The sequence below is a fragment of the Ideonella sp. sgz306126 genome, assembly GCF_056032705.1.
In genome coordinates this window covers 500533-555995 of sequence record NZ_JBVYWP010000002.1, presented here as the reverse complement: position 1 = coordinate 555995, position 55463 = coordinate 500533, and the positions used below count along the sequence as shown (strand labels likewise).

At 70.3% G+C, this 55463-nt stretch carries 55 protein-coding genes (2 of these 55 only partly in view); 27 read left to right on the top strand and 28 right to left on the bottom strand.

All coding sequences use genetic code 11. The features are described from left to right. Window positions 1-397, bottom strand: the 5' portion of a protein-coding gene (locus AC0N04_RS07050; RefSeq protein ID WP_474279936.1) for a monovalent cation:proton antiporter family protein. The gene continues 1604 nt to the left of window position 1, outside the view; 397 of the gene's 2001 nt are visible here — the first part of the coding sequence; its start codon is at window positions 395-397; its stop codon lies off the left edge, out of view. 83 nt (window positions 398-480) lie between these two features. Between AC0N04_RS07050 and AC0N04_RS07045 the strand changes: the two genes are divergently transcribed. From AC0N04_RS07045 to AC0N04_RS07030, 4 genes are all read left to right on the top strand, one after another. Then, window positions 481-1467 (top strand): KpsF/GutQ family sugar-phosphate isomerase, encoded by a 987-nt coding sequence (locus AC0N04_RS07045; RefSeq protein WP_474279935.1) that lies wholly within the window; start codon window positions 481-483, stop codon window positions 1465-1467. A gap of 1 nt (window position 1468) precedes the next feature. Then, a complete protein-coding gene (locus tag AC0N04_RS07040) occupies window positions 1469-2047 on the top strand; it encodes a KdsC family phosphatase (RefSeq protein WP_474279934.1) in 579 nt (192 codons plus the stop codon). 75 nt (window positions 2048-2122) lie between these two features. Next, window positions 2123-2806 carry an LPS export ABC transporter periplasmic protein LptC gene (gene lptC / locus AC0N04_RS07035; protein ID WP_474279933.1) on the top strand — a complete coding sequence of 228 codons (684 nt, stop codon included), beginning with the start codon at window positions 2123-2125 and terminating at the stop codon, window positions 2804-2806. Beyond that, window positions 2807-3616, top strand: a complete 810-nt coding sequence (locus tag AC0N04_RS07030; RefSeq protein ID WP_474279932.1) for an SDR family oxidoreductase — start codon at window positions 2807-2809, stop codon at window positions 3614-3616. 188 nt (window positions 3617-3804) lie between these two features. On the opposite strand, the gene AC0N04_RS07025 is transcribed toward AC0N04_RS07030, so the two are convergent. Then, window positions 3805-4278 carry an RNA recognition motif domain-containing protein gene (locus AC0N04_RS07025; protein WP_474279931.1) on the bottom strand — a complete coding sequence of 158 codons (474 nt, stop codon included), beginning with the start codon at window positions 4276-4278 and terminating at the stop codon, window positions 3805-3807. A 271-nt stretch (window positions 4279-4549) separates the two neighbouring features. Here AC0N04_RS07025 and AC0N04_RS07020 point away from each other — a divergent pair, with 271 nt between their 5' ends. Then, on the top strand, window positions 4550-5194 hold the full coding sequence (locus AC0N04_RS07020; RefSeq protein WP_474279930.1) for a MarC family protein: 645 nt from the start codon (window positions 4550-4552) through the stop codon (window positions 5192-5194). A 29-nt stretch (window positions 5195-5223) separates the two neighbouring features. Here the strand turns inward: AC0N04_RS07020 and AC0N04_RS07015 are convergent, their stop codons facing one another. Beyond that, window positions 5224-6144 (bottom strand): LysR family transcriptional regulator, encoded by a 921-nt coding sequence (locus AC0N04_RS07015; RefSeq protein WP_474279929.1) that lies wholly within the window; start codon window positions 6142-6144, stop codon window positions 5224-5226. A 90-nt stretch (window positions 6145-6234) separates the two neighbouring features. On the opposite strand from AC0N04_RS07015, the gene AC0N04_RS07010 reads away from it, so the two are divergent. Then, on the top strand, window positions 6235-7902 hold the full coding sequence (locus AC0N04_RS07010) for a GMC family oxidoreductase (protein ID WP_474279928.1): 1668 nt from the start codon (window positions 6235-6237) through the stop codon (window positions 7900-7902). 250 nt (window positions 7903-8152) lie between these two features. Continuing rightward, window positions 8153-8914: a sulfite exporter TauE/SafE family protein gene (locus AC0N04_RS07005; RefSeq protein WP_474279927.1), complete on the top strand. Its 762-nt coding sequence runs from the start codon at window positions 8153-8155 to the stop codon at window positions 8912-8914. A 105-nt stretch (window positions 8915-9019) separates the two neighbouring features. On the opposite strand, the gene AC0N04_RS07000 is transcribed toward AC0N04_RS07005, so the two are convergent. Together AC0N04_RS07000 and AC0N04_RS06995 are read right to left on the bottom strand one after the other, a co-directional pair. Beyond that, a complete protein-coding gene (locus AC0N04_RS07000) occupies window positions 9020-11239 on the bottom strand; it encodes a malate synthase G (protein WP_474279926.1) in 2220 nt (739 codons plus the stop codon). A gap of 44 nt (window positions 11240-11283) precedes the next feature. Then, window positions 11284-11979: a haloacid dehalogenase type II gene (locus AC0N04_RS06995; RefSeq protein ID WP_474279925.1), complete on the bottom strand. Its 696-nt coding sequence runs from the start codon at window positions 11977-11979 to the stop codon at window positions 11284-11286. A 94-nt stretch (window positions 11980-12073) separates the two neighbouring features. Between AC0N04_RS06995 and AC0N04_RS06990 the strand changes: the two genes are divergently transcribed. Beyond that, on the top strand, window positions 12074-12988 hold the full coding sequence (locus tag AC0N04_RS06990; protein ID WP_474279924.1) for a LysR family transcriptional regulator: 915 nt from the start codon (window positions 12074-12076) through the stop codon (window positions 12986-12988). A 78-nt stretch (window positions 12989-13066) separates the two neighbouring features. Here the strand turns inward: AC0N04_RS06990 and AC0N04_RS06985 are convergent, their stop codons facing one another. Together AC0N04_RS06985 and AC0N04_RS06980 are read right to left on the bottom strand one after the other, a co-directional pair. Next, window positions 13067-13399, bottom strand: a complete 333-nt coding sequence (locus AC0N04_RS06985) for a PsiF family protein (protein ID WP_474279923.1) — start codon at window positions 13397-13399, stop codon at window positions 13067-13069. 157 nt (window positions 13400-13556) lie between these two features. After that, on the bottom strand, window positions 13557-14924 hold the full coding sequence (locus AC0N04_RS06980; RefSeq protein WP_474279922.1) for a serine/threonine-protein kinase: 1368 nt from the start codon (window positions 14922-14924) through the stop codon (window positions 13557-13559). 93 nt (window positions 14925-15017) lie between these two features. On the opposite strand from AC0N04_RS06980, the gene argS reads away from it, so the two are divergent. The 6 genes from argS (at window position 15018) to AC0N04_RS06950 (ending at window position 21837) form a co-directional block, all read left to right on the top strand. After that, window positions 15018-16718: an arginine--tRNA ligase gene (gene argS, locus AC0N04_RS06975; RefSeq protein ID WP_474279921.1), complete on the top strand. Its 1701-nt coding sequence runs from the start codon at window positions 15018-15020 to the stop codon at window positions 16716-16718. After that, window positions 16715-17422 (top strand): SPOR domain-containing protein, encoded by a 708-nt coding sequence (locus AC0N04_RS06970; protein WP_474279920.1) that lies wholly within the window; start codon window positions 16715-16717, stop codon window positions 17420-17422. Before argS ends, AC0N04_RS06970 begins: the two co-directional genes overlap by 4 nt. A 121-nt stretch (window positions 17423-17543) precedes the next feature. Beyond that, complete coding sequence (lptA, locus tag AC0N04_RS06965; RefSeq protein WP_474279919.1) at window positions 17544-18155, top strand: lipopolysaccharide transport periplasmic protein LptA; 612 nt, start codon at window positions 17544-17546, stop codon at window positions 18153-18155. Then, window positions 18152-18934, top strand: a complete 783-nt coding sequence (gene lptB / locus AC0N04_RS06960; protein WP_474279918.1) for an LPS export ABC transporter ATP-binding protein — start codon at window positions 18152-18154, stop codon at window positions 18932-18934. The genes lptA and lptB overlap by 4 nt, the downstream gene beginning before the upstream one ends. 93 nt (window positions 18935-19027) lie before the next feature. After that, a complete protein-coding gene (locus tag AC0N04_RS06955) occupies window positions 19028-20536 on the top strand; it encodes an RNA polymerase factor sigma-54 (RefSeq protein ID WP_474279917.1) in 1509 nt (502 codons plus the stop codon). After that, complete coding sequence (locus AC0N04_RS06950; protein WP_474279916.1) at window positions 20533-21837, top strand: THUMP domain-containing class I SAM-dependent RNA methyltransferase; 1305 nt, start codon at window positions 20533-20535, stop codon at window positions 21835-21837. Before AC0N04_RS06955 ends, AC0N04_RS06950 begins: the two co-directional genes overlap by 4 nt. 12 nt (window positions 21838-21849) lie before the next feature. Here the strand turns inward: AC0N04_RS06950 and AC0N04_RS06945 are convergent, their stop codons facing one another. Next, a complete protein-coding gene (locus AC0N04_RS06945; RefSeq protein ID WP_474279915.1) occupies window positions 21850-22497 on the bottom strand; it encodes a DsbA family oxidoreductase in 648 nt (215 codons plus the stop codon). Between the two features lie 125 nt (window positions 22498-22622). Between AC0N04_RS06945 and AC0N04_RS06940 the strand changes: the two genes are divergently transcribed. Both AC0N04_RS06940 and AC0N04_RS06935 read left to right on the top strand, forming a co-directional pair. Continuing rightward, window positions 22623-23027, top strand: a complete 405-nt coding sequence (locus tag AC0N04_RS06940) for a thioredoxin family protein (RefSeq protein ID WP_474279914.1) — start codon at window positions 22623-22625, stop codon at window positions 23025-23027. Between the two features lie 25 nt (window positions 23028-23052). After that, window positions 23053-23778 carry a cytochrome c biogenesis CcdA family protein gene (locus AC0N04_RS06935; RefSeq protein WP_474279913.1) on the top strand — a complete coding sequence of 242 codons (726 nt, stop codon included), beginning with the start codon at window positions 23053-23055 and terminating at the stop codon, window positions 23776-23778. A gap of 61 nt (window positions 23779-23839) precedes the next feature. Here the strand turns inward: AC0N04_RS06935 and AC0N04_RS06930 are convergent, their stop codons facing one another. The 7 genes from AC0N04_RS06930 to AC0N04_RS06900 form a co-directional block, all read right to left on the bottom strand. Then, window positions 23840-24484 (bottom strand): dihydrofolate reductase family protein, encoded by a 645-nt coding sequence (locus AC0N04_RS06930; RefSeq protein WP_474279912.1) that lies wholly within the window; start codon window positions 24482-24484, stop codon window positions 23840-23842. A gap of 95 nt (window positions 24485-24579) precedes the next feature. After that, window positions 24580-25020 carry a YybH family protein gene (locus tag AC0N04_RS06925; RefSeq protein ID WP_474279911.1) on the bottom strand — a complete coding sequence of 147 codons (441 nt, stop codon included), beginning with the start codon at window positions 25018-25020 and terminating at the stop codon, window positions 24580-24582. Window positions 25021-25059: 39 nt separating this feature from the next. Beyond that, entirely contained in the window at window positions 25060-25524 is a 465-nt protein-coding gene (locus AC0N04_RS06920) for a DUF2846 domain-containing protein (RefSeq protein ID WP_474279910.1), read from the bottom strand. 289 nt (window positions 25525-25813) lie between these two features. Next, window positions 25814-26323 (bottom strand): hypothetical protein, encoded by a 510-nt coding sequence (locus AC0N04_RS06915; protein ID WP_474279909.1) that lies wholly within the window; start codon window positions 26321-26323, stop codon window positions 25814-25816. Window positions 26324-26400: 77 nt separating this feature from the next. Further along, a complete protein-coding gene (locus AC0N04_RS06910) occupies window positions 26401-27030 on the bottom strand; it encodes a DUF6624 domain-containing protein (protein ID WP_474279908.1) in 630 nt (209 codons plus the stop codon). Between the two features lie 349 nt (window positions 27031-27379). Then, entirely contained in the window at window positions 27380-29479 is a 2100-nt protein-coding gene (locus tag AC0N04_RS06905; protein WP_474280512.1) for an ATP-dependent helicase, read from the bottom strand. Between the two features lie 93 nt (window positions 29480-29572). Then, on the bottom strand, window positions 29573-30025 hold the full coding sequence (locus tag AC0N04_RS06900; RefSeq protein WP_474279907.1) for a c-type cytochrome: 453 nt from the start codon (window positions 30023-30025) through the stop codon (window positions 29573-29575). 270 nt (window positions 30026-30295) lie between these two features. On the opposite strand from AC0N04_RS06900, the gene AC0N04_RS06895 reads away from it, so the two are divergent. The 8 genes from AC0N04_RS06895 (at window position 30296) to AC0N04_RS06860 (ending at window position 39039) form a co-directional block, all read left to right on the top strand. After that, a complete protein-coding gene (locus AC0N04_RS06895) occupies window positions 30296-30991 on the top strand; it encodes a cytochrome b/b6 domain-containing protein (RefSeq protein ID WP_474279906.1) in 696 nt (231 codons plus the stop codon). Window positions 30992-31014: 23 nt separating this feature from the next. After that, window positions 31015-32385, top strand: a complete 1371-nt coding sequence (locus AC0N04_RS06890; RefSeq protein WP_474279905.1) for a cache domain-containing protein — start codon at window positions 31015-31017, stop codon at window positions 32383-32385. A 37-nt stretch (window positions 32386-32422) separates the two neighbouring features. After that, window positions 32423-33034 (top strand): response regulator transcription factor, encoded by a 612-nt coding sequence (locus AC0N04_RS06885; protein ID WP_474280510.1) that lies wholly within the window; start codon window positions 32423-32425, stop codon window positions 33032-33034. Between the two features lie 219 nt (window positions 33035-33253). Further along, window positions 33254-34480 (top strand): ABC transporter substrate-binding protein, encoded by a 1227-nt coding sequence (locus tag AC0N04_RS06880; RefSeq protein WP_474279904.1) that lies wholly within the window; start codon window positions 33254-33256, stop codon window positions 34478-34480. Window positions 34481-34577: 97 nt separating this feature from the next. Continuing rightward, the gene (locus tag AC0N04_RS06875) at window positions 34578-35453 is read left to right on the top strand and encodes a branched-chain amino acid ABC transporter permease (protein WP_474279903.1); all 876 of its coding nucleotides are present in this window, start codon (window positions 34578-34580) and stop codon (window positions 35451-35453) included. 61 nt (window positions 35454-35514) lie between these two features. Continuing rightward, on the top strand, window positions 35515-37446 hold the full coding sequence (locus tag AC0N04_RS06870) for a branched-chain amino acid ABC transporter ATP-binding protein/permease (RefSeq protein ID WP_474279902.1): 1932 nt from the start codon (window positions 35515-35517) through the stop codon (window positions 37444-37446). Window positions 37447-37555: 109 nt separating this feature from the next. After that, window positions 37556-38278: an ABC transporter ATP-binding protein gene (locus AC0N04_RS06865; RefSeq protein WP_474279901.1), complete on the top strand. Its 723-nt coding sequence runs from the start codon at window positions 37556-37558 to the stop codon at window positions 38276-38278. Window positions 38279-38343: 65 nt separating this feature from the next. After that, window positions 38344-39039: a dienelactone hydrolase family protein gene (locus AC0N04_RS06860; protein ID WP_474279900.1), complete on the top strand. Its 696-nt coding sequence runs from the start codon at window positions 38344-38346 to the stop codon at window positions 39037-39039. A 286-nt stretch (window positions 39040-39325) separates the two neighbouring features. Here AC0N04_RS06860 and AC0N04_RS06855 read toward each other — a convergent pair whose 3' ends face one another. The 3 genes from AC0N04_RS06855 to AC0N04_RS06845 form a co-directional block, all read right to left on the bottom strand. Then, window positions 39326-40093, bottom strand: a complete 768-nt coding sequence (locus AC0N04_RS06855) for a transporter (protein ID WP_474279899.1) — start codon at window positions 40091-40093, stop codon at window positions 39326-39328. Between the two features lie 119 nt (window positions 40094-40212). Then, window positions 40213-40467, bottom strand: a complete 255-nt coding sequence (locus AC0N04_RS06850) for a GlsB/YeaQ/YmgE family stress response membrane protein (RefSeq protein WP_474279898.1) — start codon at window positions 40465-40467, stop codon at window positions 40213-40215. Between the two features lie 178 nt (window positions 40468-40645). Beyond that, the gene (locus tag AC0N04_RS06845) at window positions 40646-40930 is read right to left on the bottom strand and encodes a hypothetical protein (RefSeq protein WP_474279897.1); all 285 of its coding nucleotides are present in this window, start codon (window positions 40928-40930) and stop codon (window positions 40646-40648) included. 209 nt (window positions 40931-41139) lie between these two features. On the opposite strand from AC0N04_RS06845, the gene AC0N04_RS06840 reads away from it, so the two are divergent. After that, window positions 41140-42849 (top strand): ClcB-like voltage-gated chloride channel protein, encoded by a 1710-nt coding sequence (locus tag AC0N04_RS06840; protein ID WP_474279896.1) that lies wholly within the window; start codon window positions 41140-41142, stop codon window positions 42847-42849. Between the two features lie 18 nt (window positions 42850-42867). Here AC0N04_RS06840 and AC0N04_RS06835 read toward each other — a convergent pair whose 3' ends face one another. Together AC0N04_RS06835 and AC0N04_RS06830 are read right to left on the bottom strand one after the other, a co-directional pair. Then, on the bottom strand, window positions 42868-43776 hold the full coding sequence (locus AC0N04_RS06835; protein ID WP_474279895.1) for an alpha/beta hydrolase: 909 nt from the start codon (window positions 43774-43776) through the stop codon (window positions 42868-42870). Then, the gene (locus AC0N04_RS06830; protein ID WP_474279894.1) at window positions 43773-44657 is read right to left on the bottom strand and encodes a hypothetical protein; all 885 of its coding nucleotides are present in this window, start codon (window positions 44655-44657) and stop codon (window positions 43773-43775) included. The genes AC0N04_RS06835 and AC0N04_RS06830 overlap by 4 nt, the downstream gene beginning before the upstream one ends. Window positions 44658-44910: 253 nt before the next feature. Between AC0N04_RS06830 and AC0N04_RS06825 the strand changes: the two genes are divergently transcribed. After that, a complete protein-coding gene (locus AC0N04_RS06825) occupies window positions 44911-45276 on the top strand; it encodes a PspC domain-containing protein (protein WP_474279893.1) in 366 nt (121 codons plus the stop codon). Between the two features lie 13 nt (window positions 45277-45289). Next, window positions 45290-45487 carry a hypothetical protein gene (locus AC0N04_RS06820; RefSeq protein ID WP_474279892.1) on the top strand — a complete coding sequence of 66 codons (198 nt, stop codon included), beginning with the start codon at window positions 45290-45292 and terminating at the stop codon, window positions 45485-45487. 7 nt (window positions 45488-45494) lie between these two features. Here the strand turns inward: AC0N04_RS06820 and AC0N04_RS06815 are convergent, their stop codons facing one another. The 8 genes from AC0N04_RS06815 to thiC all read right to left on the bottom strand — a co-directional run. Then, complete coding sequence (locus AC0N04_RS06815; protein ID WP_474279891.1) at window positions 45495-46250, bottom strand: class II aldolase/adducin family protein; 756 nt, start codon at window positions 46248-46250, stop codon at window positions 45495-45497. Between the two features lie 91 nt (window positions 46251-46341). Continuing rightward, entirely contained in the window at window positions 46342-48720 is a 2379-nt protein-coding gene (locus AC0N04_RS06810) for an HAD-IC family P-type ATPase (RefSeq protein ID WP_474279890.1), read from the bottom strand. After that, complete coding sequence (locus AC0N04_RS06805; RefSeq protein ID WP_474279889.1) at window positions 48717-49625, bottom strand: aldo/keto reductase; 909 nt, start codon at window positions 49623-49625, stop codon at window positions 48717-48719. The genes AC0N04_RS06810 and AC0N04_RS06805 overlap by 4 nt, the downstream gene beginning before the upstream one ends. Before the next feature lie 168 nt (window positions 49626-49793). After that, window positions 49794-51368, bottom strand: coding sequence for a bifunctional hydroxymethylpyrimidine kinase/phosphomethylpyrimidine kinase (gene thiD / locus AC0N04_RS06800; RefSeq protein WP_474279888.1), 1575 nt, complete (start codon window positions 51366-51368; stop codon window positions 49794-49796). A gap of 7 nt (window positions 51369-51375) precedes the next feature. Continuing rightward, window positions 51376-52161 carry a thiazole synthase gene (locus AC0N04_RS06795; protein ID WP_474279887.1) on the bottom strand — a complete coding sequence of 262 codons (786 nt, stop codon included), beginning with the start codon at window positions 52159-52161 and terminating at the stop codon, window positions 51376-51378. 7 nt (window positions 52162-52168) lie between these two features. Then, window positions 52169-52429: a sulfur carrier protein ThiS gene (gene thiS / locus AC0N04_RS06790; RefSeq protein ID WP_474279886.1), complete on the bottom strand. Its 261-nt coding sequence runs from the start codon at window positions 52427-52429 to the stop codon at window positions 52169-52171. Continuing rightward, window positions 52426-53568 carry an FAD-dependent oxidoreductase gene (locus AC0N04_RS06785; protein WP_474279885.1) on the bottom strand — a complete coding sequence of 381 codons (1143 nt, stop codon included), beginning with the start codon at window positions 53566-53568 and terminating at the stop codon, window positions 52426-52428. Before AC0N04_RS06785 ends, thiS begins: the two co-directional genes overlap by 4 nt. Window positions 53569-53571: 3 nt before the next feature. Then, window positions 53572-55463, bottom strand: the 3' portion of a protein-coding gene (gene thiC, locus AC0N04_RS06780; RefSeq protein WP_474279884.1) for a phosphomethylpyrimidine synthase ThiC. Its footprint extends 22 nt past the window's final position; the window shows 1892 of its 1914 coding nt (coding positions 23-1914); the start codon falls outside the window, past its right edge — the gene reads right to left on this strand; it ends in the stop codon at window positions 53572-53574.

Below are 55463 nucleotides of genomic sequence, written 5' to 3'. Positions count from 1 at the left end.
CCATCGCACCGCCCAGCACGATCGCGCCCTTCCAACCGAGCTCCCACGGGTGCCCGGCCCAGGCGAACAGCGCCACCAGCAGCGCGTTGCCGGCGAGCGCGCCGACGATGGTCAGCGTCACCTGCGACAAGCCCAGTCCGAAGACCAGGGTGCGCATGCTGCGCAGCTTGGGCAGGTTGAACTCCAGGCCGATCACGAACATCAGGAACACCACGCCGAACTCGGCCAGGTATTTGAGGCCGTCCGAATCGCGCGCCAGCGCCAAGGTGTTCGGGCCGATCACCACGCCGACGGCCAGATAGCCCAGGATGGGCGGCAGCTTCAGCGAGCGGCAGGCCACCACGCCGGCGACTGCGGCGATCAGGTAGAGCAGCACGAGTTCGAGCGTGGTGACCATGGGGCTCCGGCCGGTCGGCGCGGCAGCCGGCGATTCGCCGTGCGCCGCCTAGAATCGGCTTCATTCTGCCCCGGACATCTGCCTTGAACCCCACGCCTGCCTTCGACCCTGCGCGCGCGCTCGCCCTGGCGCGAAAGACCTTCGATATCGAAGCCGCCGCGCTGGCAGCGGTGCGCGACCGGCTGGACGAGAGTTTCAGCCGTGCGGTGGCCGCGATGCTGACCACCCGCGGCCGCGTGGTGGTGATGGGCATGGGCAAGAGCGGCCATGTGGGCCACAAGATCGCCGCGACGCTGGCCTCCACCGGCACCCCCGCCTTCTTCGTGCATCCGGGCGAGGCCAGCCATGGCGACCTGGGCATGGTGCAGCCGGGCGACGTGGTGCTGGCGATCTCGAATTCCGGCGAAAGCGAAGAGATCAACGCCGTGTTGCCGGCACTGCGGCGGCTGCAGATCACGCTGCTGGGCATGACCGGGCGCGCCGAGTCGACCCTGGGGCGCCATGCCGACATCGCGCTGCTGTGCAGCGTCGACCAGGAAGCCTGCCCGATGAACCTGGCGCCCACCGCGAGCACCACGGCGCAGATGGCGCTGGGCGACGCGCTGGCGGTGGCGCTGCTGGACGCGCGCGGCTTTCGCGAGCAGGATTTCGCGCGCTCGCATCCGGGCGGCGCGCTCGGCCGCAAGCTGCTGATGCACGTCCACGACCTGATGCGCAGCGGCGACGCGGTGCCGCAGGTGCGCGCCGAGGCCAGCTTCGGCGAGCTGATGCACGAGATGACCCGCAAGGGCCTGGGCGCCGCCGCGGTGACCGACGGCGGGCAGGTGCTGGGCATCTTCACCGACGGCGATCTGCGCCGCCTGATCGAGACCGGTGCCGATCTACGGTCGCTGAAGGCGGTGGAAGTGATGCACCCGAATCCGCGTCGGGTGCGCGCCGATGCGCTGGCCGTCGATGCCGCCGGACTGATGGAGCAGTACCGCGTCACCAGCCTGTTGGTGGTCGACGAGCGCGACCGGCTGGTGGGCGCGCTCAACACCAACGACTTGCTGCGCGCCAAGGTGATCTGACATGGCGCTGAGCCCGGCACTGAGCTTCCCGCCCGAACTGCTGCTGCGCGCACAGGGCCCGAACCTGGGCATGAAGGTCGCGATCTTCGATGTCGACGGCGTGCTGACCGACGGCCGGCTCTTCATCGGCGAATCGGGTGAGGTGTTCAAGGCGTTCTCGACGCTCGACGGCCATGGGCTGAAGCTGCTGGCGCGCGCCGGCATCGTTCCGGTGGTGATCACCGGGCGCGATTCCGCCGCCGTCCGACGCCGCGTCGCCGATCTGGGGCTGGCGCATGCGGTCTACGGCGCGCAGGACAAGCTCGCCGCGGCGCAGCCCGTGCTGGAGGCCCTGGGCGTGGACTGGCCCGAGGTGGCCGCGATCGGCGACGATTGGCCCGACCTGCCGCTGCTGACCCGGGCGGGGTTCGCCTGCGCGCCCGCCAACGCCCACGCCGAGGTCAAGGCGGTGGCACACCACCAGACGCGCGCGGCAGGCGGCGACGGCGCCGCCCGCGAGTTCTGCGATCTGCTGCTGATGGCCTGCGGCCGTTATGCCGGCTTGCTGCAAGGGCATCTGCAGACCCTGGACGGGGCCTGAATCGATGGCGGCAGGGCATGGATGTCCCGGTGCCATGAGCTGACGTCGCCGCCAATGACCAGGCCCCCTCACAGGATGAACGCCGAGCTTCACCTGCCCGATCTGCCCGAGGTGCCGGTGTCCGTGGGCGCCGCCGGGGCGCACGCGTCGCCGGCCCAGTCCTGGGGTGAGCGGGTGAGGGCGTTGCTGGGCACGTTTCTGCCGCTGCTGCTGATGGTCGCCCTGGCACTGGTGACGTGGTGGCTGGTCAAGGTCGCCCCGAGCACGCCATCGGCCGGGGGCGTTCGCGCGCTCACCCACGACCCCGACTACACGCTGGACCATTTCACGATGCAGCGCTATGGCGCCGATGGCCGGCTGGCGGTGCGCATCGAGGGCCGGACGCTGCGTCATTTCCCCGACACCGACGAACTGGCGATCGACACGGTGCGCATCGACGTCACCTCGCCCGACGGACGGGTGACCCGGGCCACCGCGGCGCAGGCGGTGGCGGCTGGCGATGGCTCGCAGGCGCGACTCGAAGGGAACGCCGAGGTGGTTTCTCAGGGCCCCGGCGGCGAGCCGCCGATGGACCTCCAGGCGCAGCGGCTGGTGTTCCTGATCCGCGAGCGCAAGGTCACCACCGATCAGCCGGTGCGCGTCACGCAGGGACGCACCGAGTTCACCGCCGACGGGCTCGATTACGACGACCGGGCCCGCCTGCTGGTGCTGCACGGCCAGGTGCGCGCCCGCCTGACGCCGCTGCCGGCGAGGCGCTGAATGGTGCTCGCGGCCGGGCCTTCTGGCGAGAACGCACCGTTGGTCTTCATCACCGGTGCCTCCAGCGGCATCGGCCAGGCGCTCGCGGCCCGTTACGCCGCGCTGGGCTGGCGACTGGCGCTGGTGGCCCGCCGCGCCGAGGTGATCGAGGCCTGGGCCCGGTCGCAAGACCTAGCCGCCGACCGCTGGCGGGCCTACGCCGCCGACGTGCAAGACATCGACAGCATCGTGGCCGCCGGCCGGCGCTGCCTGGACGAGATGGGCGTGCCGGCGGTGGTGATCGCCAATGCCGGCATCAGCGTCGGCATGGACACCGCCGATCGGGACGACCTGGATCTGATGCGCGAGACCCTGGCCACCAACACCCTCGGGCTGGCTGCGACCTTCCATCCGTTCCTGGCCGCGATGCGCGAGCGGCGCTCGGGCACGCTGGTCGGCGTCGCCAGCGTGGCCGCGATCCGCGGCATACCGGGTCATGGCGCGTACTGCGCCAGCAAGGCCGGCGCGGTGGCGTATTGCGAGAGCCTGCGCGGCGAATGCCGGCAGCACGGCCTGCGGGTCGTGACCTTGTTGCCGGGTTACATCGCCACGCCGCTGACCGCCCGCAATCCGTACCCGATGCCTTTTCTGATGACGCCCGAGGCCTTTGCAGTGCAGGCCTGCGAGGCCATCGCCGCAGGCACCAGCTACCGGGTGATTCCGTGGCAGATGGCGGTCGCGGCAACGCTGCTGCGCCTGTTGCCCAACCCGGTCTTCGACCGCCTGCTGACGGGACGGGGTCGCAAGCCGCGGCGTGGCGATCCGATGTGATCCGGCCATGAAAAAGGCACGGCCTGGGCCGTGCCTTCATCGTTCAGCGCTGCACTGAATCCTCTGCCGTCTGAACGCCCTCGGAAAAGGGCTGTTCGCTGCAGCGCCAGCGTGCCTTGGCACCCTGGCCCGGAGAAAACCGCAGAACCGAGAAGCCGCCTGGATGCGACGGCTCCGACAGCAAGGGCTCAGTAGCCGCTGCTGCGGCCACCGCCGTAGCCGCCACCGCCGCCACTGCGGCCGCCGCCACCACCGCCGCCGCCGTAGGGGCTGCGGCCACCACCGCCGCCACCGCCGCCGTAGGGGCTGCGGCCACCGCCGCCGCCGGCACCACCGCCGTAGCCGCCACCACCGCCGCCGCCGTAGCCGCCACCGCCGCTGCGACCACCGCCGCCGAAGCCGCCCGGACGCTCCTCACGGGGGCGTGCCTCGTTCACGACAATGGCGCGACCCTCGAGGGCCTGACCATTCATGCCGTTGACCGCGGCTTGCGCTTCGGCGTCCGAGCCCATTTCCACGAAGCCGAAGCCCTTGGAACGACCGGTATCGCGATCCATCATGACCTTGGCGGACGTGACGGTACCGAATTCGGCAAACGCTTGTTGCAGGGAGTCGTCACGCACGCTGTAAGCGAGGTTTCCGACGTAAAGCTTGTTTCCCATGGGGAAAGCTCCTTATCAATCACCAAAAGACCATGTGGAGCTTCAACCCAGCGTGAACCCATCAAGCGAAGGTGCCGCGTCCATACACAGCAAACAAGGGCCAGCAGACAAGCTGCCCCAAACCATTATGAGCACATTTCTGGCGTGTGGGCAAAACCTGGCGGCGGAAACTGTCGTTTTTTTGATCCCGCGCGACCCCTCGCAGCCAGGCCGGTCCGGCGGCCGCCGTCTGAGCCGGCAGAAGGTTCGGCACTAGGGCCAAAATCGGCGCATGAAAACCCTGGATCTGCTCAAGCCGCTGGTCGCGCTGTTGGCGATCGTGAATCCGATCGGCGCCGTGCCGTTCTTCATCCATTTCACCGAGAACCTGTCGCCGCAACAGCGCCAGCACACCATTCGCGTCAGTTCGGTGGCGGCCTTCATGGTGATCGCGATCAGCGCCGTGGCGGGTTTGAAGATCATCGAGTTCTTCGGCATCTCGATCGCCTCGTTCCAGGTGGGCGGCGGCCTGCTGCTGCTGGTGTCGGCGCTGAACATGCTGAACGCGCAGCCGGCCGAGAGCCGCAAGGACGACGTGCACGATGGCCAGGCGAAGGCCGAGTCGGGTGCGTCGATCGCGGTGGTACCGCTGACCATCCCGCTGTTGACCGGCCCGGCCACCATCTCGACGATGGTGATCTACGCCGAAAAGACGCACGGCTTGTGGCAGCACGCGGTGCTGGTGGGCTATGGCGTCGTGATCGCACTGGCCACCTTCATGGCGTTTTCGGCCGCAGGCCGGATTGCACGGGCACTGGGCCGCACCGGCATCAACGTGATGACCCGTCTGATGGGCCTGATCCTGGCGGCGATGGCGGTGGAACTGCTGGCCGACGGACTGATCAAGCTGTTCCCGGTGCTGGCCGGCGCGGGCTGACGCACCGGGCCCGCCGGGCAGGTTGTGAGTCAGCGCCCTTCGGGCTGCCACACCTGCGCCGCCACCTCGAACAAGGTGTCGACGGTGATCGCACGGGTCGGGTCGGCTGGACGCCGGGCCGCCACCAGCGACAAGGCCGTGTCCAGCGTGTGCTGGCGCGACACCGCGAGGCCGGACTGGTCGGCCTCGCGCAGGGCCACCGCCTCGCGCGCCAGGCTCAGGCCGAAGCCAGCGCGCACCAGGTCGATCATCGACGCCTCCTGATCCACCCGGGCCACGGTGTGCAGGTGTCGCCGTAGACGGCCCAGCAGGGGCGCCAGCAGCTGGTGGTGCACCGATTCGGGCGGTGTCGCGATCCACGGCAGCGCCGCCAGTTCGGCCCAACTGCGGCCCTGCAGGCGGGACTGCCAACCGCGCGGCCCCACCACCACGTAGCGCACCGGGGCCAGGCGCAGCACCCGCAGCCGGGCTGGATCGGGCTGGCCCAGGCAGAAGCCCAGGTCGAGCCGGCCCTCGCGCACGTCCTTGAGCACCGTACCCGAGATGCCGTGGCGCAGTTCGGGGTGGATCTGCGGGCCTTGGGTGCGCACCGCGCGCAGGAACTCGCCCAGGCGGATGGCCGCCGGATCGAGGATGGTGCCCACGGTCACCGGCGCCGGCACGGCGTGCGCCTGCACTGGCGGGCTGGCGGTGCCGCTGGACAGCTGGCCGAAGCGCGCCAGCGCCGCCACCGCGTCGCGCGCCGCCGGCAGCAGCAACTCGCCCTCGGGGGTCAGCACCAGGCCGCGGCCGGTGCGGCGCAGCAGGCCCAGCCCGGTGCGCTGCTGCAGCGAACTCAGTTGCATCGACACCGCCGACGGGCTGCAGTGCAGGGCGTCGGCCGCGCGGGCCAGGGTGCCGTGGCGGGCGATGGCCACCAGAGCTTGCATTTGGCGCAAATCAGGCTTCATGCGGTTTCATTGACGTTGAAATCAGACCAGGCCCGCAAGTGTGCCCGCAGATCGCGCGAGCCCCTACAGTGGGCACCAGGAGACCGCACCATGACCGCCACCGTTCCCGCATACACCCACATCGTCGTCGGCGCCGGTACGGCCGGTTGCCTGCTGGCCAACCGGCTGTCGGCCGACCCGGACTGCCGCGTGCTGCTGATCGAGGCCGGCGGCCACGACGACTATGTCTGGATCCACATCCCGGTGGGCTACCTGTACTGCATCGGCAACCCGCGCACCGATTGGCTGTACCAGACCGACGCCGACCCGGGTCTGAACGGCCGCCGCCTGCGCTACCCGCGCGGCAAGGTGCTGGGCGGCTGCTCCAGCATCAACGGCATGATCTACATGCGCGGCCAGTCGCGCGACTACGACCACTGGGCCGAACTGACCGGCGATGCGAGCTGGCGCTGGGAGCACTGCCTGCCTTTCTTCAAGCAGCACGAGGACCACTGGCGCGGCGCCGACGCGCTGCACGCCGCGCCCGGCTTCGACCCCAAGGGCGGGCGCGCCGGCGGCGAGTGGCGGGTGGAGAAGCAGCGCCTGTCCTGGGAGATCCTGGATGCCTTCGCCCAGGCGGCGCAGCAGGCCGGCATCCCGGCCACCGACGATTTCAACCGGGGCAACAACGAAGGCGTGGGCTACTTCGAGGTGAACCAGCGCTCGGGCATCCGCTGGAACGCCTCCAAGGCCTTCCTGCGCCCGGTGGTGGGCCGGCCGAACCTGCAGGTCTGGACCGGTGCCACGGTGCGCCGCGTGCTGCTGGAGCGCGGGGCCGATGGCGCGCTGCGCGCCTGCGGCATCGAGGTGCAGCCGGTCGACGGCGGCGCGCCGGTGCAGGCGCGCTGCAGCGGCGAGGTGGTGATGGCCGCCGGCGCGGTGGGCACGCCGGCGATCCTGCAGCGCTCGGGCATCGGGCCGGGGGCGCTGCTGCAGCAGCACGGCATCGCGGTGCAGCACGACCTGCCCGGAGTGGGCGGCAACCTGCAGGACCACTTGCAGATCCGGGCCGTGTTCTCGGTGCAGGGCGTCAAGACGCTCAACACCATGGCCAACTCGCTGCTGGGCAAGGCGCGCATCGGGCTGGAGTACGCGCTCAGGCGCAGCGGGCCGATGAGCATGGCGCCTTCGCAGCTGGGCGCGTTCACCCGCTCGTCGCCCGAGCAGGCCTGGCCGAATGTCGAGTACCACGTGCAGCCGCTGTCGCTGGACGCCTTCGGCGAGCCGCTGCACGACTACAACGCCTTCACCGCCAGCGTCTGCAACCTGAACCCGACCTCGCGCGGGCGCGTGGCGATCACCTCGCCCGAGCCCGATGCCGCGCCGTCCATCCTGGCCAACTACCTCTCGACCGACGAGGACCGCAAGGTGGCCGCCGACTCGCTGCGCCTGACCCGCCGCATCGCCGCCATGCCGGCGCTGGCCCGCTACCAGCCCCAGGAGGTCAAGCCGGGCGTGCAGTACCAGAGCGACGAAGATCTGGCGCGCCTGGCCGGCGACATCGGCACCACCATCTTCCACCCGGTGGGCACCTGCAAGATGGGCCTGGCCGACGATCCCTCGGCGGTGGTGGACAGCCAGCTCAGGCTGCGCGGCGTGGCCGGCCTGCGCGTGGCCGACGCCAGCGTGATGCCCACCATCACCAGCGGCAACACCAACTCGCCGACGCTGATGCTGGCGGAACGGGCCGCCCACTGGATCCGCCAGAACCGGGGTTAGCACCGATGTGCGGCACGGCACTCCCCGTTACAGTGCACTCACTTTCAGCGGCGGACCGGGATCGGACCGTGCTGTTGAAGGGGGTCCGAGGAGACAAATCCGGGCCAAAAACCAGAACATGACGAGCCAGCCTTACCGGGCTGAGCTGCGTGGACAGTGTAAGAATGAAAAGGCGCCGGTTACCCCGGCGCCTTTTTCCTTGGGTCGTGCGCATTCGCCGCCCGGCCCCCCAACCCCCCTTGCCCTGATGATGGAATTGTTCGTTGTTGCCCTGGCCTCGGGGCTGGCCGGGTTCGTCGATGCCATCGTCGGTGGCGGAGGCCTGGTGCTGTTGCCGGCCTTGTTCGCCGCCTACCCGGCCACGGCACCCGCCACCCTGATGGGCACCAACAAAGGCGGCGCGATCTGGGGCACGGCCTGGGCCGCCGGCCAATACGGCCGCCGCGTCACGCTGAACTGGCGCTCACTGCGCCCGGCACTCGTCGCGGCGCTGCTGGGCAGCTTCGCCGGCGCCTGGACGCTGACCCTGATCAGCGCCAGCGGACTGCGCAAGGCCTTGCCGCTGGTGCTGCTGGCGATCCTGGCCTACACGCTGGTCCGCAAGGACCTGGGCCGGCGCCACGCTCCGCATCACGCGCCGCAGCGCGAGGCGTTGCTGGCCGGACTGATCGGCGCCGGCATCGGCTTCTACGATGGCTTCTTCGGCCCAGGCACCGGCAGCTTTTTCGTGTTCCTGTTCGTGCGGGTGCTGGGCTACGACTTTCTGAACGGCTCGGCCGTCGCCAAGCTGCTCAACACCGCCACCAACTTCGCCGCCCTGCTGCTGTTCACCTGGAAAGGCCACGTCTGGTGGCACACCGCGCTGCTGCTGGGCATCGCCAATGTCGCGGGCAGCCTGCTGGGAACCCGGCTGGCGCTGAAACACGGCGCCGGCTTCGTCCGCGCGATGTTCATCGCGGTGGTCGGCGTGCTGATCCTGAAGACCGGTTACGACGCCTTCGGGCATCGCTGACCCCGGCGTCGATCAGCGCCCGACCCCTCGCCAGGCCAGCAACAGCGGCGGGCACCCGCGTCAGGCGCAGGCGCCCGCCGGGTCGCCCGGAGGAAGCGCAGCGCTTCAGGCTGCCTTGACCTTCAGGCGCCAGGCGTGCAGCAGCGGCTCGGTGTAGCCGCTGGGCTGGGCCAGGCCCTTGAACACCAGATCGCAGGCCGCCTGGTAGGCCATCGACGTGTCGAAGTGGCCCGCCATCGCGTGGTACCCGGCGTCCCCGGCGTTCTGCTTGTCCACCACCTTGGCCATGCGCTTCAAGGTGTTCCGGACCTGCGCCTTGGTGACCACGCCGTGGTGCAGCCAGTTGGCCATGTGCTGGCTGCTGATGCGCAGCGTGGCGCGGTCTTCCATCAGGCCGACGTTGTGGATGTCGGGCACCTTGGAGCAGCCCACGCCCTGATCCACCCAGCGCACCACATAGCCCAGGATGCCCTGCGCGTTGTTGTCCAGTTCCTGCTGCTTTTCGGCATCGCTCCACGCGGCCTGCTTGACCACCGGAATGGTCAGCAGCCCGGTCAGGATCTCGTCGCGTACGGCCGCGCGGTCGCTGGCCCGGTCTTCGGCTTCGAGGCGCTTTTGCACCGCGAACACGTCGACCTGGTGGTAATGCAGCGCATGCAGCGTCGCCGCGGTGGGACTGGGCGTCCAGGCGGTGTTGGCGCCGGCCTTGGGGTGGGCGATCTTCTGCTGCAGCATCGCCGCCATCAGGTCAGGCATGGCCCACATGCCCTTGCCGATCTGGGCCTTGCCGCGCAGGCCGCACTGCAGGCCCACCAGCACGTTGTTGCGCTCGTAGGCCTGGATCCACGCGCTGCTCTTCATGTCGCCCTTGCGCATCATCGGGCCAGCCTGCATCGCAGTGTGCATCTCGTCGCCAGTGCGGTCGAGGAAGCCGGTGTTGATGAAGGCCACGCGGTTCTTGGCGGCGGCGATGCAGGCTTTGAGGTTGACGCTGGTGCGGCGCTCCTCGTCCATGATGCCCAGCTTGACGGTGTACTGCTTCAGGCCCAGCAACTTCTCGACGCGGCCGAAGAGCTCGTCGGCAAAGGCCACCTCGGCCGGGCCGTGCATCTTGGGCTTGACGATGTAGACGCTGCCGCTGCGGCTGTTGCGGATGCCGTTGGCGCCGTGACCCTGCAGGTCGTGCAGCGCGATGGCGGTGGTCACCACCGCGTCCAGGATGCCCTCGGGAATCTCCCGGCCCTCGGCGCCCCACAGGATGGCGGGGTTGGTCATCAGGTGGCCCACGTTGCGCACGAACAGCAGCGAGCGGCCGTGCAGCGTGACCGTGCCGCTGCCCCGGGGCGCGGTGTACACCCGGTCGGCGTTCAGGCCGCGGGTCATCTCCTTGCCGCCCTTGATGAAGGTGTCGGTCAGCGTGCCCTTCAGGATGCCGAGCCAGTTGCCGTAGGCCTGCACCTTGTCGGCGGCGTCGACCACGGCGACCGAATCTTCCAGGTCGAGAATCGTCGACAGCGCCGATTCGATCACCAGGTCGCTCACGCCGGCCGGATCGGTGGCGCCGATGGTGGTGTTGCGGTCGATGCGCAGGTCCAGGTGCAGGCCGTTGTGCTGGAACAGCACCGACGACGGACCGGCGGCATCGCCCTGGTAGCCGACGAACTGCCTGGCCTTGGCCAGCGGCGTCACCTTGCCGTCCTTGAGCGTGACGACCAACTCGCCGTTCACCACGGCGTAGCCGGTGCTGTCGACGTGCGAGCCCTTCTTCAGCGGCGCGGTGCGGTCCAGCACGTGGCGGGCGTAGTCGATGACCTTGGCGCCGCGCACCGGGTTGTAGGCTTGGCCGTCCGGGCCCTGCTTGGTGGCGCCGTCGGTCTCGGGCAAGGCGTCGGTGCCGTACAGCGCGTCGTACAGGCTGCCCCAGCGGGCATTGGCGGCGTTCAGCGCATAACGAGCGTTGGTGATGGGCACCACCAGCTGCGGGCCGGCCTGGGTGGCGAGTTCGGCATCGACGTGCCGGGTGGTGACCTTCACGTCGCCCGGGTCGGCCACCAGATAGCCGATCTTCTCCAGGAACTTGCGGTAGGCCTTGGCCTTCCTGATCGGGCCGGGGTTGGCCTGGTGCCAGGCGTCCAGCTCGGCTTGCAGGCGGTCGCGCTCGGCCAGCAGCGCGGTATTCCTGGGCGCCAGGTCGGCGACGATGCGATCGAAGCCGGCCCAGAAGGCGGCGCGGTCGACGCCGGTGCCGGGCAGCACCTGATCGTCGATGAAGCGCTGCAGTTCGGTGGCGACCTGCAGGCCGTGGAGAGAGGTGCGTTCGGTCATGGCAGTCAACCTTGTGGTCAGAAAGAAGCGGGTACGAAACAGGGTCAGGCGGGAAAGAAGCCCAGCACATCGCGCAGGCTGGTGCCGATGCGCGTGGGCGAGGTGTCCAGGCGTTCGAGCGGCGCGCCGCTGCGGTTGACCCACAGCGTCGTGTAGCCGAACCAGGTCGCGCCGATCGCGTCCCAGCCATTGCTGGAGACGAACAGGATCTCCTTGGGCGGCAGGCCGATCGCATCGACCCCCACCTGGTAGGCCGCGGGGTCGGTCTTGAACGTGCGGGTGGCGTGCACGCTCAGCACGTCGTCCAGCAACTCGGTCAAGCCGGCGCTCTTCACGGCCACGGCCAGCATGTCCGGGTCGCCGTTGGAGAGGATGCCGGTGCGCACGCCGCGGGCCTTCAACGCCTGCAGCACGTCGCGGTTCTCGGGAAAAGCCGAGAGATGGCGGTATTGGTTCATCAGCCGCTCCTCGGCGTCGGCGACCAGTGCCAGCCCGAGGGCTTCAGCGCTGAACTGCAGCGCACACCGCGTGAGCTCCCAGAACGGCCGGTAACGCGGGCCGCGCGGGCCGCTCATCGCCACCAGGCGCGTGTAGTCGATCTGCTTGTCGCGCCACAGCCGCGCCAGCGCCTGGCCCTGGCCGGGAAAGAGCTGCTCGGCGGTCAGCGCAACGCTGTAGACGTCGAACAAGGTGCCGTAGGCATCGAACAGCACCGCGCGTGGCGAAGGGTACTTTTCCATGACGCCAATTTATTCGATACTTGGCAACGCATTACCAACCGCCGAAGGCATAGATTCATGACTTCGGCGCACAAATAACCCCGGCACGCTGGGCATGGACCGCCTCAAACAGATCGAGACCTTCGTGGCCGTGGCCAGCCGCGGCAGTCTGACAGCCGCCGCGCAGGCCGAAGGCGTGGCGCCAGCGGTCATCGGCCGGCGCATGGACGCGCTCGAGGCCCGGCTCGGCGTCAAGCTGCTGCTGCGCACCACCCGCCGCTTGTCGCTGACCCACGAAGGCAGTGCCTTCCTCGAAGACTGCCAGCGCCTCGTCACCGATTTCAACAATGCCGAGGCCAGCGTGTCGGCGGGTGGTGTGAAAGCTAGTGGTCACTTGCGAATCACCGGGCCGGCGGGCTTCGGACGCCGGCACCTCGCGCCGCTGGTGCCGGCCTTCCTGGCGCAGCACCCCGACGTGAGCGTGTCGCTGAACCTGTCCGACCGCGTGGTGGACATCGTCAACGAAGGCTTCGATTGCGCGGTTCGCGTCGGCGACCTGCCGGATTCCAGCCTGGTCAGCGTGCGCCTGGCCGACAACCGGCGCCAATGCGTGGCGACGCCCGGCTACCTGAAACGCGCGGGCACGCCGGCACACCCCAGCGAACTGGCGCGCCACAACTGCCTGACGCTCAGCTCGGAATCCAGCCAGAGCCGCGGCTGGGCCTTCCAGATTGACGGCGCGGTGAGCCACCTGCGGCCGGGCGGCCGGCTGGACTGCAGCGACGGCCAGGTGCTGCATGGCTGGTGCGTGCAAGGCCTGGGCATCGCCTGGCGCAGCACCTGGGAGGTCCAGGCCGACATCGCGGCGGGGCGGCTGGTGAGCGTGCTGGACGACTTCGCTGCGCCGCCCAACGGCATCTACGCCGTCTTTCCCAGCGCCCGCCACCTGCCGCTGCGGGTCCGGCTGTGGATCGACTTTCTCAAGCACAGCTACGGCGACTCCGGGTATTGGGGAGCGCGAGCGGCCTGAGCGCTTGCCGCAGAGGCGGGCTGCGCAGGCGAAAAAAAGCCCGGCATGGCCGGGCTTTCCCATCGGGCACGAGACCGATTACTTGTTGCTCAGGCAGGTCTTCATGAAGGCCTTGCGATCGGCACCCTTCAGATCCTTGACCTTGGCATCGGCATTGCAGGATCTCATCTTCTCTTGCTGAGGCGTCAGGGTCTTGCCGGCCGGCGCGGCGGCCGCCTTGTTCGACAAGCAGGTCTTCATGAAGGCCTTGCGGTCGGCGCCCGTCTTGCCGGCCGCCTGCTGGTTGCAGTTGCCCATCTTGGTCTGCTGCGCGGTGGGGGCCGGTGCGGCCGGCGTGGCAGCCGGTGCCGGCTGGGCGGAGACGGCAAACGCGGCAGCGGCCAGCAGAGCGGCGGTGATCAGTTGCTTCATGGAAATTTCCTTCCTAGCACGGAGTCGGTGAGGTGGGTTGGCAATGCGCCGTCGCCGATTCGAACAGAGCCGGCGGCTGGCGGCAATCCAGCAACGCGGCAGCGTGGCATCCGGTGGACACCGGTGCCGCAAACACCTGGCAAATCGGTGGCTCGGCTCAGAGGATGCGCCGAGGATGCGCCAGCGCCTCGTGCGCGGCATGCAGCCGGCGCACCAGCACCTTGATGAACGCGGCGTCGAAGCAGCCCCGGGTCTCTGCGCTGAGCCGGGCCAGGCTGTCCGGATTGAAGGAGATCGTGGTGCAGGGATCGGTGACGATCACGTCGGCGCTGTGGCGGCGCAGATCGGGGCTGGGCGCCAGATAGGCCATCTCCCCCACCGAGGTGCCCGCCCCCAGCCGGGCCACCCGCTGCTCGTCGCGGAAGACCTCGACTTCGCCCTGCGCGATGATGTGGAACTGGCGGCCTTCCTGGCCGCGCTTGTAGAGCTTGTGCCCGTAGTGGAAGCGCTGCCAGCGCGCCCGCCGGACGACCTCCCAGAGTTGCACATCGCCGAAACCGGCGAAGAACTCCAACCCGCGCAGCAGCGTGAAACGCTCGGAGTCGAGCACCTGCTGCAGGCGGCCGCGCGGCACCTCGCGGTCGGTGATCAAGGCGGAGAGCTGCTGGGCGAAGCTGTCCCAGTCGGCCGGCCGGTCGTCGCGCGATTTCGCCAGGGCACCGCACACCACCGCGTCCAGCGCGGCGCTGACGCCGTTGCGGCACCCCACCAGCGAGGCCGGCGGGGCATGGCAGATCAGGTTCAGCAGCGCCGCCTGGGTGTCGGCCTCGAACGGCGCGCGGCCGGCGATCAGGTGGTACAGCACGGCCGCGAGCGAGTAGATGTCGGCGCGGCAGTCGAGCGCACCGCCATCGAGCTGCTCGGGCGACATGTAGGCCAGCGAGCCCACGCGGTGGATCTGGGTCCGGTCGGCCCCGAGGTTCAGCACGCTGCCGAAGTCGGTGATCTTGATGTCGATGACCTCGTCGCCCTCGGTCACCGCCAGGATGTTGGCCGGCTTGACGTCGCGGTGGATCAGACCCTGGCGCCAGACATAGTCCAGCGCCATCGCGCACTTGAAGCCGATTTCGACCACCTGCTCCAGCGTCAGCAGCCGGTCCGGCCGGCAGAAATTGCGCAGCGTGACGCCGGGCACGTACTCCATCACCAGGTAGGCCTCGCCATCGGGTTCTTCGACCGCATCGAAGATCTGCACCACGTTGGGGTGCTGCAGCCGCCCCACCAGCGCCGCTTCGGCAGCGAAGAAGTGCGATGCGAAATGCCGCTCGGCGGCGCTGCGCCCTTCGGCCGCGCGCACCCGCTTGACCGCCACATCGCGCTGGTTGAAGTCGTCCCGCGCCAGGAAAACCTCGCTGGTCGCCCCTTCGCCCAGGCGGCGCAGCACGCGGTACTTGCCGATCTGCATCGGCAAGTCCTCGCGTGCCTGGGGGACGGTGGATTGAGGGTGGGGGTCGGTGGTCGTCACGGCGGGATCTCGCCACGGTATCGGCACTTTGGCGCCGATCTTGATTCTGCCCAGGCCGGCCGGCCACACCATGCAACCTTAGAATCCGCCCCCATGATCCAAGCCAAGGCAGAGCTCCAGGCCGCGCTGGCCGCCGCCATCGCGCAACTGGCGCCAGACGCCGCCCTCACCCCCGTGTTCGAATCGCCCAAGCAGGCCGCCCACGGCGACCTGGCGATCACCGCGGCCATGCAGCTGGCCAAGCCGCTGCGCTCCAACCCGCGCGCGGTGGCCGAGCAGCTGATCGCCGCGTTGAACGCCCAGCCTGCGGTGCAGCGCTGGGTGAGTTCGCTGGAGATCGCCGGCCCCGGCTTCATCAACCTGCGCCTGGCGCCCGCCGCCAAGCAGGCCGTGGTGGCCGAGGTGCTGGCCGCAGGCGATGGCTTCGGCCGCCAGCCGGCCAACGGCCGCAAGCTGATGATCGAGTTCGTCTCGGCCAACCCCACCGGCCCGCTGCACGTCGGCCACGCCCGCCAGGGCGCGCTGGGCGACAGCCTGTGCCACCTGTTCCAGACCCAGGGCTACGAGGTCACCCGCGAGTTCTACTACAACGACGCGGGGGTGCAGATCGCCACGCTGACCACGTCCACCCAGTGCCGCATCAAGGGCCTGAAGCCCGGCGACGCCGGCTGGCCGGAGAGCGCCTACAACGGCGACTACATCGCCGACATCGCAGCCGACTTCCTCGCCAAGAAGACGGTGAAATCCGACGACCGCGCCTTCACCGCCTCGGGCGATCCGGACGACCTGGACGGCATCCGCCAGTTCGCCGTGGCCTACCTGCGCCACGAACAGGACCTGGACCTGCAGGCCTTCGGCGTGCAGTTCGACAGCTACTACCTGGAGTCCAGCCTGTACGGCAGCGGCCGGGTCGAGCAGACGGTGCAGCGCCTGGTCGCCGCCGGCAAGACCTACGAGCAGGACGGCGCGCTGTGGCTGCGCAGCACCGAGTACGGTGACGACAAGGACCGCGTGATGCGCAAGTCCGACGGCAGCTACACCTACTTCGTGCCCGACGTGGCGTACCACGTGGCCAAGTTCGAGCGCGGCTACACCACCTGCATCAACTGCCAGGGCACGGACCACCACGGCACCATCGCCCGCGTGCGCGCCGGCCTGCAGGGCGTGGGGCTGGGCATCCCGCAGGGCTTTCCCGACTACGTGCTCAACACCATGGTGCGGGTGCTGCGCGGCGGCGAAGAGGTGAAGATCAGCAAGCGCGCCGGCAGCTACGTCACGCTGCGCGACCTGATCGACTGGACCAGCCGCGACGCGGTGCGCTTCTTCCTGATCAGCCGCAAGGCCGACACCGAGTTCACCTTCGACATCGACCTGGCGCTCAAGCAGAACGACGAAAACCCGGTGTTCTACGTGCAATACGCGCATGCCCGGATCTGCTCGGTGCTGGCCCAGGGCGCGACCCAGGGGCTCACGCCCGAGGGCGCCGACCTGTCGCTGCTGACGGCGCCCACCGAACTCGCGCTGATGCTCAAGCTGGCCGACTACCCGGACATGCTCGCGGCCGCGGCGCGCGACCTGGCGCCGCACGACGTGGCCTTCTACCTGCGCGACCTGGCCGCCGCCTTCCACAGCTACTATGGCGCCGAGCGCTTCCTGGTCGACGACCGGGCGCTGGCTGCGGCGCGTCTGGCGCTGCTGGCCGCCACCCGCCAGGTGCTGCGCAGCGCGCTGGCGCTGCTGGGCGTCGGCGCCCCCGACCAGATGTCACGCGAACCCTTGCCGGAGACCCCATGACGCGTCACACCCTCACCCGCGCGGCACAGCGCGGCGGCACGCTGGTCGGCCTGATCGTCGGCCTGCTGCTGGGCCTGGGCATCGCCCTGGGCGTCGCGCTGTACATCGCCAAGGTACCGGTGCCTTTCATCGACAAGGTGCCGCACCGCACCGCCGAGCAGGACGCGGCCGAGATCGAGCGCAACAAGAACTGGGACCCGAACGCCCCGCTGGCCGGCAAGCCGGCGCCGATCCCGAACGCCGCGTCCGCCAGCACCGCGGCCAGTGCGGCCGCCGCGCCGGCGCCGGTGGCCACCGAGCCCGCCACGCCGGCGCGCCCCGAGGCAGCGGCGCCACCAGCGCCGGCGAAGCACGAGGCGCCGAAAGACACTCGGCCGGCAGCGCCCGCCACCGCCACGGCGCCGCAGTCCACCCGCGACGCGGCGGCGATCCTGGCCGGCCAGATGCCGCCGCCCCCCGATCCCTTCGTCTACTTCGTGCAGGCCGGCGCCTATTCGAACGCCGACGACGCCGAACAGCAGCGCGGCCGGCTCGCGATGCAGGGGCTGAGTGCCACGGTGTCCGAGCGCGAGCAGGGCGGCCACACCGTGCACCGGGTGCGCCTGGGGCCGTTCGCGAGCAAGGACGAGGCCCTGGCGCAGCAGGAGCGGCTCAAGGCCGACGGCGCCGACGCGGTGCTGGTGCGGGTCGAACGCACGCACTGAGCCCGCCATCGGCGCCTGCGGGGCGCCCGAAAGTCCCCCGGAGGCGGGAATTTTCAGGGTAGGCCCGAGCATTCGCGGCGCGGGTCGACGTAGAATGATATGCAAGTTTCATGCCGCAAATATGCAGATCACCGCTTCGCTCGCCACCGTGCTGGGTCTGACCTTGATCGCCGCCCCGGCGGCGCGGGCGGAGCGAGCCGATCGCAACCAGCCCATGGTGGTGGAAAGCGACGGCGGCAGCAAGGCGGCCACGGTCGACCTGACCCGGCGCATCACCACGCTGACGGGCCATGTGGTGATCAGCCAGGGCACGCTGCAGATCCGGGCCGAGAAAGTCGAGATCCACGAGGACAGCCCGGGCCGCTTCCAGGCCACCGCCCTCGGCAGCGCCGCGCAGCCGGCCACCTTCCACCAGAAGCGCGACCGGGTCGACGAAGTGATCGAAGCGCAGGCCTTGCGCGTCGACTACGACGGCACCAACGACCGGATCCGCTTCAGCGGCGACGCCAGGATGCAGGTCCTGCGCGCCGGGGTGGTGGCCGACGAGGCGCGTGCCGCCAGCATCGTCTACGACCAGCCCACCGACACCATCACCTTCGACGGCGGCGCGGCCGCCACGTCGGGCGCGGCCCCCGGCCGGGCTCGGCTGGTGTTCGTCCCGCGCGCGGCCGATGCGCCGGCCTCGGCGCCGCTGCCGCCCACGCCTGCGTCCAGCGCGGGAGCGGGGCGTTGAACCCCGCCGCCACCGCGCCGGTTTCGCCGCCCCGGCGCGAAAGCCGCCTGGAGGCCAGCGGCCTGCGCAAGACCTACGGTGCACGCACGGTCGTCAAGAACGTGCACCTGGCGGTCGGCGCCGGCGAGGTGGTCGGGCTGCTGGGCCCCAACGGGGCCGGCAAGACGACCACCTTCTACATGGTGGTGGGCCTGGTGCGCTGCGACGCCGGTGAGATCCACATCGATGGCGTGCCGGTGCACCGCATGCCGATCCACCAGCGCTCCCGCCTGGGCCTGTCGTACCTGCCGCAGGAAGCCTCGATCTTCCGCAAGCTGACGGTCGAGGAAAACATCCGCGCCGTGCTGGAACTGCGCTATGGACCCGACGGAAAGTCGCTGCCGGAGGCCGAGATCACGCGCCTGCTGGACGGCCTGCTGCACGACCTGAGCCTGACCGGCCTGCGCGACTCACCGGCGCCGGCGCTGTCGGGCGGCGAACGGCGCCGCGTCGAGATCGCCCGTGCGCTGGCCACCCAGCCTCGCTTCATCCTGCTCGACGAGCCCTTCGCCGGGGTCGATCCGATCGCCGTGATCGAGATCCAGCGCATCATCGGCTTCCTGAAGCAGCGCGGCATCGGCGTGCTGATCACCGACCACAACGTGCGCGAGACGCTGGGCATCTGCGACCGCGCCTACATCATCAGCGAGGGCGACGTGCTGGCCGAAGGCACGCCCGCGCACATCGTCGAGAACCCGGACGTGCGCCGGGTCTACCTCGGCGAACACTTCCGGATGTGACATGTCAGCCCCCCGGTCCATCCTCGATGTCTCCAGCCCGCGACGCGGCGGGCGCCTTGCCTGGGAGCGGCCCTGCGCCGTGGCGCCCGCGCGATGAAACCGACCCTCCAAGTCCGCCTCTCCCAGCATCTGGCGCTGACGCCGCAGCTGCAGCAATCGATCCGGCTGCTGCAGCTGTCGACGCTGGAGCTGCACCAGGAAGTCGAGCAGATGCTCGAACAAAACCCCTTCCTGGAACCCGAGGAGGACGCCACGCCCTTCGAGTTCGGCGCGCTCGACCGCAGCAGCGCCAGCACCCGCGAAGAGGCCGACGCCCCGGGCAGCGCGGTCGGCGAAGGCGGTGACGAGAGCACCGGCATGGACAGCGCGGAGTTCGGCACGACCGCCCGCGACGACTGGGAGAACGGCACCGAACGGGACGACTTCGACGGCATCCGCGAAACCCCCTCGGCCGGCGCAGGCAGCGGCGACGACGACTTCGAGCCCCAGGAGCGCGCCGGCAACGGGCCCAGCCTGCAGGACCACCTGCGCCAGCAGCTCTCGGGCATGCGCCTGTCGCCGCAGGACGCCGCGGCGGTGCACGTGCTGATCGAGTCGCTGAACGACGACGGCTACCTCGACGGCACGCTCGAAGACATCGTCGCGCGGGTGGCCGATGCGCTGGACCTCCACGGCGAAGAGGCCCGCGACGAGCTGTCCGACCAGCTGCGCTGCGGCCTGAAGTGGCTGCAAAGCCTGGAGCCCGCCGGCGTCGGGGCGCTGAACCTGGGCGACTGCCTGTGCCTGCAGCTGCGCCTGCGCCCGGCCGGCCCGGAGCGCGACTGCGCGATGGCGATCTGCCGCGGCCACCTGGATCTGCTGGCCCGGCGCGACCTGCGCAAGCTGGCCGCCGCCACCGCCAGCGACGAGGCCACCGTCAAGGCGGCGCAGGCGATGATCGTCGCCTGCGAGCCCAAGCCGGGGCGGCCGTTCGCCAAGGCCGAGAGCCTGATCGTCGTGCCCGACGTGATCGTCGTGAAATCGGGCCGCAACTGGAAGGTCACGCTGAACCCCGACGTGATGCCCAAGCTGCGCGTCTCCGACCTGTACGCGCAGGCGATCCGCGGCCAGCGCGGCGGCGGCAGCCTGTCGGCGCGGCTGCAGGAAGCGCGCTGGTTCATCCGCAACATCCAGCAGCGCTTCGAGACCATCCAGCGCGTCTCGCAGGCCATCGTCGAGCGGCAGAAGGCCTTCTTCAGCCACGGCGAGATCGCGATGAAGCCGCTGGTGCTGCGCGAGATCGCCGACGAACTCGGGCTGCACGAATCCACCATCTCGCGCGTGACCACCGCCAAGTACATGGCCACGCCCTACGGCACCTTCGAGCTGAAGTACTTCTTCGGCTCGTCGCTCAACACCGATGCCGGCGGCAATGCGTCGAGCACGGCGGTGCGCGCGCTGATCAAGCAGTTCGTCGCGGCCGAGAACATCGCCAAGCCGCTGTCCGACAGCCAGATCGCCGAGATGCTCGAAGAGCAGGGCATCCAGGTCGCGCGCCGCACGGTGGCCAAATACCGCGAGGCGCTCAAGATCGCGCCCGCCAACCTGCGCAAGGCCCTATGAATCCCGCTCCGCCCGGCGCCACGCCGCGCCGTGTCCAGCGCGAGCGCGCGGCGCGCTCGTCGGTCACCACCGGCACGCTGTTCCTGCCCTGCGCCGCCGGGGTCGAACCCTGGCTGCTGGAGGAATGCACCCGCCTGCTGCCCGCCGGCACGCCGATCGAGGCCGGCCGCGGCGGCGTCTACGTCAGCGGCAGCCTGGCCGACGCGATGCGGCTCAACCTCGGCAGCCGGCTGGCGCAGCGCGTGCTGTGGCAGGTCGTGGACGGTCCGTACCGCGACGAGCACGACCTCTACGACCTGGCGTGCCACGTGCGCTGGGACGACTGGATCACCCCGCGCCACACGCTGCGCGTCGACACCTCGGCCTGGCGCTGCCCGTTGCAAAGCCTGAACTTCGCCGCGCTGCGCATCAAGGACGCGGTCTGCGACGTGATGCGCGACGCCACCGGCGAGCGGCCCAGCGTCGACACCCGCTCCCCCGATCTGGCGCTGGCGCTGCACCTCGGTCCCGACCATGCGTCGCTCAGCATCGACTTGTCCGGCGAGGCCTTGTTCAAGCGCGGCTGGCGCGAGGTCAAGGGCGAGGCGCCGCTCAAGGAGACCCTGGCCGCGGCGATGCTGGCGGCCGCCGGCTGGCAGGGCCGCGAGCAGGACGGCGGTCTGCTCGACCCCTGCTGCGGCGCCGGCACGATCGCGATCGAGGCCGCGCAGATCGCCTGCGGCATCGCGCCCGGGCTGCAGCGCCGCTTCGCGTTCGAGCGCCTGCTGCCGTTCCGCGAGCACCAGGCAGCCTGGCGCGAGATGAAGCAACAGGCCGAGGCCGCCGTCCACGCGCCGGCGGTACCGATCTGGGCCGGCGACGTGAGCTTTCGCATGACCGACTTCGCCACCCGCAACGCCGAGCGCGCCGGGGTGCTCCAGGCCATCGAGTTCAAGACCGCCGACGCGCTGCAGCGCCCGGCGCCTGCGGCGCACGGCACGATCCTGATGAACCCGCCCTACGGCGAGCGCATCGCGCCCAAGGGGCAGGGCTCGAACCGCTTCGCCGAGCGCGACAGCACCGGCGAGAAATTCGAAGGCGCGGCCGACGCGGGCGAGTTCTACGCCCGCCTGGCCGCCCACTGGAAGAAGGGCTACGCCGGCTGGACAGCCTGGGTGCTGACGCCCGAGCCCAAGCTGCCGACGCTGATGCGGCTCAAGGAGAGCCGGCGCGTGCCGATGTGGAACGGCCCGATCGAGTGCCGGATGTTCCGCTTCGACCTGGTCAGCGGCTCGATGCGCAAGGACGCGACGCCGCCCTGAGCGGCGCGACGTTCAGGCCGCCTCGGCGGCGATCTGCCGCAGCGCCTGCTCGAACACCTCGGGCGGCTGGCCGCCCGAGATCAGGTGCCGGTCGTTGATGATGATGGACGGCACCGAGTGGATGCCTGCCTGCTGCCAGCGCGCCTCGTCGGCCCGCACCTCGGCGGCGTAGCGGCCGCCGTCCAGCACCTCGGCCGCCGCCGCGGCGTCCAGCCCGGCCGTGGCCACCGCGCGCAGCAGCACGTCGCGCGCGCTCACGTTGTCGCCGTCGGTGAAGTAGGCCCCCAGCAAGGCCTTCTTCAGCGCCCGCTGCGGCGCCGCGCCCAGCGTGCCGGCCCAGTGCAGCAGGCGGTGGGCATCGAAGGTGTTCCAGACCCGACGGCGGCGCTCGATGCGCATGTCGAAACCGACCGCGGCGGCGCGCTGGCTGATCTGGGCCTGGTTGGCGCGGACCTGGGCCTCGTCCACGCCGTACTTGCGCGTGATGTGCTCCAGCATGTCCTCGCCCTCGGGCGGCATCTGCGGGTTCAGCTCGAAGGGCTCGAACTGCAGCGTGACCGGCCCCAGCTCGCCGCCCAGGCGCTCCAGCGCCGTTTCCAGCGAGGCCAGTCCGATGGCGCACCAGGGGCACACCACATCCGAAACAAAGGAGATTTTCATGGCGCGATTCTGCGTCGGTTCGACAACAGGCGTGGCCTGTAAGGAAACCCCCTCGGCCGACGACCACTGCCCAGCAGTGCGACCATCCCGCCCTTCGCTCCCCCTTTCTTCCTCCGGAGACCGCCATGACCCTCGCCCCTGTCCGCCGCCGCAGCGTCCCGCTGCTGCTGGCCACCACCCTGATGCTGGCCTCGGGCTGGGCCCAGGCGCTGACGCTGGCGCCCTACAGCGCTGCCGCCTTCGCCAAGGCGCAGCAGGCCGGTGCCGCGGTCGCGCTGCACTTTCACGCCAGCTGGTGCCCGGTCTGCCGCGCCCAGGACAAGGTCTTCCAGGCGATGGCGGCCGACCCGAAGTCGCCCGCGGTCCAGGTGCTGGTGGTGGACTACGACACCGAACTCGCGCTGAAGAAGCAGATGAAGGTCCACCAGCAGTCGACCGTGATCGTCTTCAAGGGCACCCGGGAGACGGAGCGCATCGTCGGCGAGACCCAGCCCGAGGCGCTGACGATGGTGCTGCAGTCCGCCCTCTGAACCGCTTGCCGAAGAGTCCCTCGCGATGACCACGGTTCCCGAAGCCGGCCTGAGCCTGCTGGCCGGCGCGCTGACCACCCTCAGCCCCTGCGTCTTCCCGCTGCTGCCGCTGGTGCTGGGCAGCGCGCTGCAGCGCCACCGCGCCGCGCCGCTGGCGATGGGTGCCGGCATGGCCGCTGCGTTCGCGCTGCTGGGCCTGCTGGTGGGCGTGGCCGGCGATGCGATCGGCCTGGACCCGGCGCGGGTGCGCAGCGCAGGCGCGGGGCTGATGGTGGCGTTCGGCCTGGTGATGTGGATCCCGGCGCTCAACGCGCGGTTCACCGCCTGGATGACGCCGCTGGCCAGCCGGGCCGACCGCGCCGCCGCCGGCCTGAACCCCGGCTCGCTGTGGAGCGCGTTCGGCCTGGGCGCCTTGCTGGGCCTGGTTTGGAGCCCCTGCTCGGGCCCGCTGCTGGGCTCGGCGCTGACCCTGGTCGCCAGCCAGGGCGGCGCGGCGCGCGGCACGCTGCTGCTGGCCTTGTTCGGCACCGGTGCCGCGACGCCGCTGGTGCTGGCGGCCTACGCCAGCCGCGCCGGCTTCGGCCGCGCCCGCAGCTGGGTGCTGGACCACGCCGACCTGCTTCGGCGCGGCTTCGCCACGCTGATGCTGCTGATGGGGCTGGCCATCCTGACCGGCGCCGACCACGTGCTGGAAACCGTCGTCAACAACCACCTGCCCGACGCCTGGCTGCTGTGGAGCACGAAGTTCTGAACCCGTGCGCCGCGGCCCTGGCCCGGCGCGATCCGGGTCGCCCGAAGACGGCGCCGTCGGCTCAGCCCTTCTTCAGGACCACGTGCGTGGCGTGCTCGGACGGCACGTGCTCGACGCACCGGTAGCCCAGCGCCACCAGGTCGATGCCGCCCAGCAGACTCTCACCCGAGCCCAGGAGCACGGGCGAGATGGCGATGTGCAACTCATCGATCAGGCCGGCGAGCAGGTACTGCCGCACCGTGCTCACGCCGCCGCCCACCCGGATGTCCTGGCCGACGGCCGCCTGCTGCGCCTTCTCCAGTGCCTCATGAATGCCCCCCGTCACGAAATGGAAGGTGGTGGCGCCTTCCATCGTGATGGAGGCGCGCGGGTGGTGCGTCAGCACGAACACCGGGACGTGATAGGGCGGGTTGTCTCCCCACCAGCCCTTCCAGTGGTCGTCCGGCCACGGCCCGCGAACCGGGCCGAACATGTTGCGGCCCAGGATCCAGGCACCGATGTTCTGAAAACCTCTGGCTGCAAACCGGTCATCGACGTTCTTGGCGCCCGACGCGCCACCGTGCATCTTCTGGAACGTGTCCGTCGTGAACGCCCATCGATGCAGGCCCGCGCCCCCCACCCCGAGCGGGTTGTCCAGGCTTTGATCGGGCCCGGCGCCAAATCCATCGATCGAAATCGAGAAGCTTTCAACTCGCACGCGGGACATGTTCGCCTCACTTCCTTGACTGCCCGACAACCCGGCCAAGCGGCGCGCTGTCCTCAGCGCATCCGTCCTGAGCGACTGTCGGGCGACCCATGATCTCACCTTGCCACCAGCGACAGCGTATGGGCATCGCGGGCCAGACGCCAGCGGCCGTCCGCTTGCTTTCGGTAGACCGTCATGCGGTGCCCGGCGAGTTGCGTCGATTTTCCAGCGGCGCGCGGGGTCACGACCAACGCATCCCGGCTCCAGGTGTAGGCGACGTCGCCGGCCACCACGACGTTTTCCAACTCGCTGATGCAACGTATCCGAACCTGTTGGTGCGCGGCCGAGAAGTGGGTGGAAAACCCGTCCCTGTCCAACGGCGCCTGGCCCGGACTGAGAAACACGACATCGTCCGCCATCAAGCTGAGCAAGCGCGCCAGATCGCCGGCGTTGACCGCGTCGATCCAAGCGGAATGCACCTCGCGGATGGCTTGTGCATCTGGTTCCATTTGAAACCTCCGTTGCCTAGCGCCCAACTTGACCTGCAGCAGAGTCAAGCGAATCTGCGCGCTCTGCTGGATTGAGAGCAATTGCGATTATTGCGCCGCACTGCAGTGACCTGGCTTGGCCATCTCGAGCTTGGCGATATCTGCTTTTCCTTGCTCTTCAGGGATGGGCTCAAGCCCCGCACCCCCCACGAATACGCCCATTTTAATGAATTGTCGAATGAAATAATTCTTACCGGCCGCAAACATCAGCTCAAGGGTATTTGGTGAAAACTCAGATTCTGTGTCTATTTTGTGATTCTTGCCGCCCTCAACTTCCGTATAGAAAAACACATCCGGCGCACTCTCGCCGATGCACTTTCCATCAATCCAGACATCTTTCTTGAGAGCCTTGCCAAGGAAGCTGTCGCGATAAATGTAAACACCCGCATTCCCCTGGCTAGGTGGGTTGAACTCCTTCGCCTTGGCCGACTCGGCCGGTGAGGCCATGTCTACGGATGCACATCCCGAAATAAAAAACATAGCTGCAAGTGCAGCGACGGGACCGGTTTTCATTGAGTTGACTCCTCGATTGATTATTGATGATTTGAGCTGATCAATGCCCGCTCACGGCAATAAGCGAATAACGTTCAAGATGAGCGGCTTCGCGCAGGTTGGCGCGCGAGGTCGACCGGCCCGCAGGGTTGGTCATCGGGCTCACGTGCCCGCCATTTCCATGACTCGGCAAACCGTTCTCCAGTTGCGATCAGTCATTGGGACGCCCAGCAGCCTTTCAGTGCTCGCGGCAAGTTTCGATCTACCAACACCCTCAGGCGCATGCTGAAAAAAGCCAGGTTATGCATAACTAGGCAGCGGCTTTGTGGAAATTCAAGTACGAAGCCATAGCATCTTCAATTTGCCTGATACGCTTTGGCATGATTACAATTAACTCATGTTGGTTTTTTTGGTGGAGCTTTAGAAACTCTTCTTGAGACCCGCTGTCAGCCAAGGCTTTTCCATCTGAATTGAAACCAATGATTCTTATGGCGGCCTCATGGAACTCATTGAGCAACTGATAAACGCCGTGCTTAGGATGAAACAGAAACTTTGACTCATTAAACGCTGGTGTAAAAGCGTTTGCAAGCTTCATAAAGTCTTCGTTTTTGAATGACGCATTAGCGTTGTGAAGTGCCGCATAGAGGGCAAGAGTTTTGTCGTAGACATTGAACCTTTTGTTATAGAGGTCGAGTCGGAGTTTTTGTTTGTTGGTTTTGAATTGCTGATATGCGATGTACGCAACCACCACTGCGGCGATAACTGGCGTGATCGCCACTAAGCAGTTAACTAGACCGCTGTAATTTTCTAGATAAGGCATTGAGTCTCCACAGATAAGAGGCCTAAATCGGCTGATTTAATGATCTTGGACATATTGACCCAAATGTCGGGCACATTTTATTTTCTCTGCGCTGGCGCTGGCGCTGGCGCTGGATGCGGATCAGGTCCGCATCCATATGCGAATTCAACTTCGCGACGATAATCGAATAACGAAGACCATCCGATAAATTTGCGGCGTTGCTCAACCTTTGCCGCGTCATCCAGCGGCGCAAACTCGAACTGGCATTTTCCTTTCACTTTCATTTGCGTGCCATATTCTTGCGGTAGCCCCTTCGCAACCGCCAGACGATCAGATAAGTAAGCCATGAGATCGCCCTTCATCTGCCCGGCAGCAACCAGAGCTTTCATCCGGAGAAGTATGGTGCGCTGGAACTCCCTGTCCTCATCGGCGTGCTGTACAAGGAGCCACGCATCGAAAACCGCCTTGTCGCCGCTTTTCGAGGCCTCCGGCCAGCCGCACGTCAGAACGAGCGCTTTGAGGCGTTTCGTATTGACACGATCGACCGCTTCTACGCTGCTCATCAAGCGGCCGTCGCCGGCCTGCGCCTGTGATCTGACGGCCTGATCAGAATTCGCCATTTGCGCTAGCTCGCCGGCATACAAGTCGCATACGGATGCCCGCAATGAGTCCGCCGCACTGGATTCCAAAGGCAAAATACCGGCTGCAATCAGCGCCGTTAGTGTCATCAATATGCGTAGCATCACATTCGGCCAGGATTAAATAGGCGTGCGCAACCGCTTCATGGCAATAAGCCGGAAGAGGGGTTAACCAAATCTTTTGCGACGCCCGAACTTTTTTTAAATAATCGAACACATCCCTTGTGCGAACGAATCCTATGTCAAAGGGGCGGCTGACGGGAGGTGGTTTTATCCGTAACCGTCGCCGTAGCCACTTGTCCAGTTCAAGTGTGATCGAATGCGCTACAGGTCGCCAACATGAACCCCATGCCGCCGCCGGGCCGTCTGCGTCGCTGACCGTCGAAACTGACAGCTTGTGGCCCGGACCCTGCTCGGCTGCTCGCACTCTGGCGCCGCCTCACCACGCCGAGCGCAGCCGCGCCCGCAGGTCCAGCGGCGGCGGGGTCGGCGGGCCGCGCAGGGCGTCGGCCAGGGCCTGCTGCTCGGCGGCCGCGGCGCGGGCGCGCTGCGCCGGGCCGTCGAGCTCGAAGCAGGGCAGCAGGGCCTCGGGCAGGAAGCGGCTGCGGCCGCCGTAGAGGTGGCGGTCGCCCAGCGCCCGCTGCTGCGTCACGTAGAAGCGCTGCGGCACGATCAGCTGCAGGTGGCGCCGGGCGCGCGTCATGCCCACGTAGAGCAGGCGGCGCTCTTCTTCCAGCTGGGCGGCGTTGCCGGTGGCGAGGTCGGACGGCAGGCAGCCGTCGACCACGTTGAGCAGGTACACCGCCTGCCACTCCTGGCCCTTGGCCGAGTGCAGGGTGGACAGGATCAGGTAGTCCTCGTCGCGCAGCGGCACGCCCGATTCGTCGCTGGTGGCCTCGGGCGGGTCCAGCGTCAACTCGGTCAGGAAGCGCTCGCGGCTGGCGAAGCCGGCGGCCAGCTGCTGCAGTTGCTGCAGGTCGAGCCAGCGCACCGCATGGTCGTCGGCATGCAGGCGCTGGAGCTGGGGCTGGTACCAGCGCAGCACCTGGGCCAGTTCGCCCGGCCAGGCGGGCGGCTGGTCGCGCAGGTCGCTGCAGAGCCGGGCGAAGGCCGCCAGGTCCGACCGCGCGGCGGGCGGCACGCGTGCGGCCAGCAACGCGGCAAAGGGGTCGTCGGCCGAGGCCGCGGCATCGAGCAGCTGGCGCGCGCGGGTCGGGCCGATGCCCGGCAGCAGCGTCAGCAGCCGGAAGCCGGCCAGGCGCTGGCGCGGGTTGTCGGCCCAGCGCAGCACGGCCAGCAAGTCCTTGATGTGGCCGGCTTCGAGAAACTTCAGGCCGCCGAACTTGACGAAGGGGATGCGCCGCCGCGCCAGTTCCAGCTCCAGGGCCGCGCTGTGGCTGCCGGTGCGGAACAGCACGGCCTGGCCCTTCAGCGCCAGGCCGCCTTCGCGCAGCCGCAGCACCTCGTCGGCGACCCAGCGGGCCTGCGCGCCGTCGTCGTCCACCGTCACCAGCAGCGGCTTTTCGTCGCCGGGCTGGTCGGTCCAGAGCTGCTTGGCGAAGCGCTCGGGGGCCAGCGCGATCACCGCGTTGGAGGCGTCGAGCAGCGGCTGGCTGGCGCGGTAGCTGCGGTCCAGCGTCAGCGTGCAGGCGGGGGGCGCGAAGCGGGCCGGGAAGTCGAGGATGTTGCGGACCTCGGCGGCGCGAAAGCCGTAGATCGCCTGCGCGTCGTCGCCCACCACGGTCAGTCCCCGGCCCTGCGGCTTGAGCGCATGGAGGATGGCCGCCTGCAGCCGGTTGGTGTCCTGGAATTCGTCGACCAGTACCTCGTCGAAGCGCGCGCCGATCCGCGCCGCCAGCGCCGGGCTGGCCTGCAGCATCTCGTGCCAGTAGAGCAGCAGGTCGTCGTAGTCCAGCGCCTGCTGGTCCTGCTTGGCGGCGACGTAGGCGTTGAACAGCCGCCGCAGCGCGTCCTCGTGCGCCAGGTAGGCGGGCCAGTGCTCGCGCAGCAACGCGCCCAGCGGCTGCTGGCTGTTGACGGCGCGCGAGTAGATCGCCAGGCAGGTGGCCTTGAGCGGAAAGCGCTGCTCGGCCGAGTCGGCGACGCCGGTCTGCTGGCGCACCCAGCCCATCAGGTCCTCGGCGTCGCCGCGGTCGATGATGCTGAAGTTGTCGGCCAGCCCGATCTCGCCGGCATGCTCGCGCAGCAGGCGCGCGCCGAGACCGTGGAAGGTGCCGGCCCAGGGCAGGGTCGGCGCAGCCAGCGTCGGCGCCAGGCCCAGCGCCTGGTGCAGCAGCCGGCCGGCGCGGCGGGCCAGCTCCTGCGCCGCACGGCGCGAAAAGCTCAGCAGCATCAGCCGCTGCGGGTCGGCGCCGTCCAGCACCAGACGGGCCACGCGGGCGGCCAGCGTCAGGGTCTTGCCCGAACCCGCCCCGGCGATCACCAGCAACGGCCCGCCGCGGTGCGCCACGGCAGCCCGCTGCGCCGGGTTCAGCGCCGCGGCGGGATCGGGGGACAGGGTGGCGGAGGGTGCGGACAGCAGCACGATGGGGCCGCCGGTGCGGCAAGGGGCGACCCCCCAAGCATACTGGATGAATCCACAGACCCCGCCGGGCAGGCCGCCGGCGCGGGCTTACTTGGACCGGAAGTTGTCGTGGCAGCCCTTGCAGGCCTGGCCGGCTTCGCCGAAGGCGGTCTTGATCTGGGCCGGGTTGCCGGTCTTGGCGGCCGCGTCGAGCCTGGCCACCGCGTCCTGCATCTTCTGTGCGCCGGCCTTGAACTTCTCGGGCTGGCTCCAGACTTCGGGCTTGGCCTTGGTGTCGCCCAGGTCGGTCCCTTCGCCGAAGGCGGCCCAGGGCAGCTTGGACATCGTCGCGACGATGTCGGCGTTGGCGGCCACTGCAGCGGCATTGAACGGCACCTTGCCGGTCACCATCGCGCCGATGCGGCCGAAGTGCTCGCCCATCACGAACAGCGCGCTCTTGCGGTATTCGATCGCGTCATCGGTGTTCTTGAACTGTGAGTAAGCCGGCAGGGCGGCGACCAGGGCGGCGGCAGCGGCGGTGGCCAGAACCAGACGTTTCATGCATTTCCTCCGAAAGCGGCGGCTGCGCGGAGCGCAGTCGCGGGGTGGCAGAACGGGGCGCGACGCCGGCGCCAGCCGCCGTCGCAGGCGCAGTGTACGCAGGCCGGCACCGGCCTGCCGGGCGCGGGCCCAGGGCGGGCGCGACCCGGCAGGACAGGCCAGAATGGCGGCTGTCGCGGTCCGCGGTCAGGGGAGGCCTTCTTCGCCGCGTCCCCCGGCCGGCGACCGCGCCGGCGTGTCCCTGTTCGCCCCCCTGTTGCGGAGCCCTCGATGTCCCCAGCCCCCTTGCCTGCCGTGCCGGTCCGCGTCTGGGACCTGCCGACCCGTTTGTTCCACTGGCTTCTGGTCGCCGCCGTGGTGGCGCTGGTGATCACCGGGCAGGTGGGCGGCAACGCGCTGGTCTGGCATCTGCGGCTGGGCCTGGCCACCGGCGCGCTGCTGGTGTTCCGCGTGGTGTGGGGCCTGGTGGGCGGGCGCTGGTCGCGTTTCGCGGCCTTCGCGCCGACGCCGGGCGCCGTGCGGCGCTACCTCGCCGGCAGGCCGCAGGCCGGCGACCGCTTCGAGGTCGGCCACAACCCGCTGGGAAGCCTGAGCGTGCTGGCGCTGCTGCTGCTGTTGCTGGCCCAGGTGGGCACGGGCCTGGTGGCCGACGACGAGATCGCCACCACCGGGCCGCTGAACCGCTTCGTCTCGGAGGCCGTGGCCGGCCGCGCCACCACCTGGCATGCCGAGATCGGCAAGTTCCTGCTGATCGGCCTGGTGATGCTGCACCTGGCCGCGGTGGCCTTCTACCTCTGGCGCAGGCGGCTGAACCTGGTGCGGCCGATGATCACCGGCGACAAGCCGCTGCCGCCGGGCACGCCGGCCAGCGCCGACACGCTGGCCACGCGCTTGCTGGCGGCCGTGCTGCTGGCCGCCTGCCTGGCGCTGGCGGCGTGGATCAACGCACTGGGCAACGCCGGCTGAGCGCCCTCCCCCCCGTCGCCGCCATGCGCCTGAAGTCCAAGATCATCCTGTTGGCGATGCTGCCGCTGGTGGCGTCGATGGGCCTGATCGTCGTGGCCCAGCGCCAGCAGGAACACTTGCTGGCCCAGCGCCAGGAGGCGCTGGTGCGCAGCGCCTATCTGAACGAGGCCCGCAACGAGCTGCGCCACCTCACCGCGCTGGCGCTGTCGACCGTCAGCCCGCTCTACAACACCGGCCGCAACGACGACGAGATCAAGCAGCAGGCAATGCGCCGGCTGGCCGCGCTGGACTATGGCAGCGACGGCTACTTCTTCCTGTACGACTTCAACGGCGTCAACCTGATGCATCCGCGCCAGCCCGAGCTGGTGGGGCGCAACCTGCTGAAGCTGCGCGACGAGAACGGCGAGTTCCCGATCCAGATGATGCGCGACAAGGCGCTCGGCGGCGGCGGCTTCGTCACCTACAGCTGGAACAAGCCCTCGACCCAGAACCCGGCGCCCAAGATCGCCTACGTGACCTCGCTGGAGCGCTGGAACTGGTGGTTCGGCACCGGCATCTACGTGGACGACATCGATCAGGTCGTGGCCCAGCTCGACCTGGAACTGGCGGCGCGCACCCGCGCGACGATGAACTGGATCGGCGCCATCATGGGCCTGGGCCTGCTGCTGATCTTCGGCGGCGGGCTCTGGCTGAGCGTGCACGAACTGCGTCTGGCCGATGCCAAGCTGACCTTGCTGGCCCGCCAGGTGGTGGGCTCGCAGGAGGCCGAGCGCGCCTACCTGTCGCGCGAGCTGCACGACGGCACCAGCCAGACGCTGGTCTCGGTCAAGCTGCTGACCGAAGCGGCGCTGGAGCGCCTGCCCAGCGACAACACCGGCGCCCGGGCGGCGCTGACCCGGGCCGTCGAGCGCCTGAAGGAGGCGCTGGTCGAGGTGCGCGGCATGTCGCACCGGCTGCGGCCGGTGATGCTGGACACGCTGGGCCTGTCGGCCGCGCTGGGCCAGCTGGCCGAGGAGATGTGGGGCCTGTCGGAGACGCGGGTCACGGTGCGCGTCGACGGCCCGCCGGTCGACCTGCCCGAGGACATCAAGACGGTGCTGTTCCGCGTCACACAGGAGGCGCTGACCAACATCCAGAAGCATGCCGGCGCCTCGCGGGTCGAGCTGCGATTGGTGTTTTCCGAGGGCGGCGTGCAGTTGCAGGTGCAGGACAATGGCCAGGGCTTCGACACCGAGGCCATCGGGCGCCACCCCAGCCAGGGCATCGGGCTGCGCAACATGCGCGAACGCCTGGCGTCGATCGGCGGGCGCCTGAGCGTGCAGTCCCGCCCCGGGCTGACGGTGGTGAGCGCCGAAGTGCCTGCAACTGCGATCGAGCGATTTGCCCGTGTCTGACCCGTCCCCGCCCTCGAACGACCCGCGCATCCGGCTGATGATCGTCGACGATCACGCCGTGGTGCGCGACGGGCTCAAGGCCGTGCTCGGCCTGGTCGACGACCTGCAGGTCGTGGCCGAGGCCGGCAATGGCGCCGAGGCGCTGGAGCGCGCCCGCAGCCACCTGCCCGACGTGGTGCTGATGGACATCGGCATGAAGGGCGAGAACGGCATCGAGGTCGCGGCGCGGCTGCTCGACGACAACCCCGAGCGCGCGGTGCTGATGCTGACCATGCACGACGGCGTCGAGCATGCCCAGCGCGCGCTGAAGGCCGGCGCGCGCGGCTACGTGCTGAAGGACGCGCCGTCGGCCGAGATCGTCAGCGCGATCCACACCGTGCACGCCGGCGGCACCTACCTCAGCCCGGCGATCGCGCAGGCGCTGTTCCGCACGCCCACCGCGCGGCCGGTGCTGTCCGACCGCGAGCAGCAGATCCTGGTCTTCCTGGGCGAAGGGCAGTCCAGCAAGCAGATCGCCAACGCGCTGGACCTGAGCGTGCGCACGGTCGAATCGCATCGCCAGAGCATCCGCCGCAAGCTCAACCTGGCCGGCCAGGCCGAGCTGATCAAGTACGCCGTCGAACACGCCGGCAAGGCCGCTTCCGCCTGAGCCGGACCGGGCCGAACCGGACCCGACGGTACTCCCCCGGGTTTCCACCTTCCGGGTTTACGAGTGCGTAATGCCGCGCACGCGGGCTGCGTAGTCCGACGGTGGCGCGGGCGCGCCGCGGCGCGCACACTGCGAGCCCTGACACTGCCCTGCAGTGCGGCCTGGGCACCCCCGGCATGTGGCCGCGGGTGAGCAAATTCAACAATCTGGAGACCGACGATGAAATTGGTTGCGATGTCCCTGAGCGCCGTGGCGCTGGCCTGCTCGATGTCCCTGGCGCATGCCGCCGACCCGATCAAGATCGGTGTCTCCGGCCCGTTCACCGGCGGTTCGTCGTCGATGGGCGTGAGCATGCGCGACGGCGTTCGCCTGGCCACCGACGAGATCAACAAGGCCGGCGGCGTGCTGGGCCGGCAGCTCCAGCTCGTCGAGCGCGACGACGAGGCCCGCAACGAGCGCGGCGTTCAGATCGCCCAGGAGCTGATCAACCGCGAGAAGGTGGCCGCCACCGTCGGCTTCATCAACACCGGCGTCGCGTTGGCTGCCGAACGCTTCTATGAAGAAGCCAAGATCCCGGTGATGAACAACGTCGCCACCGGCACCATCATCACCCACCAGTTCGACAAGCAGCCCGACAACTACATCTTCCGCAATGCCGCGGCCGATGCGATCCAGGCACCGATGATCGTCGACGAGGCCATCACCCGCCGGGGCTTCAAGAAGGTCGCGATCCTGGCCGACTCCACCAACTACGGCCAGCTGGGCCGCCAGGACCTGGAGAAGGCGCTGACGCTCAAGGGCATCAAGCCGGTCGCCGAAGAGAAGTTCAACATCGGCGACGTCGACATGACGCCGCAGTTGCTGAAGGCCAAGGAAGCCGGCGCGCAGGCCATCCTGACCTACGGCATCGGCCCCGAGCTGGCGCAGATCGCCAACGGCATGACCAAGCTGGGCTGGAAGGTGCCGATGATCGGCAGCTGGACGCTGTCGATGGCCAACTTCATCGACACCGCCGGCCCGGGCGGCGAAGGCGCGCGCATGCCGCAGACCTTCATCCAGGAGCCGACGACGCCCAAGCGCCAGAGCTTCATCATCAACTACCTGCGCACCTTCAAGCCCAAGGACAACCGGATCGACTCGCCGGTCTCGGCCGCGCAAGGCTACGACTCGATCTACCTGCTGGCCGCCGCGATCAAGCAGGCCGGCAGCACCGACGGCCCCAAGGTCCGCGCCGCGCTGGAAGACCTGAAGAGCCCGGTGGTGGGTGTCGTGACGACCTACAACCACCCCTTCACCAAGGCCGACCACGAGGCGATCACCGCCAACATCCCGGTCTTCGGCGAGGTCAAGGGCAATCACGTGATCTATGCCTACGAGGCCGACCAGAAGGCGGCCTCCGAAGTGCGCGTGAAGGACGTCAACGCCAAGGGCGCGCTGAAGAAGTAAGCGCCTCGCGGGCCGGCGCCGCGCCGCGCCGGTCCGCCTTCTTCCCACACCCGCCGGGTCTCCGGCGGGCTCGCCTTCGCGACTCCGGGCCACTGCCATGCAGATCCTCACCCAACTCGTGTTCAGCGGCATCGCGCTGGGCATGATCTACGCTGTCATCGCCTTCGGCTATCAGCTCACCTTCGCCACCTCCGACACGCTGAACTTCGGCCAGGGCGACGCCTTGATGCTGGGTGCGATGGTGGGGCTGACCCTGGTCGGGCTGGGCGTCAACTACTGGCTGATGATCCCGCTGGTGTGCCTGTTCGGCGCGCTGCAGGGCGCGCTGGTCGAGCGCGTCGGCGTGCGCCCGGCGATCAAGATCAAGAGTGAGTTCGGCTGGATCATGTCGACCATCGCGCTGGGCATCATCTTCAAGAACGTGGCCGAGAACGTCTGGGGCCGCGACGACCGGAAATTCCCGTCGCCGCTGCCCGAGGCGCCGCTGCACGTGCTCGGCGCGAACGTGCTGCCGATGGAGCTGCTGGTGATCGGCGGCGCGGTGCTGATGATGCTGGCGGTCGAGATGTTCAACCGCAAGTCCATCTACGGCAAGGCCGTCGTGGCGACCTTCAACGACCGCGACGCCGCCAAGCTGATGGGCATCAACACCGGCCTGGTCATCACCTTCTCGTACGCGCTGTCGTCGATGTCGGCGGCCTTCGCGGGCGTGCTGATCGCGCCGCTGACGCTGGCCGGCCCCAACATGGGCGCCGCGCTGGGCCTGAAGGCCTTCGCCGTGGCCATCATCGGCGGCCTGACCAGCGGCATGGGCATCATCCTGGGCGGCATCATCCTGGGCGTCGCCGAGACGGCGACCGGCTTCTACCTGTCGACGGGCTACAAGGACGTGCCCGGCCTGGTGCTGCTGCTGATCGTGCTGGCGATCAAGCCGGCCGGCCTGTTCGGCAAATCGGCCATCAAGAAAGTCTGACGACCTTGCGGGACGACCCGCCCGAGCATCGCGACCTTGTCGCCAACGAACCCGACCGACCATGAAGAACGCAAAACAACTGCTCGCCGCCGCGATCGCCATCGCGGCGCTGGCGCTGTTCCCGCAGGCCGTGGGCAACCCGTACTACATCCACCTGGTCGAGACCATCATGATCTACGCGATCGTGCTGTTCGGCCTGGACATCGTGGTCGGCTACACCGGCCAGGTCTCACTGGGCCACGCCGGCCTGTTCGGCATCGGCGCCTATGCCTGCGGCGTGCTGATCATGAAGTACGACGCCGGCCTGTGGCTGACGCTGCCGACGGCGATCGCCGTCACCGCGGCCTTCGGCGCGGTGCTGGCGCTGCCGGCGCTGCGGGTCACCGGGCCGTACCTGGCGATGGTGACGCTGGCCTTCGGCACCATCATCCAGATCCTGATCAACGAGATGGATTTCCTGACCAACGGACCGATGGGCATCACGCTGAGCAAGCCCTCGCTGTTCGGCCAGGAGATGAACGAGACGCAGTTCTTCTGGCTCGTCGGCGCGCTGCTGATCGCGTCGCTGATCTTCGTGCACCGCGTGCTGCGCTCGCACCTCGGACGGGCCTTCGAGGCCTTGCGCGGCAGCCCGGTGGCATCGGACTGCATGGGCGTGTCGGTCTACCGCTACAAGGTCTACGCCTTCGTGATCAGCGCCGGCCTGGCCGGCCTGGCGGGCGCGCTGTACGCCTATTCCGAGCAGTACATCTCGCCCAACACCTACAACTTCGAGCAGACCGTGCTGTTCCTGCTGGCCATCATCATGGGCGGCCGCAAGACCCGCACCGGCGCGCTGCTGGGCGCGACCATCATCGTGATGCTGCCCAAGATGCTCGACGACGTCGTGCTGTTCCGCAGCGTCGCCGTGGTGCTGACGGTGCTGGTCGCGATCTCCGCCGGCGTGGCCTACAAGCGGGGCAAGGCCACGCCGCAGGCGGCGCTCATTCCGGTGCTGGGCAGTGCCGCACTGGCCGCGGTCTCGTTCAAGCTCGACTCGATGACCGACTGGCGGCTGTCGATCTTCGGCCTGATCACGCTGTTCGTCGTCTACTACCTGCAGGACGGCATCGTCGGCTTCGTGCGCACCGCCTTCAACCTGCGCGGCCACGCCGCCAGCGATGCCAGCGAGGCGGCGGCCATGGCCCCGAGCGGCGACGCGCTGAGCCACTCCGCCGGCGCGGCCGGCGCGACCTTGCTGGAAGCCAAGGGCATCCTGATGCAGTTCGGCGGCCTGAAGGCGCTGAACAACGTCGACCTGACCATCAAGCGCGGCAGCATCCACGGCCTGATCGGCCCCAACGGTTCGGGCAAGAGCACGATGATGAACGTGCTGACCGGCATCTACGTGCCCACGGCGGGCGGGGTCAGCTTCGACGGCCAGCCCCAGGCGGGCCGCACCTCGTCGCAGATCGCGCTGTCGGGCATCGCCCGGACCTTCCAGAACGTGCAGCTGTTCGGCGAGATGAGCGCGCTGCAGAACGTGATGGTCGGCCTGCACCACAGCTTCAAGAGCAACCTGCTGGACGTGGCCCTGCACCTGCCGCGCTACCTGCGCGAGCGGCGCGACAACAGCGTGCGCGCGATGGGCCTGCTGCGCTTCGTCGGCCTGGCCGACCTGGCCGGCGAGGAGGCGCGCAACCTGCCGTACGGCAAGCAGCGCGTGCTCGAGATCGCCCGCGCGCTGGCGCTGGACCCGCAGTTGCTGCTGCTCGACGAGCCGGCGGCGGGCCTGACTGCGCCCGACATCAAGGAGTTGCTGCGCATCATCCAGAAGATCCGCGAGCACGGCGTGACGGTGATCCTGATCGAGCACCACATGGACGTGGTGATGACCTTGTGCGACACCGTCTCGGTGCTCGACTTCGGCCAGAAGATCGCCGAGGGCCTGCCGGCCGCGGTGCAGGCCGACGAGAAGGTGATCGAGGCCTATCTGGGCGGCCAGGCGTCATGACGGCCCCCACGCCCTGCGCTTCGCGCCTTCGCCGCCCCCCGAAGGGGCGCGGCCCGGCACCGGACCGGCCTGTCCGCCGGCCCCTCCGATCGAACAAGGATTGACGTCCATGCTCACTATCAAGAACTTGAGCGCCGGTTACGGCAAGGTCCAGGTGCTGCACGGCATCTCCATCGAGGTGCCCCAGGGCCAGGTGGTGACGCTGATCGGCTCCAACGGCGCCGGCAAGACCACCACCATGCGCGCGATCAGCGGCATGATCAAACCCACCGGCGGCGAGATCCACCTCAACGGCCAGCGCGTCGACGGTCGCGAGCCGTTCCACATCGCGCGCCGCGGCCTGGCCCATTCGCCCGAAGGCCGGCGGGTCTTCGCCACCATGACGGTGGCCGACAACCTGCTGCTGGGCGCCTTCCCGCGCCTGACCGGCGCCCGCGCCAAGGGCGACGTGGCCGGCGACCTGGAACGCGCGATGGACTTGTTCCCGCGCCTGAAGGAGCGCCGCACGCAGCTGGCCGGCACGCTGTCGGGCGGCGAGCAGCAGATGCTGGCGATGGCCCGCGCGGTGATGCTCAACCCCGAGGTCGTGCTGCTGGACGAACCCTCGATGGGCCTCGCGCCCATCCTGGTCGACGAGGTGTTCCGCATCATCGAGCGCCTGAAGGTGCAAGGCGTCACGATGCTGCTGGTCGAGCAGTTCGCCGCGGCGGCGCTGGCCGTGGCCGACTATGGCTACGTGCTCGAGAACGGTCGCATCAACGTGCACGGCCCGGCCGAGAAACTGCGCAACGACCCGGCCGTGAAAGCGGCCTATCTGGGCGGCGGCCACTGAGCGGGCAGGCTCGTCCGATACTGGCACCTGTGGGTCGGACGTCGACCCGACCGAGGAGATCGATGATGGGCAGCAACGTTGAATTCCGGCGTCCCGACGGACAAACCGTTTCCGGCTACCTGGCCGAGCCGGACCCGGCCGCCGGTCCGGCACCGGCGGTGGTGGTGATCCAGGAATGGTGGGGCCTGAACGACCAGATCCGCGGCGTCGCCGATCGCCTCGCCAGCGCCGGCTACCAGGCGCTGGTGCCCGACCTGTACCGCGGCAAATCCACCGTCGAGGCGGAGGAAGCCCACCACCTGATGAGCGGGCTGGACTTCGGCGATGCCGCCTCGCAGGACATCCGCGGCGCGGTGCAATATCTGAAGGGCCGGGCGCCCAGGGTCGGCGTCACCGGCTTCTGCATGGGCGGCGCGCTGACGCTGCTGGCGCTGGCGAACGTGCCCGAGCTCGACGCCGGTGTCGTGTGGTACGGCTGCCCGCCGCTGGAATACCTGACCGCCGCCAACATCAAGGTGCCGGTGCTGGGCCACTGGGCGACGCAGGACCAGTTCTTCGCGATCGACACCGTCGACGCGCTGGAAAAGCAGCTCGGCGCCGCCGACGTGCGCTTCCAGTTCCATCGCTACCTGGCCCACCACGCCTTCGCCAACGAAACCGCCGTCGGCCCGGGCCGCATCCCGGCCACCCAGTACGACCCGGTCTGGGCCCAGCAAGCCTGGGACCGCACCCTCCGTTTCCTAGGCCAGCACCTGGGCTGAGGCCGGACCGAGCAAGCCCCTGCGGGCTTGCGAGTGCCTGCCGAAGCGCCCGGGCATGCAAAGCCCGGGCGTGGGGTGCGAACGCACAGGCCGGACCGAGCAAGCCCCTGCGGGCTTGCGAGTGCCTGCCGAAGCGCCCGGGCATGCAAAGCCCGGGCGTGGGGTGCGAATGCACAGGCCGGACCGAGCAAGCCCCTGCGGGCTTGCGAGTGCCTGCCGAAGCGCCCGGGCATGCAGGCCCGGGCGTGGTGGGGTGCGAAGGAGCAGACTGGGTCAGGCCTCGGCGTCAGAACAGCTTGCCGGCCAGGAAGGTCACCCCGGTCATCAGCGTCCAGCCGCCCGAGGCGGTGCTCAGGCCTTTGCTGACGGCCACGTCCAGCGCCAGGCCGCGGCGTGGCGCGAAGCTGGCCGCCAGCAGCGCCTGGCCGGTGCGGGCGGCGCCGGGCTGCTCGGTGCCCGAGAGCTCTCCCGACAGCCCCCACTGCGCGTCCAGATTGCGCGACAGCGCGGCCGCCCACGCGGTCTGCCAGCGGCCCTGACCGGCCGGCGCCGCCCCCAACCGGGTGGCCATCAGGTTCAGGTCGAGGTGCCAGGCCTGGGCAAAGTCGCTGCTGTAAATGCCGGTCAGGCCCAGGTCCCGTGCGCCGCTGCCCAGGCCGGCGGCAGCGGTCGGTTGCTTGACGCCCAGTTCCGCCCCGAAGGCCGACGCGTCGTCCATGGCCCAGCGGTGTTTGAGCACCAGGCTGGTGTCACCGCCGCCGTGGACCCGGGAGCCGTCGGCATCGAGCTGCCACACCTGCGCGTCGCCGCTCAGGCGCAGCCCCCAGTCGGGCGTGAACGCCAGCTTCAGGTCGTAGGGCAGGCTGTCGCGACGCAGCGGGTCGTCGGCGCGGGCGCGCTGCAGGCCGGCCTCGATCTCCAGCCAGCCGGGCGCCGACAGCGCGGCCGGGGTCGACACGCTGGGGCGGTAAGGCGTGACATCAGGCGCCTCCTGGGCGTGCGCCGCCGGCATCGCCACCACGGTGGCCAGAGCCAGCTGGCGCGCCGCCATCATCGCGGCCCGGCGGGGGGTGAAGGAACCGGGCGGGCACCGGGCCTCAGGGTGATGGGCAGAACAACACATCGACCGCCAGTATCGCCGGCCCGCGCACGTCGGCGGCGCCGAGCCGGTGCTCACGCCATGAAGTGCTTCCACGCGTAGAGCAGGATCAGTGCACCGATCACCGACATCACCAGTCCCGCCGGGTGGACCAGCGCGCCGTCGTCGGGCCGGCTGAACAGGCGGGCGATGAAGCCGCCGACGAACGAGCCGGCAATGCCCAGCACGCCGGTCATCAGCAGGCCCAGGTGCTCGGAGCCCGGCATCAGCAAACGCGCGATCGCACCGACGACGATGCCGATGATCAGCATCCAGAGGTAATGAAACATGTGACAGGCTCCCTGTGGAGGCGGCCGGGCCGCCGAGATTGAACAGCGTCGCAGCATGCCCCGGCGCCCGCGGGGACGCCAGCCGGCCTGACGGGGCGCAGTGCGATTCTTTGCACCGGCGTGGTGGCACGCTGACAGCGCTCGCCCGCGCCGCGGCATCCGCCCCCCGCGGCCGTGCTCAATCGCCGTGGGCCCAGCGGTGCTCCAGCACCAGCGCCACGCACAGGGCCGAGCCGATGCCGTACAGCAGCCAGGTGCGCCCGACCACGTACGGGAAGAACATCAGCACCAGACCCAGCACGACCGGCACGGACCGCTCGGCCCGGCGGCCCAGGCGATAGGCCGCCCAGCCGACGAGGCCGAAGACGAGCGAGCCCAGCAGATAGGCGGGGCTGGGCAGCGACAGGCCCATGGCGGGCAGGGAGGTGGACAGGTCCTTCATCGGCGGTCGACTCGCGGGCATGGGAAGGTGTCCATGATCGCAACAAATGCGCCGCGGCGCGAGCGGCGCGCTGCGGTCCCGGCCTGGGTTTAACATCGGCCTCGCCCCGCGCTGCCGGCGCCTGCCGCCACGAACGGCCCGCCTGCCGGCCAGCCGCGATCGGCTTCCTCTTCGTTCCGATGGATCGGCGTCCGCCGTTGTGCGCGGCGCCGGCACCGAGTTGTTGTCCGATGCGTCTGCTGCGCTCTGCCGTCCTGCGGCTGCTGGATCGAACCCGCAGCGCCGAACTCCCGCTGACCCTGCTCACTGCCGGCCTGATCGGCGTGCTGGGCGCGCTGTGCACGATCGGCTTCCGCCAGGGCGTCGAAGGCGCCGAGCGGCTGGTCTACGGCGAGGGTGGCGGCCTGGTCCGCATCGCCAGCCACCTGCCGCCGTTCTGGCGCCTGGTCACGCCCGCGCTGGGCGGGGTGCTGGGCGGCCTGGCGCTGGCCTGGGCCCGGCGGCTGTCGCATCCCGACGGCAGCAGCGACTACATGGAATCGATCGCGCTGGGCAACGGCCGGCTGGCCGTGCGCTCGTCGCTGGGACGGGCGTTGTCGTCGGCGCTGGTGGTGGCCAGCGGCGGCGCGATCGGGCGCGAGGGCTCGATGGTGCAGTTGTCGGCGCTGGCCGGCTCGCTGGTCGGGCGCTGGCGCCAGGCGCCGATGCCACGGCTGCGCCTGATGGTGGCCTGCGGCGCCGCGGCGGGCGTGGCGACGGCCTACAACGCGCCGGTCGCCGGGGCGCTGTTCGTGGCCGAGATCGTGCTGCATTCGGTGGCCATCGAAAGCCTGGGGCCGCTGATCGTCTCGGCCGTGACCGCCCACCTGACGCTGACGCGGCTGTTCGGCCTGCGGGCGACCTACCACATGCCGCCGATCGAGGTGCCGGGCGGCTCGGCCACGCTGGTGCTGGCCGGCCTGGGCCTGTTGGCCGGCGTGGGCGCGCCGCTGTACCGCGCGGTGCTCGATCAGGGCCATCGCCTGTTCGCGCGCTGGACGGCGCCGCTGTGGCTGAAGCTGGGGGCCGGCGGCCTGGTGGTGGGTGCGCTGTCGCTGCTCAGGCCCGAGGTCTGGGGCAACGGCTACAGCGTGGTCAACGACATGCTGCAAGGCCACTGGCTGTGGCAGGCCTTGCTGGTCGTGCTGCTGCTGAAGCTGGTGGCCGTGGCCGCCACCACCGGCTCGGGCGCGGTCGGCGGCATCTTCACGCCGACGCTGTTCGTCGGCGCCGCCGCCGGCGGGCTGTTCAGCACCGCGGTGCAGGCGCTGTCGCCCGGGCTGATCGCGGCGCCGGTCTGCGTCGCGACCGGCATGGGGGCGTTTCTCGCGGCCGCCACCCATGCACCGCTGACCTCGATCCTGATGATCTTCGAGATGACCGAGAACTACGGCCTGATGATGCCGTTGATGCTGTCCTGCGTGCTGGGCTACACCGTCTCGCGCGTGATCCGGCCCGACTCGATCTACTCCGATGCCGCCGGCCAGGCCCAGCCGACGCCGGCGGTGGCGATCGCCACCGATTTTCTGCGTACCGATGCCGCCACCATCGCCGAGGGCGAGAGCCTGCAGGCGCTGGAGCAGGTCTTCGTGCGGCACCGCCGGCCGCATGTCTACGTGCTCGATGCGGGCGAGCATTTCCTCGGCGCGATTTCGCTGCACGACCTGAACCCGCTGACCCGCAGCGCGCACGACGAGAAGGCCGCCTGGCCGCCTGCGCTGCTGCGCACCGACTTCCCCTCGGTGCGGGCCGACATGCCGGTCTGGCAGGTGCTGGAGACCTTCGCCACCCACCCCGGCGAGCGCCTGCCGGTGCTGGACGACGAGCGGCGGTTGCTGGGCTACGTGACCAAGAGCGACCTGGTGCTGATGTTCCGGGAGCGGCTGTCGCAGCTGCCCTGAGCGCGAGCCGCCGCCGCGCTACAGCGCCTGGCCGGCACGGCGGGCGGCCGTCACATGCGGCTCGCGCTCGCGCCCGGGGGGCGCGGCACGCGGCGCCGCGACGTGCCGTGGCGTGCGCCGCGGCGCGCTGACGGCCAGGTCCAGCCGCTCGCGCACCTCGGCCTGCACCGCCGGGCCGCTCCAGTAGTCGCCGTGTCCGGCGGGGCTGGCGTCGTGCTGGCTCAATCCGGGGAAGTGACCGGCCGTCCAGTCGCGGTGGCCGAGGGCGACCGGCAGCACGCCTTCCTGCGCGGCGGCGACGGTCTCGCCGACCGGAAAAGCATAGGCCAGCACCGCATCGTCGGCCGAATAAAAGCTCGTCGCGCGGCCGCCGGCGCAGGCCGCACCCAGGCCTAGCGCCAGCGTGTCGGCGGTCGCCTGCAGGCGACCCACCGGCACCGCGGCGGCCAGGTTCATCAGGCGCCGCACCTGCAGCCCGGCCTGGCCGCGAAGCAACCCCAGCATCTGCAGCGCGACCCGGTTGCCCATCGAATGCGCGACCACGTCCAGCGTCAGCCGGCCGCCCGAACAGGCGACCAGATCGACCACGATCTCGCGCAGCAGCGCGGCCGAGCGGTCGGCCAGCGGCAGCGCGAACGGGTAGAACGCCGGCCGGGCCAGGCCCCAGGTCGCGTCGCCGGGCCAGAACACCTGCACCTGGGTGGCGCCGAAGGTCCAGTCGCGGCCGGGCGCCACCTGCGCGGCCTGCAGCGCCTCGAAGCTGGCGTAAGCCGTGCGCGCCTCGTCGACCGTGTCGTTGTAGCCGTGGATCAGCACGATCAGGTGGCGGCAGCCGCGCAGCGCGGGCACCGCCAGCCAGGCGCGCAGCGGATCCAAGGTGCCGCCGGCATCGGCGCTGCGGCAGTTCAACTCGACGATGGCGCTCATTTGGCGGCGAGGCCGGCCAGCGACTGCGTGAAGTCCTTCGCGAACGGCGCCAGCAGGCCGCCCATCAGGCCGACGGCGAACGCCCGCGGCTCGGACAGCGCCAGGCTCTGCTTGACGGCCAGCTCGACGATCACCACGCTCATGCCGATGCCCAGCGCCTGGTTGAGGCGGCTCCACCAGAACTCGGCGCGCAGCTGAAAGCCGTCGAGCTTGCGTGCCACCAGGCTGGCCAGGCGCGCGCGCGCCTGCGCGGCATCGCTGGCCGCCTGGGCGGCGGCGGCATCGGCGGCCGGATCGGCCGCGCCGGGCGCCGTGGCGCGCAGATGGGCCGACACGTCCTGCACCGCGTGGGCGTGGCGGGTCCAGGCGCTGCGGTCCGCCGGCGCCACGCGGCCGACCGGCTGGCTGTCCTGGCGGGGTTCGAAGTCGGAGCTGGTCAGGAAGGTGAACAGGCGCGGGAACTTGTCGGGGTAATCCAGCGCGATCCGCGCCGCGGCCTGCACCTGGCCCATCAGCTTCTCGATCGACTGGCCGTACAGCACGCTGTCGTGCCGCTGGTCGCCGATCGCCAGGAACAGCAGCTCCGGCAGCACCTGATCCCGGCCGGCCCCCAGCCAGCGGCCGACCATCTGCTGGTGGAAATGCCGCCGCAGATCGACCAAGGCCTTGAACAGTTCGACGAAGGCCATCGCCACCGTGCCGGCCGCCGCCAGCACGCCGGCGTAGGCCAGCGCCTGCTGGGCCAGCGCGACGATGCTGGCGGTGACGGCGTCTGTGGCGGCCACCGTCCCGGTGGCGGCAAACACCGGCCAGGCGGACAGGACGACCGCGCCGCCGACCGCCACCAGCCCCCCCAACCGCCCGGGTCCTTGCACTGCCATCGCCACCTCCTGGTCCCGGCGCTGCGGGCGACCCCTTCGTCGCCGACCCCGCCGCGTGGCCGCAGCTTGGCAGCTTTCGGGGCCGCGCCCATCCCTAGGAGACCGGCCCGCAGCACGCTGGCCGCCGCCCCGTCGGGCCCAGCAGCACCTCATCCCGCCGAGCGCGCACCCGGTCGCAACAGCAGGTGCCAGGCGGGCCGAACCGGACTAGAGTGAAGCCCATCGACCCCACCCCGGCCGCAAGGAGACCCCCATGACGCTCAGCGAACAACTCGAACAGCTCGACGACCTGCACCGCCGCGGCGTGCTGACCGATGACGAGTTCGCCCGCGCCAAGGCGAGCACGCTGGCTTCGCCGGCGCCGGCACCGCTCCACCCCGGCCTGGCGGCGATCAACGGCTTGCGGCGCAGCCGCCACGACCGGTGGCTGGGCGGCGTGTGCGGCGGCCTCGCCGACAGCTTCGGCCTGGCGGCCTGGGCGTGGCGCCTCGGCTTCCTGCTGCTGCTGCTGTGCGCGGGCAGTGGCTTGCTGGTGTACGCGCTGATGTGGTTCTTCGTGCCGCTGGCGTCGGACACCGGCCGTTTCGGCGGCGATGCCGGCCCGCTGCACGCCCACTGAGCGCAGGCCCGCCATGACAAGCTTGCTGACCCTGCTGGCCTGGTGCCTGTTGCTGGTGCTGAGCTGGCCGCTGGCGGTCGCGGTGCTGCTGCTGTGGCCCGTGCTGTGGCTGCTGTCGCTGCCGTTGCGGCTGATCGGCATCACGCTGGAAGCGGTGTTCGCGCTGCTGCGCGCGATCCTGTTCCTGCCGGCGCGCCTGCTGGGGCGCTGAGCGCCGTTCAGAGCTGGTACGAGCGATCGAGCCGGTCCAGCTTTCGCAGCAGCGCGGGCCAGGCGATGCCGGCGCCCTGGCCCTTGGTCACCCTGCGCATCACCTCGGGCATGGTCTCGAGGATCCGGGGGTCGACCGTCACCAGTTCGCCGCCGGCCTGGGCGCTGATCTGGATCGCGCAGCTGCTCTCGAACGTGTACATCGACAGGAAGGCGTCGGCCACCGTCGCGCCCACGGTCAGCAGGCCATGGTTGCGCAGCATCAGGAAGGTGTTGTGCCCCAGGTCGGCCTGCAGGCGCGGCTTCTCGTCGTCGCGCAGGGCCACGCCTTCGTAGTCGTGGTAGCCCAGCGCCGGCACGACGAAGGTCGATTGCTGGCTGATCGGCAGCAGGCCGCCTTTCTGCGCGCTCACCGCCACGCCGGCCCGGCTGTGGGTGTGCAGCACGCAGCCGACATCGGGCCGGGCGTCGTGGATGCAGCTGTGGATCGTGAAGCCGGCCGGGTTGACCGGGAACGGCGACTCGCTGAGCTGGTTGCACTGCTGATCGACCTTGATCAGGCTGGACGCGGTGATCTCGTCGAACATCAGCCCGTAGGGGTTGATCAGGAAATGGTGCTCGGGGCCGGGGATGCGCGCGCTGATGTGGGTGAAGACCAGATCGCTCCAGCCGTAGAACGCCACCAGCCGGTAGGCGGCGGCCAGATCGACCCGCAGCTGCCATTCGTCGGCGCTGACCTGGTCCTTGAGCGAAGGGATGTGCATCGTCTGTCTCCTGGAGGTGGGAACGAAGCGCCGGCTCTGCGGCGCGGCTGCACGGTGCAGGATACGCGAGCACGGCCCGCGCGGCTGTCGCTCAGGCGATCGCGAAGCGCGGGAAAACCCAGAGCTTGGCCTGGTCGAGCACCAGGGCGAAGCCGGCGCAGGCCAGCAGCAGGCCCGCCACCCAGGCCGGCGGCAGCGCGGCCATCAGCCAGCCCTGCCACGCCAGCAGGCCGACCCCCAGCACGTCGGCACCGCTCGCCAGCAGCATCCAGCGCGACGGCGCGAAGGCCCACAGGCGCGCGCCGGTGCGCAGCACGTAGAGGTTGGCCTGGTTGGTGAACACCAGCAGCAGGAAGACCACCGTTTGCAGTTGGCCCGCGCTCAGCGCCCGCGTGCCGCGGGCCCAGCCGTAGACCGAGAACGAGAACAGCAGCGACAGCAGCGCGAACAGCGCCGCCGCGCCGACCAGCTGCCGCACCGCCCAGCGCTGCGGCCGGGGCGCCGGCTGGACGCGGTCGCTGGCGATGCTCATCGTCACGAAATCGTTGGTGAACAGCAGCAGCACGATCAGCGTCGCGGAGATCACGAAGCCGCCGGTGAGCATCAGCCCGAGCGTGAGGAACGACGCCAGCTCCAGCGTCTTGAGGGTCTTGTTGAGCGTGTAGGTGAGCATGCGCCGGTGCACCTCGCGGCCGGTGCGCACGACGTTCAGCACGCCGGCCAGGCCGACGCCGGTCAGCACCACGCCGGCCGCGGCCTTGGCCACGTCGGTGGCGCTGGCCACCGCGATCCCCAGCTCGGCCTGGCGCAGCGCGGGCGCGTCGTTGACGCCATCGCCGGTCATGCCGGTCACATGGCCGGCCTGCTGCCATGCGACGATGAGCCGGTGCTTGTCCTCGGGCAGCACGCGGGCGTAGAGGTCGCAGTCCTCGGGCCGGCCGGCCTGCGCCTGGCAGACCCGCGTGCCCAGGCCGAGCTGGGCGCCGATGGCGCGTGCCGTCTCCTCGGCGTCGCCGGTGGCCATGCACACGCGCACGCCCAGCCCGCCGAGCTGGCGGATCAGCTCGGCCGCGTCGGCGCGCGGCGGGTCGGCCAGGCCGACCACGCCCAGCAGCTGCAGTGCGTCCACCGGGCCGGCGGCCACCGCGAGCACGCGGGCGCCGCCCTGCGCCAGCTGGCGCTGCGCGGCGTCCAGCGCGGCCTGCCCGGCGGCGTCCAGCCGGCACAACGGCCCGACGACGTTGGCCGCGCCCTTGAGCGCCTGCCACGGCGCGCCATCGACGCTGTAGTCGCCTTCGCTGCGGCGGGTGGCCGGATCGAACGGACGGAACGCGGTGCGCGGCGGCGCCGCGGCCAGCAGCCCGCGCTCGCGCGCCGGGCCCAGCAAGGCCAGATCCAGCGGGTCCTGCGTTGCGTCGTCGCTCGCCAGGGCCGCCGCGCGCAGCACCGCGGCTTCGTCGGCGCCGGGCGCCAGCGCGAGCGCGCCGGCATAGCTGAGGCGGTTCTCGGTCAGCGTGCCGGTCTTGTCGGACACCAGGGTGTCCATCGCAGCAGCCTCCTCCACCGCCGGCAGCCGCGTCACCAGCACGCCGTCGCGGGCCAGCTGCAGGCTGCTGAGCGCGGTGGCCAGCGTGTAGGTGGCCGGCAGCGCCACCGGCACCGACGCCACCAGCAGCATCAGCGAGAACACCGCCGTGTCGCCCCAGGGCAGGTGCTGCCACAGCGCATAGGCCACGACGACGACGACCAGCCCCGCGTCGAACGCGACCAGCCGCTTGACGATCGCGAAGATCGTGCGCTGCATGTGGCTGGGCGCGTCCGAGCTGCGCACCAGCTCGGCGGTGCGGCCGAAGAAGGTCCGGGCGCCGGTGGCGGTGACGCGGCCGCTGGCCTCGCCCTGGCGCACGATGGCGCCGGTGTAGGCCGGCTGCCCGGCCCCGGCGTCGACCGGCAGCGATTCGCCGGTCAGCGCCGCCTGGTCCAGCGACACCGCGCCGTCGTACAGCGCCAGGTCGGCCGCGACGATGTCGCCGGCGCGCACGTGCACGATGTCGCCCGGCACCAGCTGCTCGGCCGCCAGCGTGCGCCACCGGCCGTCGCGCAGCACCCGCGCGGTGACGTGCAGCTGCCGGCGCAGCAGCGCCAGCGCGTCCTGCGCCCGGTGCTCCTGGACGAAGGCCACCAGCGCGTTGAACACCAGCAGCGCGGCGATCACCAGCGCCTCCCAGCCGCGGCCCAGCAGCAGCTGCAGCGCGATCACCGCCTCCAGCATCCACGGCACCGGCGCCCAGAAGCGGGCCGCGAACTGGCGCCAGGCGGGCGGTGCCTGCCCGGCGATCGCATTGGCGCCGAACTGCGCCAGGCGACGCCCGGCCTCGGCCTCGGTCAGCCCGCTGGCCGGGTCGGTGGCGGGCAGCTCGGGTCCGGTGGACGGGCGAGGCGGGCCGCCGCCGGGCCGCGCCAGCGTCATGCCACCTCGTGCCCGGTGCGCGCCTGCCAGACCCGGTACCAGTCTTCGGCGGACAGCGGAACGTCGAGCGCCGCGGCCGCCTCGCGCAAGGCCTCGACGCGGCCCGACCCGGTGATCGGCAGCGGCCGGGCCGGGTGGCGCAGGATCCAGGCGTAGGCCACGGTCGCGGCGCTGACCCCGTGGCGCTGCGCCAGCTCGTCGAGCACGGCCCGCACGCGCTGGGCCGGCTCGTCCTGCCGCGAAAAGAGGCCGCCCCCCGCCAGCGGCGACCAGATCATCGGGCGCAGGCCGAGGTCGGTGCACTGCGTCAGCGTGCCGTCCGACAAGGCCTGCAGTTGCAGCGGCGAGAGCTCGATCTGGTGGGTCGCCAGCGGGTGCCGGCGGTGCAGCATCGCCAGCTGCGAGGGCGCATGGTTCGACACCCCGAAGCTCAGCACCTTGCCCGCCGCGCGCAAGGCGTCGAACGTCGCCGCGAGCTCGTCGGGATCCATCAGCAGGTCGGGCCGATGGATCAGCAGCAGGTCCACCCGATCGGTGCGCAGCGCGCGCAGCGAGGCCTCGACCGACGCGACCACATGGGCCCGCGAGCTGTCGTAGGACTTGATCGCATGCGCCGGGCGCTGGTCCGAGACGAGCTTGATGCCGCACTTGGTGACGATCTGCAGGCGCTCCCGCAGGCCCGGCGCCGCCGCCAGCGCGTCGCCGAACAAGGCCTCGACGCGGTAGTTGCCGTAGAGGTCGGCATGGTCGAAGCTGCTGATGCCGAGCTCCAGCGCCTGTTCGATCCAGCGCACCCGCGCCGGCACGTCCAGCTGCCACTCGGCCATGCGCCAGACGCCCGCGACGATCGCCGACAGCGAGAGGCCGCCGGGCACCAGCGGCACCATCGGGACGGCGCGACTCATCGCCGCGCCCCCCGGTGGGACGGGCCGGGGCGGCGGTCGGCAGACCTCACCGAACGATCGGACAGCGAACTCGAGTACGGCATGGCATTCCTGCAATCACGGTGATTTTTCGATTCTGCACCATCGCCTCCGGACCGGGCCCTGCCGCGTCCGGCCGCCGTTCTGCGGTCAGCGCGACGGCCGCTGCTCCGGCGCCTGTGCGGCCAAGGTGCTGCGCGGCAGCTCCGGCGCGGCGATCGGCGCCGCCAGCGAGGCCGACGCGATCGCCGCCTGCAGGCCCTGGATCTCCCGCTCCGGATCGCGGGCCTGCACGATGCCGCGCAGCACCGCGACGCCGGCGGCGCCGCACCGCACGGCCTCGTGGCTGCGCCGGGCGTCCATGCCGCCGATCGCCACCACCGGTTCGCGCAGGACCTGGCACCAGTATGCGAGGTTGACCGGGCCCTGCGGCCGCCACGGCATGTCCTTGGTCGTGGTGGCGTGGATCGGACCGCAGGCGATGTAGCTCGGCGCCAGCGCGCGGGCGCGGCACACTTCCCAGAAGCTGTGGGTGCTGAGCCCGAGCCGCAGGCCGGCTTGGCGCAGCGCGTCCAGGTCGGCGGTGGCCAGGTCTTCCTGACCCAGATGGACGCCGTAGGCGCCGTGCTCCAGCGCCAGGCGCCAGTGGTCGTTGACGAACAGCTGGGCCCGCGCCGCGCGCGCCGCCTGCACGCTGCGCCGGATCTGCTGCGCCAGGTCGTCGCGTGCGCCGTCCTTGATGCGCAGCTGCAGCGTCCGCACGCCCGCCGCCAGCACCCGTTCGACCCACGCGGCGCTGTCGACCACGGCATACAGGCCCAGCCGCGGGTCGGCCAGCGAGGCGAACGGTGGCGGCGACGCGTGGCTGGCGGCGGACAGCGACGGCAGCAGGTCGGGCTGCAGGCCGAAGCCAGACGCCGGACGCACCGCGCCCGCCCCCGCGCCGCACGGCGCCGGCCCGGCCTGGCGCAGCGCCTGCGTGGTGTTCATCTTGGCGATCACGGCGGCGTCCGCGGCACAGAAGTCACGTGCCAGCGCCGCGGCCATCGACGATGCGAACACGCAGCCGCTGCCGTGATGGTGGCGGGTGTCGACCCGCGGCAGCGCCAGCCAGCCCTGCGCCTCGGGCGCGTCCAGCCAGTCGATCGAGCGCTCGCCGCCCGCGTCGCCACCGGTGATGACCACCGCCTGCGGCCCCAGCGCGCGCAGCGCGGCGGCGGCGCGTTCGACCGCCGCCGGCGCCGCCAGCGCCGCCGCGTCCCAGCCCAGCAGCCACGCGGCCTCGGCGCGATTGGGGGTGATCGCGGTGGCGCGCGGCAGCAACTCGCGCAGCAGCGCCTCGCGCAAGGCCTCGCTGCTGAGGTCGGCGCCGGTGCTGGCCCGCCACACCGGATCGACGACCAGCGCGACCGGCCCGTCGCGCCGCAGCCGGTCGACCCAGGCGGCCACGCAGCGGACGTTCTGCGCGCTGCCGAGCAGGCCGGTCTTGATGGCGCGCGGCGGCAGATCGCTGGCGAGCGCGGCCAGCTGCGCCTCCAGCAACGCCGTGGCCACCGGTTCGACGTGCTCGACGCGCACCGAGTTCTGCGCCGTGATCGCCGCCACCGCGGTGCAGGCCTGCACCGCCAGGCTGTCCAGCGCGCGCAGGTCGGCCTGCAGCCCGGCGCCGGCGCCGCTGTCGGAGCCGGCGATGCTCCACACCACCGGGCGGATCGGGTCGTTCATGCCGCCCTCACAGCTCGAACGGCCGGCCGCTGACCGGGGTCGACGCGACGGCCATCTCCTGCGGTGCCAGCAGGCCGGACCGGTGGCCCAGCCAGCCGGCCTCGATCGCCAGCCCGAACGCGCGCGCCATGCCGACCGGATCGGCCGCCTGGGCCACCGCCGAGTTGAGCAGGACCGCGTCCAGCCCCAGCTCCATCGCCTGGACGGCATGCGACGGCGCGCCGATGCCGGCGTCGACGATCAGCGTCACCTCGGGCAGCCGCGCGCGCAGGATGCGCAGCGCCCAGGGGTTGAGCAGGCCCTGGCCCGAGCCGATCGGCGCGCCCCAGGGCATCAGGATGCGGCAGCCGGCATCGACCAGGCGCTGCGCGCTGACCAGGTCGTCGGTGCAGTACGGGAAGACCTCGAAGCCCTCGCGCACCAGCTCGTCCGCCGCGATGCACAGCTCCCACGGATCGGGCTGCAGCGTGTGCTCGTCGCCGACCACCTCGAGCTTGATCCAGTGCGTGCCCAGCAGCTCGCGCGCCATGTGGGCCAGCGCGACCGCCTCGCGCGCGGTGCGGCAGCCGGCGGTGTTGGGCAGCAGGTGGGCGCCGCTGGCGCGGATGATCTCCACGAAGCCGTTGTCGCCCGCCCCGGCCGCGAGCTGGCGCTTGAGCGCCAGCGTGACGACCTGGCTGCCCGACGCCGCGATGGCCTCGCGCAGCACCTGGGGCGAGGGGTAGCCCGCCGTGCCCAGCAGAAAGCGGCTGCGCAAGGGCCGGCCAGCCAGCACGAAGTCGGTCGATGTCATCTCCACCTCAGCCTCCCACGATCGCCTGAAAAACGCTCACCTGATCGCCCTCGCGCAGGGCGTGCTCCTGGCGCCGGTCCCGGGCGACGAAGCGGCCGTTCACGGCCGTCGCCACGCCTTCGGGCGGCTGGCCCAGCCGCGCCAGCAGATCGGCCAGCGTGCCGTGGGCCGGCAGGTGGTGCACGACACCGTTGACGCGGACCGCCAGCGCCGCCTCGCCGACCGCAGCGCCCGCCGCCGCGTCGGCCGCACACTCGATCGGCCTCATGGCGCCACCGCCTGCGGTGCCGGGGCCGCCGGCGACGCTGTGAAGCCGGCCTGCCGCAACGCGTCGTCGACCAGGGCCGGGGCGATCAGCCAGCCGTGGCGGAACAGTCCGTTGATGCGGGTCAGGCCGGGCCGGTGTTCGATCCGCGGCAGGTTGTCCGGCAGCGCCGGCCGCAGGTTGGTTTCGGTGTGCACGACGCGCGCCTCGGCCAGCTCGGGCAGCACGCTGTGCGCGGCCGACAGCAGGCCCAACAGCGTGCGCACCGAGATCGGCGAACGGTCTTCCGACTCGATCTCGCTGGCGCCGACCACCACCAGATCGCCCGGCCGCGGCACCAGATAGACCCGCCAGCGCGGGTGCAGCAGCCGCAGCGGCCGCCGCAGCACCAGGCCGGGCGCGTGCAACCAGAGGATCTCGCCCCTCACGCCGCGAAGCTGCGGCGTGAACCCCAGGTCCTCGCCGCGAAGCTGCGGCGTGACGCCCGGATCCTCGCCACCCGGTGGCGGCGCCAGCCCCGCGCCGGGCCGCGCGCCCACGCCGCGCGCGTCGAACACCGCGTCGAAGCGCTGCGCGCCGAGGCGCCCCGGCGCCAGGTCCGTCACCGCCTGTCCCCAGCACCAGCGCACGCCGCGCCGCGTTGCGGATTCGGCCAGCGCCTGCATCGCCTGCACGGTGTGGATCTGGCCTTCGCCGTCCAGCATCCAGGCATGGGTCGGACCGTGCACCGCGGGCTCGAGCTCGCGCAGCTGATCGAGGCTCAGCGCGCGCGGCGCGCGGCCGGCAGGCATCTTGCCCTGCAGCAGGCCGATCAGGCGCTGGGCGCTGCCCAGGTCGCTGCGGTGCGCCAGCATCAGGCTGCCCTCGCGGCGGAAGTGGACCGCTGGCGCGAGCGAGCCGACGAACCCGGCCCACAAGGCCAGCGAGCGCTGGCCGAGCTCGGCGACCTCGGCGTTCGCGCACTCCAGCTCGGCCCAGGGGCTGAGCATGCCGGCGGCGGTCCATCCCGCGGCCTGGCCGCGGTCGAGCGGGCCGGCGGCCGGATCGAACACCGTGACCGCATGCCCCAGCCCCGCCAGCCGCCAGGCCAGCAGGCGCCCGACCAGGCCCGCGCCGGCGATGCCGACCTGCTGCGCCGCCATCGCTCAGGCCTCCTCGGCGGCCGGGCGGATCGGGATGTAGAGCTCGCCGCCGGCCTGCCTGAATTCCTGGGCCTTGTCCGCCAGGCCCTGCGCCAGCGCGGCGCCTTCGCTCAGGCCTTGGGCGGTGGCGTAGTCGCGCACCTCCTGCGTGATCTTCATCGAGCAGAACTTGGGCCCGCACATCGAACAGAAGTGCGCCTCCTTGCTCGAATCCTTGGGCAGCGTCTCGTCGTGGAAATCGCGCGCGGTGTCGGGGTCGAGGCTGAGGTTGAACTGGTCGTGCCAGCGGAATTCGAAGCGCGCCTTCGACAGCGCGTCGTCGCGCGCCCGCGCCGCGGGGTGGCCCTTGGCGATGTCGGCGGCGTGGGCGGCGATCTTGTAGGCCACGATGCCGGCCTTCACGTCGTCGCGGTCGGGCAGGCCCAGGTGCTCCTTGGGCGTGACGTAGCAGAGCATCGCGGTGCCCATCCAGCCGATCATCGCCGCGCCGATCGCGCTCGAGATGTGGTCGTAGCCGGGGGCGATGTCGGTCGTCAGCGGCCCAAGGGTGTAGAAAGGCGCCTCGTGGCAGTGCTGGAGCTGCTCCTGCATGTTGGCCTGGATCAGGTGCATCGGCACGTGGCCCGGGCCTTCGATCATGGTCTGCACGTCGTGCTGCCAGGCCGTCCGGGTCAGCTCGCCGAGCGTGCGCAGCTCGGCGAACTGGGCCTCGTCGTTCGCGTCGGCGCCCGAGCCGGGGCGCAGGCCGTCGCCGAGCGAGAAGCTCACGTCGTAGGCCTTCATGATGTCGCAGATGTCTTCGAAGTGCGTGTAGAGAAAGCTCTCCCGGTGGTGCGAGATACACCACTTGGCCATGATCGAGCCGCCGCGCGAGACGATGCCGGTGCGCCGATTCGCCGTCAGGTGGATGAACGCCAGGCGCACGCCGGCATGGATGGTGAAGTAGTCGACCCCCTGCTCGGCCTGCTCGATCAGCGTGTCGCGGAAGATCTCCCAGCTCAGGTCCTCGGCCACGCCGCCGACCTTCTCGAGCGCCTGGTAGATCGGCACCGTGCCGATCGGCACCGGCGAGTTGCGCACGATCCAGTCGCGCGTGGTGTGGATGTTGCGGCCGGTGCTCAGGTCCATCACGTTGTCGGCACCCCAGCGGATCGCCCAGACCAGCTTCTCGACCTCTTCGTCGATGCCCGACGTGACCGCCGAGTTGCCGATGTTGGCGTTGATCTTGACCCGGAAGTTGCGGCCGATCGCCATCGGCTCGACCTCGGGGTGGTTGATGTTGGCCGGGATGATCGCGCGGCCGCGCGCGACCTCGTCGCGCACGAATTCGGGCGTGACGATGCGCGGGACCTGCGCCCCCAGCGGCCGGCCCTGCAGGCGCAGCTCGCGGCCGGCATCGGCGAGGTACTCGGCCATCCACTCGCGGCGGCCGTTCTCGCGGATCGCGACGAACTCCATCTCCGGCGTGACGATGCCGCGCCGCGCGTAGTGCATCTGCGTGACATTGGCGCCGGCCCGCGCGCGGCGCGGCGCGCGCTGCAGCCCGGCGGCCTCGCGGCGCAGCGCGGCCAGGCGTTCGGCCTCGCGGGCCTCGTGCCGGCTGCCGTCGTCGAGCGCCTGCGGCGCGCGGCCGGCGTAGCCCTCGGTGTCGCCGCGGGCCTCGATCCAGGCGGCGCGCAGCGGCGCCAGGCCGCTGCGCACGTCGATCGATGCGGCCGGATCGGTGTACGGCCCCGAGGTGTCGTACAGCGAGATGTGCTCGCCGTTGGTCAGCGCGACCTCCCGCATCGGCACGCGCAGGCCGGCGTGCAGCTCGCCCGGCACGTGGACCTTGGTCGAGGCGGGAAACGGCGCACGCGTCAGCGCGAGGCGCTCGGCGAACGGGGCGGTGTCGA

Coding starts and splice junctions, on each gene's coding strand:
- AC0N04_RS06810 (WP_474279890.1), bottom strand. CDS start 48,720: ATGACGCTGGCGCGGCCCGGCGGCGGCCCGCCTCGCCCGTCCACCGGA.
- AC0N04_RS06860 (WP_474279900.1), top strand. CDS start 38,344: ATGGGCAGCAACGTTGAATTCCGGCGTCCCGACGGACAAACCGTTTCC.
- AC0N04_RS06840 (WP_474279896.1), top strand. CDS start 41,140: ATGCGTCTGCTGCGCTCTGCCGTCCTGCGGCTGCTGGATCGAACCCGC.
- AC0N04_RS07005 (WP_474279927.1), top strand. CDS start 8,153: ATGGAATTGTTCGTTGTTGCCCTGGCCTCGGGGCTGGCCGGGTTCGTC.
- AC0N04_RS06865 (WP_474279901.1), top strand. CDS start 37,556: ATGCTCACTATCAAGAACTTGAGCGCCGGTTACGGCAAGGTCCAGGTG.
- AC0N04_RS06890 (WP_474279905.1), top strand. CDS start 31,015: ATGCGCCTGAAGTCCAAGATCATCCTGTTGGCGATGCTGCCGCTGGTG.
- AC0N04_RS06990 (WP_474279924.1), top strand. CDS start 12,074: ATGGACCGCCTCAAACAGATCGAGACCTTCGTGGCCGTGGCCAGCCGC.
- AC0N04_RS06900 (WP_474279907.1), bottom strand. CDS start 30,025: ATGAAACGTCTGGTTCTGGCCACCGCCGCTGCCGCCGCCCTGGTCGCC.
- AC0N04_RS06825 (WP_474279893.1), top strand. CDS start 44,911: ATGACGCTCAGCGAACAACTCGAACAGCTCGACGACCTGCACCGCCGC.
- AC0N04_RS06795 (WP_474279887.1), bottom strand. CDS start 52,161: ATGACATCGACCGACTTCGTGCTGGCTGGCCGGCCCTTGCGCAGCCGC.
- AC0N04_RS06955 (WP_474279917.1), top strand. CDS start 19,028: ATGAAACCGACCCTCCAAGTCCGCCTCTCCCAGCATCTGGCGCTGACG.
- AC0N04_RS06950 (WP_474279916.1), top strand. CDS start 20,533: ATGAATCCCGCTCCGCCCGGCGCCACGCCGCGCCGTGTCCAGCGCGAG.
- AC0N04_RS06880 (WP_474279904.1), top strand. CDS start 33,254: ATGAAATTGGTTGCGATGTCCCTGAGCGCCGTGGCGCTGGCCTGCTCG.
- AC0N04_RS07030 (WP_474279932.1), top strand. CDS start 2,807: ATGGTGCTCGCGGCCGGGCCTTCTGGCGAGAACGCACCGTTGGTCTTC.
- AC0N04_RS07010 (WP_474279928.1), top strand. CDS start 6,235: ATGACCGCCACCGTTCCCGCATACACCCACATCGTCGTCGGCGCCGGT.
- AC0N04_RS06805 (WP_474279889.1), bottom strand. CDS start 49,625: ATGAGTCGCGCCGTCCCGATGGTGCCGCTGGTGCCCGGCGGCCTCTCG.
- lptA (WP_474279919.1), top strand. CDS start 17,544: ATGCAGATCACCGCTTCGCTCGCCACCGTGCTGGGTCTGACCTTGATC.
- AC0N04_RS06830 (WP_474279894.1), bottom strand. CDS start 44,657: ATGGCAGTGCAAGGACCCGGGCGGTTGGGGGGGCTGGTGGCGGTCGGC.
- AC0N04_RS06920 (WP_474279910.1), bottom strand. CDS start 25,524: ATGAAAACCGGTCCCGTCGCTGCACTTGCAGCTATGTTTTTTATTTCG.
- AC0N04_RS06930 (WP_474279912.1), bottom strand. CDS start 24,484: ATGTCCCGCGTGCGAGTTGAAAGCTTCTCGATTTCGATCGATGGATTT.
- AC0N04_RS06995 (WP_474279925.1), bottom strand. CDS start 11,979: ATGGAAAAGTACCCTTCGCCACGCGCGGTGCTGTTCGATGCCTACGGC.
- AC0N04_RS06820 (WP_474279892.1), top strand. CDS start 45,290: ATGACAAGCTTGCTGACCCTGCTGGCCTGGTGCCTGTTGCTGGTGCTG.
- AC0N04_RS06850 (WP_474279898.1), bottom strand. CDS start 40,467: ATGTTTCATTACCTCTGGATGCTGATCATCGGCATCGTCGTCGGTGCG.
- AC0N04_RS06875 (WP_474279903.1), top strand. CDS start 34,578: ATGCAGATCCTCACCCAACTCGTGTTCAGCGGCATCGCGCTGGGCATG.
- lptC (WP_474279933.1), top strand. CDS start 2,123: ATGAACGCCGAGCTTCACCTGCCCGATCTGCCCGAGGTGCCGGTGTCC.
- AC0N04_RS06835 (WP_474279895.1), bottom strand. CDS start 43,776: ATGAGCGCCATCGTCGAGTTGAACTGCCGCAGCGCCGATGCCGGCGGC.
- AC0N04_RS06815 (WP_474279891.1), bottom strand. CDS start 46,250: ATGCACATCCCTTCGCTCAAGGACCAGGTCAGCGCCGACGAATGGCAG.
- AC0N04_RS06855 (WP_474279899.1), bottom strand. CDS start 40,093: ATGATGGCGGCGCGCCAGCTGGCTCTGGCCACCGTGGTGGCGATGCCG.
- AC0N04_RS06870 (WP_474279902.1), top strand. CDS start 35,515: ATGAAGAACGCAAAACAACTGCTCGCCGCCGCGATCGCCATCGCGGCG.
- AC0N04_RS07040 (WP_474279934.1), top strand. CDS start 1,469: ATGGCGCTGAGCCCGGCACTGAGCTTCCCGCCCGAACTGCTGCTGCGC.
- AC0N04_RS07015 (WP_474279929.1), bottom strand. CDS start 6,144: ATGAAGCCTGATTTGCGCCAAATGCAAGCTCTGGTGGCCATCGCCCGC.
- AC0N04_RS06910 (WP_474279908.1), bottom strand. CDS start 27,030: ATGACACTAACGGCGCTGATTGCAGCCGGTATTTTGCCTTTGGAATCC.
- AC0N04_RS06940 (WP_474279914.1), top strand. CDS start 22,623: ATGACCCTCGCCCCTGTCCGCCGCCGCAGCGTCCCGCTGCTGCTGGCC.
- AC0N04_RS07025 (WP_474279931.1), bottom strand. CDS start 4,278: ATGGGAAACAAGCTTTACGTCGGAAACCTCGCTTACAGCGTGCGTGAC.
- argS (WP_474279921.1), top strand. CDS start 15,018: ATGATCCAAGCCAAGGCAGAGCTCCAGGCCGCGCTGGCCGCCGCCATC.
- thiD (WP_474279888.1), bottom strand. CDS start 51,368: ATGAACGACCCGATCCGCCCGGTGGTGTGGAGCATCGCCGGCTCCGAC.
- AC0N04_RS06845 (WP_474279897.1), bottom strand. CDS start 40,930: ATGCCCGCGAGTCGACCGCCGATGAAGGACCTGTCCACCTCCCTGCCC.
- AC0N04_RS06970 (WP_474279920.1), top strand. CDS start 16,715: ATGACGCGTCACACCCTCACCCGCGCGGCACAGCGCGGCGGCACGCTG.
- AC0N04_RS06885 (WP_474280510.1), top strand. CDS start 32,423: ATGATCGTCGACGATCACGCCGTGGTGCGCGACGGGCTCAAGGCCGTG.
- AC0N04_RS06915 (WP_474279909.1), bottom strand. CDS start 26,323: ATGCCTTATCTAGAAAATTACAGCGGTCTAGTTAACTGCTTAGTGGCG.
- AC0N04_RS06945 (WP_474279915.1), bottom strand. CDS start 22,497: ATGAAAATCTCCTTTGTTTCGGATGTGGTGTGCCCCTGGTGCGCCATC.
- AC0N04_RS06985 (WP_474279923.1), bottom strand. CDS start 13,399: ATGAAGCAACTGATCACCGCCGCTCTGCTGGCCGCTGCCGCGTTTGCC.
- AC0N04_RS06895 (WP_474279906.1), top strand. CDS start 30,296: ATGTCCCCAGCCCCCTTGCCTGCCGTGCCGGTCCGCGTCTGGGACCTG.
- AC0N04_RS06785 (WP_474279885.1), bottom strand. CDS start 53,568: ATGGCGGCGCAGCAGGTCGGCATCGCCGGCGCGGGCCTGGTCGGGCGC.
- AC0N04_RS06935 (WP_474279913.1), top strand. CDS start 23,053: ATGACCACGGTTCCCGAAGCCGGCCTGAGCCTGCTGGCCGGCGCGCTG.
- thiS (WP_474279886.1), bottom strand. CDS start 52,429: ATGAGGCCGATCGAGTGTGCGGCCGACGCGGCGGCGGGCGCTGCGGTC.
- AC0N04_RS07020 (WP_474279930.1), top strand. CDS start 4,550: ATGAAAACCCTGGATCTGCTCAAGCCGCTGGTCGCGCTGTTGGCGATC.
- AC0N04_RS07000 (WP_474279926.1), bottom strand. CDS start 11,239: ATGACCGAACGCACCTCTCTCCACGGCCTGCAGGTCGCCACCGAACTG.